The 55492-nt window shown below is 69.9% G+C and carries 50 protein-coding genes, 1 tRNA gene and 2 pseudogenes (2 of these 53 only partly in view); 26 read left to right on the top strand and 27 right to left on the bottom strand.

Annotated features, from left to right (window positions below; genetic code table 11):
• Nucleotides 1-116, top strand: the final stretch of a protein-coding gene (locus ACQPXB_RS47535; protein WP_386944436.1) for a hypothetical protein. It extends 529 nt beyond the left edge of the window; only the last 116 of its 645 coding nucleotides appear in the window; the start codon falls outside the window, past its left edge; the stop codon is at nucleotides 114-116.
• Nucleotides 117-385: 269 nt separating this feature from the next.
• On the opposite strand, the gene ACQPXB_RS47530 is transcribed toward ACQPXB_RS47535, so the two are convergent.
• Nucleotides 386-988 (bottom strand): TetR family transcriptional regulator, encoded by a 603-nt coding sequence (locus tag ACQPXB_RS47530; RefSeq protein WP_432848622.1) that lies wholly within the window; start codon nucleotides 986-988, stop codon nucleotides 386-388.
• A gap of 63 nt (nucleotides 989-1051) precedes the next feature.
• Between ACQPXB_RS47530 and ACQPXB_RS47525 the strand changes: the two genes are divergently transcribed.
• The gene (locus tag ACQPXB_RS47525; RefSeq protein ID WP_432848620.1) at nucleotides 1052-2857 is read left to right on the top strand and encodes an FAD-dependent monooxygenase; all 1806 of its coding nucleotides are present in this window, start codon (nucleotides 1052-1054) and stop codon (nucleotides 2855-2857) included.
• Between the two features lie 128 nt (nucleotides 2858-2985).
• On the opposite strand, the gene dusB is transcribed toward ACQPXB_RS47525, so the two are convergent.
• Together dusB and ACQPXB_RS47515 are read right to left on the bottom strand one after the other, a co-directional pair.
• Entirely contained in the window at nucleotides 2986-4131 is a 1146-nt protein-coding gene (gene dusB, locus ACQPXB_RS47520; protein ID WP_432848618.1) for a tRNA dihydrouridine synthase DusB, read from the bottom strand.
• 371 nt (nucleotides 4132-4502) lie between these two features.
• Nucleotides 4503-5543, bottom strand: a complete 1041-nt coding sequence (locus ACQPXB_RS47515) for a zinc-dependent alcohol dehydrogenase (RefSeq protein WP_432848616.1) — start codon at nucleotides 5541-5543, stop codon at nucleotides 4503-4505.
• A gap of 316 nt (nucleotides 5544-5859) precedes the next feature.
• Here ACQPXB_RS47515 and ACQPXB_RS47510 point away from each other — a divergent pair, with 316 nt between their 5' ends.
• On the top strand, nucleotides 5860-7209 hold the full coding sequence (locus ACQPXB_RS47510; RefSeq protein WP_366589790.1) for an MFS transporter: 1350 nt from the start codon (nucleotides 5860-5862) through the stop codon (nucleotides 7207-7209).
• 57 nt (nucleotides 7210-7266) lie between these two features.
• On the opposite strand, the gene ACQPXB_RS47505 is transcribed toward ACQPXB_RS47510, so the two are convergent.
• The 4 genes from ACQPXB_RS47505 to ACQPXB_RS47490 are packed head-to-tail and all read right to left on the bottom strand — an operon-like array spanning nucleotide 7267 to nucleotide 10906.
• On the bottom strand, nucleotides 7267-8511 hold the full coding sequence (locus ACQPXB_RS47505; protein WP_432848614.1) for an LLM class flavin-dependent oxidoreductase: 1245 nt from the start codon (nucleotides 8509-8511) through the stop codon (nucleotides 7267-7269).
• A 31-nt stretch (nucleotides 8512-8542) separates the two neighbouring features.
• Nucleotides 8543-9304, bottom strand: a complete 762-nt coding sequence (locus ACQPXB_RS47500) for an SDR family NAD(P)-dependent oxidoreductase (RefSeq protein WP_432848612.1) — start codon at nucleotides 9302-9304, stop codon at nucleotides 8543-8545.
• A gap of 12 nt (nucleotides 9305-9316) precedes the next feature.
• Nucleotides 9317-10090, bottom strand: a complete 774-nt coding sequence (locus tag ACQPXB_RS47495) for an alpha/beta fold hydrolase (protein WP_366589782.1) — start codon at nucleotides 10088-10090, stop codon at nucleotides 9317-9319.
• An 18-nt stretch (nucleotides 10091-10108) separates the two neighbouring features.
• Nucleotides 10109-10906, bottom strand: coding sequence for an SDR family NAD(P)-dependent oxidoreductase (locus ACQPXB_RS47490; RefSeq protein ID WP_366589779.1), 798 nt, complete (start codon nucleotides 10904-10906; stop codon nucleotides 10109-10111).
• Nucleotides 10907-11057: 151 nt separating this feature from the next.
• Between ACQPXB_RS47490 and ACQPXB_RS47485 the strand changes: the two genes are divergently transcribed.
• Entirely contained in the window at nucleotides 11058-11639 is a 582-nt protein-coding gene (locus ACQPXB_RS47485; RefSeq protein ID WP_366589776.1) for an NADPH-dependent FMN reductase, read from the top strand.
• On the top strand, nucleotides 11639-13174 hold the full coding sequence (locus ACQPXB_RS47480; RefSeq protein ID WP_432848609.1) for an AMP-binding protein: 1536 nt from the start codon (nucleotides 11639-11641) through the stop codon (nucleotides 13172-13174). Before ACQPXB_RS47485 ends, ACQPXB_RS47480 begins: the two co-directional genes overlap by 1 nt.
• Here ACQPXB_RS47480 and ACQPXB_RS47475 read toward each other — a convergent pair.
• Together ACQPXB_RS47475 and ACQPXB_RS47470 are read right to left on the bottom strand one after the other, a co-directional pair.
• Nucleotides 13071-15020 carry a helix-turn-helix domain-containing protein gene (locus tag ACQPXB_RS47475; RefSeq protein ID WP_432848607.1) on the bottom strand — a complete coding sequence of 650 codons (1950 nt, stop codon included), beginning with the start codon at nucleotides 15018-15020 and terminating at the stop codon, nucleotides 13071-13073. The two genes, ACQPXB_RS47480 and ACQPXB_RS47475, sit on opposite strands and share 104 nt — an antisense overlap.
• Nucleotides 15017-17056, bottom strand: coding sequence for a helix-turn-helix domain-containing protein (locus ACQPXB_RS47470; RefSeq protein WP_432848606.1), 2040 nt, complete (start codon nucleotides 17054-17056; stop codon nucleotides 15017-15019). The genes ACQPXB_RS47475 and ACQPXB_RS47470 overlap by 4 nt, the downstream gene beginning before the upstream one ends.
• A gap of 182 nt (nucleotides 17057-17238) precedes the next feature.
• Here ACQPXB_RS47470 and ACQPXB_RS47465 point away from each other — a divergent pair, with 182 nt between their 5' ends.
• Together ACQPXB_RS47465 and ACQPXB_RS47460 are read left to right on the top strand one after the other, a co-directional pair.
• Nucleotides 17239-18030, top strand: coding sequence for an alpha/beta fold hydrolase (locus tag ACQPXB_RS47465; RefSeq protein ID WP_432848604.1), 792 nt, complete (start codon nucleotides 17239-17241; stop codon nucleotides 18028-18030).
• Nucleotides 18030-18548 carry a 3,4-dihydroxy-2-butanone-4-phosphate synthase gene (locus ACQPXB_RS47460; RefSeq protein ID WP_366589764.1) on the top strand — a complete coding sequence of 173 codons (519 nt, stop codon included), beginning with the start codon at nucleotides 18030-18032 and terminating at the stop codon, nucleotides 18546-18548. Before ACQPXB_RS47465 ends, ACQPXB_RS47460 begins: the two co-directional genes overlap by 1 nt.
• Before the next feature lie 11 nt (nucleotides 18549-18559).
• Here ACQPXB_RS47460 and ACQPXB_RS47455 read toward each other — a convergent pair whose 3' ends face one another.
• Nucleotides 18560-19114 (bottom strand): isochorismatase family protein, encoded by a 555-nt coding sequence (locus ACQPXB_RS47455; protein ID WP_366589761.1) that lies wholly within the window; start codon nucleotides 19112-19114, stop codon nucleotides 18560-18562.
• Between the two features lie 74 nt (nucleotides 19115-19188).
• Here ACQPXB_RS47455 and ACQPXB_RS47450 point away from each other — a divergent pair, with 74 nt between their 5' ends.
• Nucleotides 19189-20139 carry a Gfo/Idh/MocA family protein gene (locus ACQPXB_RS47450; protein ID WP_366589759.1) on the top strand — a complete coding sequence of 317 codons (951 nt, stop codon included), beginning with the start codon at nucleotides 19189-19191 and terminating at the stop codon, nucleotides 20137-20139.
• A gap of 301 nt (nucleotides 20140-20440) precedes the next feature.
• On the opposite strand, the gene ACQPXB_RS47445 is transcribed toward ACQPXB_RS47450, so the two are convergent.
• On the bottom strand, nucleotides 20441-20731 hold the full coding sequence (locus ACQPXB_RS47445; protein ID WP_432848602.1) for a hypothetical protein: 291 nt from the start codon (nucleotides 20729-20731) through the stop codon (nucleotides 20441-20443).
• Between the two features lie 876 nt (nucleotides 20732-21607).
• Here ACQPXB_RS47445 and ACQPXB_RS47440 point away from each other — a divergent pair.
• Nucleotides 21608-23260 carry a DUF2339 domain-containing protein gene (locus tag ACQPXB_RS47440; protein WP_432848601.1) on the top strand — a complete coding sequence of 551 codons (1653 nt, stop codon included), beginning with the start codon at nucleotides 21608-21610 and terminating at the stop codon, nucleotides 23258-23260.
• 60 nt (nucleotides 23261-23320) lie between these two features.
• A complete protein-coding gene (locus tag ACQPXB_RS47435) occupies nucleotides 23321-23722 on the top strand; it encodes a TIGR03667 family PPOX class F420-dependent oxidoreductase (RefSeq protein ID WP_432848599.1) in 402 nt (133 codons plus the stop codon).
• 1 nt (nucleotide 23723) lies between these two features.
• Here the strand turns inward: ACQPXB_RS47435 and ACQPXB_RS47430 are convergent, their stop codons facing one another.
• Nucleotides 23724-24293: a superoxide dismutase gene (locus ACQPXB_RS47430; RefSeq protein ID WP_432848597.1), complete on the bottom strand. Its 570-nt coding sequence runs from the start codon at nucleotides 24291-24293 to the stop codon at nucleotides 23724-23726.
• Nucleotides 24294-24622: 329 nt separating this feature from the next.
• Between ACQPXB_RS47430 and ACQPXB_RS47425 the strand changes: the two genes are divergently transcribed.
• The 3 genes from ACQPXB_RS47425 to helR all read left to right on the top strand — a co-directional run bounded on the left by ACQPXB_RS47425 (nucleotide 24623) and on the right by helR (nucleotide 27970).
• A complete protein-coding gene (locus ACQPXB_RS47425; RefSeq protein WP_366589821.1) occupies nucleotides 24623-25126 on the top strand; it encodes a DUF6328 family protein in 504 nt (167 codons plus the stop codon).
• Nucleotides 25127-25383: 257 nt separating this feature from the next.
• Nucleotides 25384-25632 carry a hypothetical protein gene (locus tag ACQPXB_RS47420; RefSeq protein WP_432848595.1) on the top strand — a complete coding sequence of 83 codons (249 nt, stop codon included), beginning with the start codon at nucleotides 25384-25386 and terminating at the stop codon, nucleotides 25630-25632.
• 154 nt (nucleotides 25633-25786) lie between these two features.
• Nucleotides 25787-27970 carry an RNA polymerase recycling motor ATPase HelR gene (helR, locus tag ACQPXB_RS47415; protein WP_432848594.1) on the top strand — a complete coding sequence of 728 codons (2184 nt, stop codon included), beginning with the start codon at nucleotides 25787-25789 and terminating at the stop codon, nucleotides 27968-27970.
• A gap of 886 nt (nucleotides 27971-28856) precedes the next feature.
• Here helR and ACQPXB_RS47410 read toward each other — a convergent pair.
• The gene (locus ACQPXB_RS47410; protein ID WP_366589742.1) at nucleotides 28857-29354 is read right to left on the bottom strand and encodes an Lrp/AsnC family transcriptional regulator; all 498 of its coding nucleotides are present in this window, start codon (nucleotides 29352-29354) and stop codon (nucleotides 28857-28859) included.
• A gap of 311 nt (nucleotides 29355-29665) precedes the next feature.
• Between ACQPXB_RS47410 and ACQPXB_RS47405 the strand changes: the two genes are divergently transcribed.
• The 4 genes from ACQPXB_RS47405 to ACQPXB_RS47390 all read left to right on the top strand — a co-directional run bounded on the left by ACQPXB_RS47405 (nucleotide 29666) and on the right by ACQPXB_RS47390 (nucleotide 33595).
• Nucleotides 29666-31207: an APC family permease gene (locus tag ACQPXB_RS47405; protein ID WP_432848592.1), complete on the top strand. Its 1542-nt coding sequence runs from the start codon at nucleotides 29666-29668 to the stop codon at nucleotides 31205-31207.
• A gap of 15 nt (nucleotides 31208-31222) precedes the next feature.
• Nucleotides 31223-32020, top strand: a complete 798-nt coding sequence (locus ACQPXB_RS47400; RefSeq protein ID WP_386944477.1) for a thymidylate synthase — start codon at nucleotides 31223-31225, stop codon at nucleotides 32018-32020.
• Nucleotides 32017-32475: a dihydrofolate reductase gene (locus tag ACQPXB_RS47395; RefSeq protein WP_366589734.1), complete on the top strand. Its 459-nt coding sequence runs from the start codon at nucleotides 32017-32019 to the stop codon at nucleotides 32473-32475. Before ACQPXB_RS47400 ends, ACQPXB_RS47395 begins: the two co-directional genes overlap by 4 nt.
• 121 nt (nucleotides 32476-32596) lie before the next feature.
• Nucleotides 32597-33595 carry an IS481 family transposase gene (locus ACQPXB_RS47390; RefSeq protein ID WP_432848563.1) on the top strand — a complete coding sequence of 333 codons (999 nt, stop codon included), beginning with the start codon at nucleotides 32597-32599 and terminating at the stop codon, nucleotides 33593-33595.
• Nucleotides 33596-33613: 18 nt separating this feature from the next.
• On the opposite strand, the gene lysA is transcribed toward ACQPXB_RS47390, so the two are convergent.
• Complete coding sequence (gene lysA, locus ACQPXB_RS47385) at nucleotides 33614-34951, bottom strand: diaminopimelate decarboxylase (RefSeq protein ID WP_432848589.1); 1338 nt, start codon at nucleotides 34949-34951, stop codon at nucleotides 33614-33616.
• A gap of 222 nt (nucleotides 34952-35173) precedes the next feature.
• Here lysA and ACQPXB_RS47380 point away from each other — a divergent pair.
• A pseudogene (locus ACQPXB_RS47380) lies at nucleotides 35174-36115 on the top strand (RNA polymerase subunit sigma-70); the annotation flags it as partial.
• A 74-nt stretch (nucleotides 36116-36189) separates the two neighbouring features.
• On the opposite strand, the gene ACQPXB_RS47375 reads toward ACQPXB_RS47380, so the two are convergent.
• From ACQPXB_RS47375 to ACQPXB_RS47345, 7 genes are all read right to left on the bottom strand, one after another.
• Nucleotides 36190-36348 (bottom strand): DUF6307 family protein, encoded by a 159-nt coding sequence (locus ACQPXB_RS47375; protein WP_366584089.1) that lies wholly within the window; start codon nucleotides 36346-36348, stop codon nucleotides 36190-36192.
• A complete protein-coding gene (locus ACQPXB_RS47370; protein ID WP_366584088.1) occupies nucleotides 36348-36533 on the bottom strand; it encodes an RGCVC family protein in 186 nt (61 codons plus the stop codon). Before ACQPXB_RS47370 ends, ACQPXB_RS47375 begins: the two co-directional genes overlap by 1 nt.
• The gene (locus ACQPXB_RS47365; RefSeq protein WP_366584087.1) at nucleotides 36530-37579 is read right to left on the bottom strand and encodes a fatty acid desaturase family protein; all 1050 of its coding nucleotides are present in this window, start codon (nucleotides 37577-37579) and stop codon (nucleotides 36530-36532) included. Before ACQPXB_RS47365 ends, ACQPXB_RS47370 begins: the two co-directional genes overlap by 4 nt.
• Nucleotides 37580-37755: 176 nt before the next feature.
• A complete protein-coding gene (locus ACQPXB_RS47360) occupies nucleotides 37756-38658 on the bottom strand; it encodes a dihydrodipicolinate synthase family protein (RefSeq protein WP_386944485.1) in 903 nt (300 codons plus the stop codon).
• A gap of 58 nt (nucleotides 38659-38716) precedes the next feature.
• A complete protein-coding gene (locus ACQPXB_RS47355; RefSeq protein ID WP_432848586.1) occupies nucleotides 38717-39310 on the bottom strand; it encodes a dihydrofolate reductase family protein in 594 nt (197 codons plus the stop codon).
• Nucleotides 39307-39768: a dihydrofolate reductase family protein gene (locus ACQPXB_RS47350; RefSeq protein WP_432848584.1), complete on the bottom strand. Its 462-nt coding sequence runs from the start codon at nucleotides 39766-39768 to the stop codon at nucleotides 39307-39309. Before ACQPXB_RS47350 ends, ACQPXB_RS47355 begins: the two co-directional genes overlap by 4 nt.
• A 105-nt stretch (nucleotides 39769-39873) precedes the next feature.
• On the bottom strand, nucleotides 39874-40344 hold the full coding sequence (locus tag ACQPXB_RS47345; protein WP_366584083.1) for a heme-degrading domain-containing protein: 471 nt from the start codon (nucleotides 40342-40344) through the stop codon (nucleotides 39874-39876).
• 152 nt (nucleotides 40345-40496) lie between these two features.
• Here ACQPXB_RS47345 and ACQPXB_RS47340 point away from each other — a divergent pair, with 152 nt between their 5' ends.
• Nucleotides 40497-42554 (top strand): phosphocholine-specific phospholipase C, encoded by a 2058-nt coding sequence (locus tag ACQPXB_RS47340; protein ID WP_432848582.1) that lies wholly within the window; start codon nucleotides 40497-40499, stop codon nucleotides 42552-42554.
• A 665-nt stretch (nucleotides 42555-43219) separates the two neighbouring features.
• Here ACQPXB_RS47340 and ACQPXB_RS47335 read toward each other — a convergent pair.
• The gene (locus tag ACQPXB_RS47335; RefSeq protein WP_432848580.1) at nucleotides 43220-44452 is read right to left on the bottom strand and encodes a M20 metallopeptidase family protein; all 1233 of its coding nucleotides are present in this window, start codon (nucleotides 44450-44452) and stop codon (nucleotides 43220-43222) included.
• A 76-nt stretch (nucleotides 44453-44528) separates the two neighbouring features.
• Here ACQPXB_RS47335 and ACQPXB_RS47330 point away from each other — a divergent pair, with 76 nt between their 5' ends.
• The 3 genes and pseudogenes from ACQPXB_RS47330 (at nucleotide 44529) to ACQPXB_RS47320 (ending at nucleotide 45592) form a co-directional block, all read left to right on the top strand.
• Entirely contained in the window at nucleotides 44529-45011 is a 483-nt protein-coding gene (locus ACQPXB_RS47330; RefSeq protein WP_354864834.1) for a tRNA adenosine deaminase-associated protein, read from the top strand.
• Between the two features lie 23 nt (nucleotides 45012-45034).
• Nucleotides 45035-45460: pseudogene (locus ACQPXB_RS47325) on the top strand (nucleoside deaminase); the annotation flags it as partial.
• A gap of 45 nt (nucleotides 45461-45505) precedes the next feature.
• Nucleotides 45506-45592, top strand: a tRNA-Ser gene (locus ACQPXB_RS47320).
• 630 nt (nucleotides 45593-46222) lie between these two features.
• Here the strand turns inward: ACQPXB_RS47320 and ACQPXB_RS47315 are convergent.
• Nucleotides 46223-46795 carry a hypothetical protein gene (locus tag ACQPXB_RS47315; protein WP_366584080.1) on the bottom strand — a complete coding sequence of 191 codons (573 nt, stop codon included), beginning with the start codon at nucleotides 46793-46795 and terminating at the stop codon, nucleotides 46223-46225.
• Complete coding sequence (locus tag ACQPXB_RS47310) at nucleotides 46795-47094, bottom strand: hypothetical protein (RefSeq protein WP_285971760.1); 300 nt, start codon at nucleotides 47092-47094, stop codon at nucleotides 46795-46797. Before ACQPXB_RS47310 ends, ACQPXB_RS47315 begins: the two co-directional genes overlap by 1 nt.
• Nucleotides 47095-47407: 313 nt before the next feature.
• On the opposite strand from ACQPXB_RS47310, the gene ACQPXB_RS47305 reads away from it, so the two are divergent.
• Together ACQPXB_RS47305 and ACQPXB_RS47300 are read left to right on the top strand one after the other, a co-directional pair.
• Entirely contained in the window at nucleotides 47408-48343 is a 936-nt protein-coding gene (locus ACQPXB_RS47305; protein WP_386944564.1) for a TauD/TfdA dioxygenase family protein, read from the top strand.
• Nucleotides 48340-48768 (top strand): limonene-1,2-epoxide hydrolase family protein, encoded by a 429-nt coding sequence (locus tag ACQPXB_RS47300; protein WP_366584078.1) that lies wholly within the window; start codon nucleotides 48340-48342, stop codon nucleotides 48766-48768. Before ACQPXB_RS47305 ends, ACQPXB_RS47300 begins: the two co-directional genes overlap by 4 nt.
• Before the next feature lie 332 nt (nucleotides 48769-49100).
• Here the strand turns inward: ACQPXB_RS47300 and ACQPXB_RS47295 are convergent, their stop codons facing one another.
• The gene (locus ACQPXB_RS47295; protein ID WP_432848576.1) at nucleotides 49101-50138 is read right to left on the bottom strand and encodes a CapA family protein; all 1038 of its coding nucleotides are present in this window, start codon (nucleotides 50136-50138) and stop codon (nucleotides 49101-49103) included.
• A gap of 105 nt (nucleotides 50139-50243) precedes the next feature.
• Between ACQPXB_RS47295 and ACQPXB_RS47290 the strand changes: the two genes are divergently transcribed.
• Nucleotides 50244-52742: an endonuclease/exonuclease/phosphatase family protein gene (locus ACQPXB_RS47290; protein ID WP_432848574.1), complete on the top strand. Its 2499-nt coding sequence runs from the start codon at nucleotides 50244-50246 to the stop codon at nucleotides 52740-52742.
• 196 nt (nucleotides 52743-52938) lie between these two features.
• Entirely contained in the window at nucleotides 52939-54048 is a 1110-nt protein-coding gene (locus ACQPXB_RS47285) for a S1 family peptidase (RefSeq protein ID WP_432848572.1), read from the top strand.
• A 4-nt stretch (nucleotides 54049-54052) separates the two neighbouring features.
• Here ACQPXB_RS47285 and ACQPXB_RS47280 read toward each other — a convergent pair whose 3' ends face one another.
• On the bottom strand, nucleotides 54053-54421 hold the full coding sequence (locus tag ACQPXB_RS47280; protein WP_360601296.1) for a hypothetical protein: 369 nt from the start codon (nucleotides 54419-54421) through the stop codon (nucleotides 54053-54055).
• Nucleotides 54418-55492, bottom strand: partial view of an FtsK/SpoIIIE domain-containing protein gene (locus ACQPXB_RS47275; protein WP_366584074.1) — the end only. 1667 nt of this gene lie beyond the right edge of the window; 1075 of the gene's 2742 nt are visible here — the last part of the coding sequence; its start codon lies off the right edge, out of view; it ends in the stop codon at nucleotides 54418-54420. The genes ACQPXB_RS47280 and ACQPXB_RS47275 overlap by 4 nt, the downstream gene beginning before the upstream one ends.

Genomic DNA, 55492 nt, shown 5'->3' with positions numbered 1-55492 from the left:
TGTACACCGGCCCGAACCTGACGGGCAAGTCCCTGGTCGTCACCCACGACGTCGCGGACCTCGCCGCCCTCGGCTTCGGCCAGGTGCAGTCGGTGCTGATCGGTGCGGCTGCCTGATCCTGGCCGCTCGCGTGAAAGGCCACTCCGGCGTTCGGAGTGGCCTTTCGCGTTTGTCCACAGCCCCCTGTGGACAACCTGGGGACAGCTTGTGGAGAACGGATGAAATCGCAGGTCAGAGCTTGATCCCGCCGGCGATGATGCGGTGGGCGGCCATGAGCGGCTTGAGCTGCGGGCCGTCCGGCCACCAGCGCACGAGCTGGGTGATGCCCGGCTCTACCAGCCCGTCGAACAGCTTCTCGACCTGTCAGTAGTCACGCCGGGGCAACTCACGGGGCCGTGGGGCGGGTCGCGTTCAGCCCGGCGAGCACGACGCCGAGCGCGTAGCGGAAGTCGTCGGCCGGAGTGGCGCCGGTGGCTTGGCGAGCGCGCAAGCCTTGTGCCATCACGGGAAACGGGATCTCCATGCTTTCATCGGGCCTGGTCTGGTCTTCGACCGCACGGCCGAGGACGAAGTGGACGAACACCCCCGCCGCGCGCGTCGCGTCGGCGAGCGGGAACCCCGCCCGGTGCAGGACCTCGACGGCGCGCTCCGCGAATTCACCCAGCGACCGGGCCACGCTCAGGTCGGCGCCGATCGCGATGCTCGGCACGTCGCGGTGGCCCAGGAGCGCGGTGTGCAGCGCGTTGCCCGCTTTTTCCAGCCACTCGAGCCAGGGCGTGGTCTTGTCCGGCAACTGGTTCAGCACCGGCTCGACGATCGCCCCGGTCATGTGGTCGAGCAGCGCGCGTTTGCTACTGAAGTGCCAGTACAGGGCGGGCGCCTTGACGCCGAGCTCGTCGGCGAGCCGCCGGACGGTGAGCTTGTCGAGCCCGTCTTGCTCCAGCAATCGCAGCGCGGTGCGCACCGCGGCCGGCACGTCGATCGGCATGCTTCTTGACTCCTTAACTAGTTCAGGAGCAGAGTAGCACTTAACAAGTTAAGGAGGCTTCTCATGGATGCGGACGTCATCGTCGTCGGAGCCGGCCCGGTCGGCCTCCTCCTCGCCGCCGAAGTCCAGCTGGGCGGCGGCCGCGCTTTGGTGCTGGAACGACTCACCGAACCCTCGCGTGATCGCAAGGCCCGCGGCATCGGCCCCCTGGCCACCGAAGCCTTGTGGCGCCGCGGCCTCGGCCCCCACCTGTCCGCCGCGGATCCCGCCGGTGCCCGCGACTTCACCCGTGACCACGGCACCGAACTCGGTCACTTCGCGAACATCCACAAACTCGCCCCAGACCCCGGCCGCCCCGGCACCCGCATCTGGCAGCCGGACCTGGAACGGCTCCTCACCACCCACGCCGAGACGCTCGGTGTCCGGATCCTCCGCGGCCACGACGTCGTCGCCCTCGAACCCGGCGCCGACAGCGTCACGGCCATCACCCACACGTCCGCCGCCGAACACCGCCTGCGCGCCCCCTACCTGATCGGGTGCGACGGCGCACACAGCCGCGTTCGAAAACTCACACCGTTCGCCTTCCCCGGCACCGCACCCCTGCTCCGCACCATCGCCGGCGCGGTCTCCTTCGCCAGCCCCGCCCCCGCCCCCGGCCGCTACCCCACAGGCACCTTCCTCCACGGCGGCTCGCTCGCCGGCGTCACGGAACTCGCCGACGCCGCGCCGCCTGCTCCAGCCGCGACGCCCGGCGCCGTCGCCCCGATCGACAACGCTCAGCCGGTCACCTCGGTCGGCGCCACCGCACCTGTCGTCTCGGTTGGCGATGGCCGCCTGCCCACTCCAGTCGAAAACGCTCAGCCGGCCACCTCGGTGGGCGTCAGCGCGCCAGTCGTCGCGGCTGGCGAAGGCCGCCGGTCCACTCCGGTCACCGGCGGTGGCCCGGTCGTCTCAGCCGCTTCGCCCGGAGGAGATCCCTTTGGTGCTCCGGCTGTCTCGGCCGAAGTCGCTACCTCCACGCCGGAGAGGCCGACCGACCATGCCGCTCCGATCGCCTCACACGGCTTGACCGGCGAAGGTCACCCGGCCACCGCCGTCGCGACGAACGGCAGCCGTGGTCCGGTCACCGCGGCCGAGCTGGCCGCCGCCATCCGTCGCGTCACCGGCGCCGACGTCGCCATCGAAGGCCTCCGCGAACCCCGCGACTTCACCGACCAGGCGCGCCAAGCCGACACCTACCGGCACGGCCGAATCCTGCTCGCGGGCGACGCCGCCCACGTTCACTCGCCCAGCGGCGGCCAGGGGTTGAACCTCGGCCTGCTCGACGCGATGAACCTGGGCTGGAAACTCGCCGCCGTAGTCCGCGGCGCCGCGCCCGAGTCGCTGCTCGACACCTACACCCGCGAACGCCACCCCGCCGCGGCAGCCGTGCTGCACAACACCCGTGCGCAGTCGGCGCTCCTGGCTCCCGGGCGCCATGTCGACGCCCTGCGCGACATCGTCAGCGACCTCATGGAAATCCCCGCGGTGAACCGGTATTTCAGCGCTCTGCTGTCCGGTGTGGACCATCGCTACGAGCTTCCCTACCCTGCTGCCGAACCCGTCGGCCTGCACTCGTCCGATCTCGACCTCACCGACGACCACGGGGTGCGCTCCAAACTGCACGAACACCTGCACTCCGGCCGTGGCCTGCTCCTGCTCACACCCGAGACGCAGGCTTTCGCGAATTATGCGACGAACCGTGTTGAAATCCTCCCAGTGACCAACACCGGCGCACTCCTCCTCCGTCCCGACGGCATCATCGCCTGGGCAGAAGGGGACAACCAATCGTTGCAACTCGCACTCGACACGTGGTTTCCCGCGCAATAATCAGGTCAGCGAAGCGCGAAAATGCTCACTGGCTGCGAATTATGCGACAGGCCCTGTTCGAATTCCGTCGGCAACCAACACCGGCGCACAAAGCCAAAGCCCGCATGCCCAAAGCCCCATGCCCGGGCTCAGCCGCCCGAATGCATGTCCTCGGCCTCAGGCACACAGTCGTCATCCGGGTCGTCCAGCCACCCGTGCGGCAGCGTCACCTTGCCCGGCGAACCCTGCCGGCCCCGCGGACCGTCGGCGTTCTCCGGGAACGGCGCGTCGAAGTCGAGGCGGGTGATGAGGTCGTCGAGCTCGTCGAGGCTCGACACCATCGCGAACCCGCGCCGCAGCTCGGATCCCACGGGGAAGCCCATGAAGTACCACGCCATGTGCTTGCGCAGGTCACGCATCGCCTTGGTCGGCCCGTCGTGCGCCACCAGCAGCTCCGCGTGCCGGCGCAACACCCGCGCGACCTCGCCCAGGTTGGGCCCGGCCGGAATCTCGCGCCCCGCGAACGCCGCCTCCAGCTCCCCGAACAGCCACGGCCGCCCGAGGCACCCGCGCCCGACGACCACGCCGTCGCAGCCGGTCTCGTCGACCATGCGCAGCGCGTCGGCGGCGGAGAAGATGTCGCCGTTGCCCAGCACAGGAATGCTGGTCACGGCCTGCTTCAGCTCGGCGATCTTCGACCAGTCGGCCTGGCCGGAGTAGCGCTGCGCGGCCGTGCGCGCGTGCAGGCTGACCGCCGCCGCGCCCTCGGCCTCGGCGATGCGCCCGGCGTCGAGGAACGTGCGGTGGTCGTCGTCGATGCCGACGCGGAACTTGACCGTGAACGGCACCCCCGCCTCGGCTGCGGCCGCGGCCGACTCGCGCACGATGTCCGCGAACAGCTTCCGCTTGAACGGCAGCGCCGCCCCGCCGCCCTTGCGCGTCACCTTCGCGACGGGACACCCGAAGTTCGAGTCGATGTGGTCCGCGAGCCCTTCACCGGTGATGATCTTCACGGCCTCGCGCATCGTCTTCGGATCCACGCCGTAAAGCTGCATCGACCTGGGCTTCTCGTGCTCGCCGAAGGTCATCATGTGCATCGTCCCGGGGTGCCGCTCCACGACGGCCCGCGCGGTGATCATCTCGCACACGTAGATGCCCGCCCCGTACTCCGCACACAGCTGCCGGAACGCGACATTCGTGATCCCCGCCATCGGCGCCAACACGACCGGCGGATCGACCTGATAGGGGCCGATCCGCAGGGCGGGCTTGCTCAAGGTGGCGGTCACGTCCTCCATTGTCGCTTGTGGCGTCGATCACGTCGACCAGGGGCAGGTCAAGACGACTTCGCCAACTGGCTGACCCGCCGGAACGAGACCCCGAGTACGTCGCCGGCCTCACGCTGCGAGGGTCCCAGCGCGAGCAGTTCTCGCACGGCTGCCCGGTTTTCCGCGGCAGCCTCTGCCTGCTTGCGCTGGGCTTCCTCGCGAGCACCTCGGCGCGGGCCTGATGATCTTCCACCGAGTCCGGCAGGTGAAGTTCGTCCTCGTCGCTACGAAGCTCATTCCTGATCTCGATGACGTCACGTCCAGCCAGGGTTAGACGCAACCGTCTACGGCGGGCCAGACAGTGCCCCCGATCGAATGAAGTCGTCCTTGTCGGCCGTCACCTATGGCGACACCACCACCTTGATCGACGCCCCCGTGTCCCGCTGCGCCTCGAACGCCGCCGTGATGTCGGCGAGGGCGAAGCGGTGCGAGATGAGCGGCCGGACGTCCACCCGCCGTGACACGAGCAGGTCGAACGCCTCCTGGCAGTCGCGGGGGGTGTAGGCGAAGCTGCCGAGCAGGCGGAGCTCCTTCTGGACCAGGTCGTCGACCGGGACGCTCAACGGGTGGGCCGCGAGCGCGATCGCGGCGATCGGCGCGGCGGCGCGGGCCAGCGAGAACGCCAGCGGCAGCACGGGAGCGGCACCGGAACATTCGAACACCGCCCCGATCGCACCCGAACGAGGTTGGTAGGGCGACGAAGTCGTGCCGCGCGAAGCGAACAGCGAGGCGCCCACATCGTCGGACGAGGGGTTCAACGCCTCATGCGCCCCGGCGGACAGGGCGGCCTCGAGGCGGCGGTGTGAAGTATCCACCACGATCACATCACGGGCGCCCGCCGCGAGGAGGACTTGCACCACGCACTGTCCGATTGTTCCCAGGCCGAACACCACGATCGGCTCGTCCAACGGCGGCCCGGCGTGGTGCACGGCCCGCACGGCCACCGACAGCGGCTCGAGAAAACAGGCTTCCTCCAAGGGAAAGTCGCTGGGCAACACGAACAAGTGCTGCCCGGGAACGACGCTGCGCACCAGCACCTCGTCCCCGAACCCGCCGGAGTGGCCGGACCCGCCGGAACACAGGTTCTGCCGCCCTTCCGAACACCGCGGACAAGAACCGCACGGCGCCGCCGGGTTCACCGCGACCCGATCGCCGACCCGCAAGCCGGCCACCTCGGATCCCACTGCCGTCACCGTTCCCGCGTACTCGTGCCCGAGCGGCACGCCGGGCGCGATCCACACGCCCTCGGTGTAGGAGTGCACATCGGAACCGCAGATCCCGCACGCCCCGACGGACAAGACCACATCGGACGGTCCGCACACCGGTGCGTCGACCTCTTCCAGGGAAAGGGTTTCGATCGCCTGCCAAGTGACTACGCGCACAACAGCCTCCTAAATGGAACACCAAGTCCTTTGTGGCCGGGAAGAAAACCCCGGCACCCCAACAAACCCCGAAACGCCGACCAACGGTAACCACGCATTGCGCCGCACGGGTGAATCCCGAAAGATCAAGAAACCTCTTGCTGCACAAGAGCTTTGTCCTGAATCGAGAAGCTCCGAAGTGGCGCTTGACACACTCTGAAGCCGGGCGCAAGCTGTCTCGAACCGACTAGTCGGTCGGGAGCACTTCGGCTGAGGCACCTGTTCCGCCTCCCTATCCACCACCTGCATCCGCACCCCTGTGTCCGGAGGGTCTTTCATGTCGTTCCCCGCACCGGTAATCCGCCCCAAGCTCTTCATGGGCAAACGCGGGCTGATGCTCGCGAGCATCCTGATCGTCAACTTCGTGGTCTGGCTGGACAGCGCGAAGTTCAGCCTGCTCAACCCGTTCTGGTCCACCGACCTGCACCTTTCGCCGAGTCAGATCTCGAGCGTCACGGCGAGCTACCTGCTGGGGTACTTCCCCCTGCTGCTGCTCGCCGGCATCCTCGCCGACCGCATCGGCGCCAAGCTGATGCTCATCATCTGCATCTCCGGCGTCACGGTGCTCTCGGCGACGATGGCGTTCGTCCACACCTACAACGAGATGTGGTGGCGGAACCTGATCTTCGGCGTCTTCTTCGGATTCTCGTGGGCTCCTTCACAACGGCTCCTTTCCGTGTGGTTCCCGGGCGCGCTCGGCGCCAGGGCGACGTCGACGTGGATGAGCTCGACCCTCATCGCCGGTGTGCTCGCGCCGGCGATCGCACTGCCGCTGGCGAACCACCTGTCCTGGCGGGACGCGTTCATCGTCGTGGCGGCGCTGGGTGTGCCGGCGCTGGTGATGCTGGTTCTGTTCACCGCCAACAAACCCGAGAAGCTGCGCGGGATCACGCCGGAAGAGGTCGCGCGCATCCACGCCGAACACCGCGGGGTCGAGGTCCGCGAGAAGCTGAGCTTCCGCGAACTGCTGCGAGCGCTCAAGAACCGCAGCATCCTCACGATGATCATCGCGACCGCACTGGCGACGACCCCGACGTGGCTTTCGGGTCCGTGGCTGCCCTACGGCCTCATCACGCTCGACAAGGTCAATCCCGACACGGTGGCCTGGGTCAGCCCGCTCATCGCGGCGATCCCGGTCCTCTTCGGACTCGTCAACGGCACGCTGGTCACCCGCTTCTTCGGTGGCCGCACGCGGCCGTGGCTGGTGGCCGGGCCGGCCTGCGGTGCCGTCGGGTTCCTGATGGGTGTGCTGCTGCATGATTCGACGTGGGTCCTGTGGGGATTCTTCATCGGGGCCTTCGCCTTCCTCTGCGATCCGATGTTCTGGGGCACGGTCAACAGCTACTGGGCCGGCATCGCCCGGCCGGAGGTCACCGGCACGCTCAACGGCGCGTCGGCGGCCATGCAGGTCGCGGTCGGCTGGATCATCACCGACCAGAGCGGGAAGTGGATCGACACGTCGGTGTCGGGCCGCGGCCAGCTCGACACCATCTGGATCGTCGGTGCGATCCTGTTCGCAGTCGCCATCATCCCGGTCCTTCTGTCCAAAGAGGTACGGGTGCACCAGGCCGTGGCGGGCGACCTCGAACCGACGCTGCCGGCCCGGACCACCGATCCGGTGTCCTGACGCACAGGAGCTGAAGAAGGGGCTTCCCCGCACCGCGCGGGGAAGCCCCTTCGTCGTTCAGCCCGCGGTGACTGCGGAGGGGAAGCGTTCCGCGATCCGCTGCTGGCTCACCTTGGGCGTCCAGCGGTCCTCGAGCCCGGCCCAGATGTCGCGCAGCTTCGGGATCACCTGCGTCCCGAACAGCTGGTTGTTCATCGCCGCGACCTCTTCGGGCAGGTTGCCGACGTGCATGCACGTGATGAGCTGGCCGATCCGCAGGTCCGTCACGAGGTCACGCACGCGCTGCTCGACCCGCTCCGGCGTGCCGGCGATGATGTAGCCGAGCTTGTCGTACTCCCAGAAGGACAGTTCGCCGTTCTGGGCCTTCATGCGTTCCTCATTGGACATCGAGCGCGCCCGCGTGAGGTTGGCCCGGATCGACGGCAGCGAGTTGTAGCCCGGTGGCGTCGCGAACTCCAGCGCCGTCGGGTTCTGGCGGTAGAAGTACTTCACGGCGTCGCCGTAGAGGCGCTCGGCCTCGGCGTCGCTGTCGGCGCAGCAGATGATCTGGGTGAACGCCATGCGGTTCGGGTTCGTGTCGGCGCCCTGCTGCTCGGTGTAGTCCCAGAAACCCTTCACGATCGGCTCGGCGCTCTGCTTGCCGCTGAACGAAAGGTAGCCGTAGCAGTAGTTGAAGGCGTTGACCACGTCCCAGGTCTCCACACTGCCACTGCCCGGGATCCACACGGGAATCTCGTCCTGCACCGGCCGCGGCCACGTGTTGACATAACGCAGCTTGGTGTACTTCCCGTTGAACGCGAACGGTTCCTCGGCCTTCCACGCGCGCGTGATGAGGTCACGGGCCTCGTGGAAGCGATCGCGGAGCTCGATCGGGGGCACACCGTAGGAGAAGGCCGTGTCCATCGGGGTGCCGAACACCATGCCGGCGATGATGCGGCCGCCGGAGATCGTGTCGAGCATCGCGATCTCCTCGGCCACGCGGACCGGCGGGTTGTACAGCGCGAGCGAGTTGCCGCACAGGGCGATCGCGGAGTTCTGCGTGGTCCCGGCGAGGATGGCGGCGATCAGGTTGGGCGACGGCGTCATCGCGAGTGATGTTTGGTGGTGTTCGTTCAACAACAGGGAGTCCCAGCCGAGGCCGTCGGCTTGCTGCATGAGGCGCAGGTAGGTGTGGTAATCCTCGTGCACCTGCGACGGGTCGGCCACCGACGCCGGCGGCGTGACCCACGAGCTGTGCACGGTGCTGCCGTAGTCGTCGGGGAGCTTGGTGTAGTACTGCTGTGCGAACCAGTGGAACTTCACGTGCGTACCTGCCTTTCGAAGGAGTAGGGGTTCAGCCCGCTGCCATGGAGCCGCCGTCGACGCGGTAGGTCTCGCCGTTGACGAACGCCGACTCGTCGGAAGCCAGGTACAGCACCATGTTCGCGATGTCGGACGGCAGCCCGGCGCGCGGTGACGGGGTGCCGGCCAGCGACTGCTCCGGGAGGTCGGGCACCGCGTCGAGCAGCTGTTGCGTCTGGATCACGCCCGGGGCGATCGCGTTGCAGCGGATGCCCTGGCGTCCGTGCTGCGCCGCGATGTACCGCGTCAACCCGACAACGGCGGCCTTCGTGGTGCCGTACGCCGTGAGCCCGGTGCTCCCGCGCAGCCCGCCGATCGAGGCCATGTTCACAATCGAACCGCCGTGGCCGGCCTCGACCATGTGCGGAAGTGCGAATTTGCACACCAGGAAGATGCTCCGCACGTTCGTGGCGAACGCCCGGTCCCACAGCGCGATGTCGGTGTCGATCACCGTGGTGTCGCCGAACCACGCGTCGGGCCCGACCAGCGCGGCGTTGTTGTGGATCACGTCCACGCGCCCGTGGCGTTCGATCACCGCGGCGACCATGTCCTCAATGGACTGCCGATCGGTGGCGTCGAAGCGCACGGCGCTCGCCGTGTCCCCGATCTTCTCGGCCACCAGCTTGGCGCCGTCCTCGTTGATGTCCGCGACCACCACGGACGCGCCTTCACGCGCGAGCGTGTACGCGGTCTCGCGGCCGATGCCCGCCGCGCCTCCGGTGACCAGTGCGACCTTGCCGTCTACCCTGCCCATTTCGACGTCCTCTCAGGAATCCAGGAAAGCGGTGACCACGGACACGAACTCGTCTTCCTGCTCGACCATCGGGTAGTGCCCGGCCTCGTCGATCACGGTGACCTTGGCGTCGGGCACGAGCCGTGCGAACTCCTCGGCGTACGCGGTGGTCACGAGGCCGTCGGACGCGCCGTTGACCACCAGCGTCGGCGCGGAGATCAGCGGCAGCCGGCGCCGGAGGCCGCGTTCGGCGATGGGCCACATGAACTTGGTGGCCGAGCCGAGGTTGCGGGCGGAGAACAGGATTCCTGCGTGGGGGTCTTCGGGGTCGGGCACGAAGTTCGTCGGCTCCTGCTCGGGCGGGCCGGCGTGCCACTTGGCGGCCTTCACGTCGGCGGCCGCGCCGAACGGGTCGAGTGAAGGCTGGTCGTCGAGCCAGATTCCGAACGGATCCACCAACACCAGCCGTCGTACGAGTTGGGGAGCGATCACGGCGAGTTCGGCCGCGAACATCCCGCCGAGCGAGTGCCCGACGACGTCCACCTGCTCCAGACCCCAAGAACTGACCAGTGCGCGGTGGAACAGGGCGACGTCGAGCACGTCGGTGAAGTGCTCGAACCCGGTCGACTTGCCGTAGCCCGGCAGTTCGGGCGCGAGCACCCGCCGGGATTCGGCAAGGCGCTTCAGGAAGCCGGCGGCGCCGGGGTGGCGCTCGTACCCGTGCAGGTACAACAGGGGCGATCCGCTGCCGTCCTCCCAGAGGTCGACCTCGAACCGCCCGATGCCTGCGATGTCCAGCGTTGTCATGCGGGAACCTCCATTCCGCTAGTCGGTGAACTGGCCGCCCGCCGGGTGCAGCATCTGGCCGGTGACGAACGACGATTCGGCGGACGCGAGCCACAGCACCGCGTTCGCTTGCTCTTCAGGGGTGCCGAGGCGGTTCATCGGCGTGATGCTCATCGCCGAGGAGTAGGCCGCCTCGTTGTCCTCGATGCCGGCGATCATCGGCGTCGCCGTGTAGCCGGGGCCCACGGCGTTCACGCGCACGCCGGTGGTGGCGAGCTCGAGGCCGAGGACCTTGGTGAGCATCCAGACGCCGGCCTTCGACGTGCAGTAGGGCGCCGCGCCGGCGAGGGGGATCTTCGCGGCGCTCGAGGCGATGTTGATGATCGAACCCCCGTCACCCTGTTCGAGCATCTGCCGGGCGAGCGCGCGGTCGGTCATCATCACGCCCAGGACGTTGACGTCCAGCACCCGCCGGAACGCCTCCGTCGCCAGGTTCACCACGTGTGTCGCGTCGCCGTTCTGCGCGCGGGTCTCGACGTTGCTCATCCCCGCCGCGGTCGCGATGCCGGCGGCCGCCACGCCGACGTCGACCCGGCCGAACTCGGCCACCGCCGCGGCGACGAGGGCGTCGCAGTCGGCTTCGCTGGTGGTGTCTGTTCGTTTGTACACAGCCTTTTGGCCGATTTCTTCCACCAGCCGTAAGGTTTCGCTGGCATCTTGCACGTCGCCGATCACCACGTGTGCGCCCTCGCGCGCGAAGCGCACCGCGGTGGCCCGGCCGATGCCGCTCGCGCCGCCCGTGACGACGGCGATCTTGTTCTCCAGTGCCATGACCATGGGCTCGACTGTGACCTGCGGCACGAGGGTGCGACAACGGAAGTTCGTGCGCGCTGCGGGCCCGCGGCATGTGCGGATTCCCATTGCCGCCGTGCCCGGGCGCCGCTGACGATGAAGTGGCCAAGTCAGCGCGAGTGACGGGTGGTGGGTCGTGGAACGAGCTGGACAGCTGCACATCGTGGGCCTCGGGGGGACCGTGCGCCCCGGATCGTCGAGTGAGCAGTCGCTGCGGATCGCGTTGCGGCACGCGGAAGAGCTGGGCGCGACCACGCACGCGTTCGCCGGGGCGTCGTTGGCCCAGCTGCCGATGTACGCGCCCGGTGGCGACGGCGGTGCGGTGGCGCGCGAGCTGGTCGAGCACCTGCGGCGGGCCGACGGCGTGATCATCGCGTCGCCCGGGTACCACGGGTCGATGTCGGGGCTGGTCAAGAACGCTCTGGACTACGTGGAGGACATGCGTGAGGATCCGTTGTCCTACCTCGCCGACCGGGCCGTCGGGCTCGTCGTGGCGGCGCACGGGTGGCAGGCGGGGGTGACGACGCTGGGCGCGTTGCGAGCGGTGGTCCACGCGTTGCGCGGCTGGGTCACGCCCTACGGCGCGGTGGTGAACTCACTGGAGACGCAGTTCGCCGACGGTGTGTGTGACCAGCCACGGGTGGTACAGCAGCTGCACCTGGTGGCCGACGAGGTGGTGCGGTTCGCGGGTCTTGTCGCCGGGGCGCGGGTCGCCTGATGGAGCTCTCGTTCGAACCCCTGACGCCACTGTCCTATTTGGACCGTGCGGCGGCGGCGCACGGCTCCCGGGTCGCGGTGGTCGACGGTGCTTCTCGGTGGACGTACGCGGAGCTGCACGACCGGTGCCGTCGGCTGGCAGGGGCGCTGGCGCCGTTGGCCGGCGGGCGTCCGGTGGCGGTGCTGGCGCCGAACACGCACGTGTTGCTGGAGGCCAACTTCGGTGTGCCCTGGGCGGGAGTGCCGCTGGTGGCGGTGAACACGCGGCTGTCGGCGCGCGAGGTCGCGTACATCCTGGAGCACTCCGAGGCGTCGGTGCTCGTGCACGATCCCGTGTTCGACCCGCTGGTGGACGAGGTGCTCTCGAAGGTCAGCGGGGTGCGGCGGATCCGGGCCGGGGAGGAGTACGAAGCGCTGCTCGCGGCCGCTGCTCCGCTGGCGTTGACACCCGACGACGAGCGGGCCGTGCTGTCGATCAACTACACGTCCGGCACCACCGGCCGGCCGAAGGGCGTGTTGTACCACCACCGCGGCGCCTACCTGCAGGCGTTGGCGATGGTGGGTCACGTGGGATTGTCACCATCTTCTGTGCATTTGTGGACACTCCCGATGTTCCACTGCAACGGCTGGTGTTTCCCGTGGGCCGTCACGGCAGCGGCGGCGACGCACGTGTGCCTGCCGAAGGTCGAGCCCGCCGAGGTGTGGCGGCTGATCCGCGAGGAGGGAGTCACCCACCTCAACGGTGCGCCCACGGTGTTGTCGATGTTGGCTTACGCACAAGAAGCTGGGCGAGTCACACCAACGGTGCGTGTGGCGACCGGCGGTGCACCACCGTCTCCGGCGATCCTGCGGCGCATGGGTGAGCTGGGGTTCGACGTGACGCACCTGTACGGGCTCACGGAAACCTTCGGCCCGGCCATGATCTGCGACTGGCGTCCGGAGTGGAACGATCTCGACACGACGGCTCAGGCGCGGATGAAGGCGCGCCAGGGCGTGGGGAACATGATCGCGTGTGTCGTGCGGGTGATCGGGACCGACGGGGTGGACGTGCCCGCCGACGGCGTGACGGTCGGCGAGATCGCGTTGCGGGGCAACAACGTGATGCTCGGCTACTTCAAAGACCCCGAGGCGACGCGCGCGTCGGCACCGGACGGCTGGTTCCGCACCGGTGATCTGGGCGTTCTCCATCCCGACGGATACGTGGAACTACGCGACCGCAGCAAGGACGTGATCATCTCCGGCGGTGAGAACATCGCGTCCGTCGAGGTGGAGCAGGCGATCGCGGACCACCCGGCCGTGCTGGAGGTTGCGGTGGTCGCCGCGCCGCACGAGCACTGGGGTGAGGTGCCGGCGGCGTACGTGACGCTCCACGCCGGCGCGTCGGCGACGGAGGAGGAGATCGTCGCCCACGTGCGGTCGCGGCTGGCGCGGTTCAAGGCGCCGAAGTCGGTGGAGTTCGGTGAGCTGCCGAAGACGTCGACGGGGAAGGTGCAGAAGTTCGTGCTGCGGGAGCGGGCGCGGCGGGGTCCGGCATGAGCCGGTAGAGCTGCAGGGCGACCTGCAGGTCGAGGGTGTTTTCCGGGTCGCGCCAGCCGGCACCGTCGAGCACGTGGTCGATGCGGTCGAGGCGCTGGTAGAGCGTGTTGACGTGGATGCCGAGCGCGCGGGCCGCGGCGGGCGGGCTCTGGCCGCGGTCGAAGTAGCACTCGACGGTGGCGAGCAGGGAGGAGCGGTGTTCGGCGTCGTAGTCGAGCAGCGGTCCCAGGGCGCGGCGGACGACGCGGCGCAGTTGGTCGGGGCCGACGTTGTCGAGCACGACGCCGACCACGCCGAGTTCGTCGAGGCCCGCGCCGCTGCCTTCCCGGCCGAGGGCCAGGAGGAGGCGGTGGCAGCGCAGGGCCTGGTGGTGGGTGGTGCGCAACGCCGGGAGGTCGTGAGCTGGGCCGGCGGCTCCGGCGGTGACGGGGGTGCTCGAGTCGAGCTCGGTCGCGACGGCCCGGGCGATGGCGCCGGCGTCACACCCGGGGAGGATCAGGACGAGGTGACCGTCCACTTCGCTCGCGAGGCCGCCGCGCCGGGTGGCGACGCATTCGGCGGCGGATGTGAGTTCTTGCGCATCGCCTGAGACCACCACGATCACGTGCGGTTCGTTTTCCACCAGAACCGTGAATCTTTTCGCACGCCGTGTGATGGAGTCCCAGTCGGGTTCGCGGTCGCCGAGGAGGTCTTCCACCAGTTCGTGGCGCAGGTCTTGTTCGACTGTTGCCGTTTGGCGTTCGAGAAGTACCAGGAGTGTTGCGGTTTGTGCCGCGCGTTCGAGGGTGCCGAGTTCGGTTTCGGTCAGGGGCTGGGTGCGCCCGAAGTACAGCCGCCCGTGTGTTTCGCCGCCGGCGCGCAGCGGGACGACAGTGCCGGCGCGGAACACGGCCTCGACCGGGATCCCGCCGGGCGCGGTGGCGGCGACGCGGTCGGTGCCGGTCTCGAGGGCGACGGTGCCGTCGAGCAGTCGCGCCATCGTGTCGGCGACTTCGCCGAGGCCGGCGCCCGCGAGCGCGAGCGGCACCAGGAGCTCGTGGGCGGCGCCGGCGAGTTCGAGCGCGTGGCGTTGTTCGGACATCTGCGCGTGGGTTTCGCGCAGCTCCTCCGTCGTGCTGCCGAGCTGGCCGAACAGGCGCGCGTTGTCGATCACCACGGACGCGTGGTGCGCAAGCGACGTCAACAAAGCGATGTCGTGTTGATCGAATGTTCGCTCGTGACGATCGGCCGCGAACAAGGCGCCGATCACGCGTTGCCCGAGTTTCATCGGCACACCGGCGATGCTCACCACGCCGTCTTCTCCGACGGCGCTCGCCACGTGCGTTTCGCGGTGGATGCGGGGGTCGGTGAGGTAGTTGGTGGTCGCGAACGGACGTCCAGTGGCGATCACGCGGCCGCCGACGCCCGAGCCGGGCCGTTGGCGCACTGAGCGGATCGGCGCGGTGACCGTGCCGGAGGTGACGCGCATGTAGGCGTCGCCGGTATCGTCGTCGATGAGGGCGATGTAGGTGGAGTCGGTGGCCAGGAGGCGGCGGACGCGATCGACGATGGCACTGAGCACCTCGTCGACGTCTCGCAGCGAGGTCAGGTCGCGCGCGGTTTCGTACAGGGCTTGGGTTTCGCGTTCGCGTTGCGCGCGGCGGGCGAGGATGCCGCGGACGGTGCGGGCGTCCGCGATGGCTTGCCGGAGCAGGGTCTTCCGGCCGCCTTCGGGAAGCGCCCGGACGTGGGCTTCGACGGCCTCGAAATCAGTGGCCGGCGCCTCTTCGGCGAGCAGGAACGTGAGATGGGCGAGGGCTTCGGCAGGGTTGTCCACTGTGGACCTGGTGAGCGCTTCCGCTGTCATGACACCACCACCGGGATCTGGTCGATTACGCGCCGGAGCTGCAGGGCGATGCGTAGCGTGAGGGCACCCGCGGGCTCACGCCAACGGCGGTGCCCGAGCACCTGGTCGACGCGGTCGAGGCGCTGGTAGACGGTGTTGGCGTGCACCTGCAGCCGGCGCGCGGCGGCGCGGGGGTTCTCGCCGGCGGCGAAGTAGCCGTCGAGGGTTTCGGCCAGCAGGGAGCCGTGCTCGTCGTCGTAGCTCAGGATCGCGCCGGCGTTGTCCTCGACGAGGCGGCGGACGTGTTCGCGGGAGGCGCCGTCGAGCACCAGGCCGAGCACACCGAGGTCGGCCAGGCTGGCGGCCGTGCCCGCTCGCCCGAGCGCGACGAGCAACCGGTGGCAGCGCTCGGCTTCCCGGTGCAGGCTCCGCACGGCGGGCGCGGTCGCGGCGGGTCCCGCCACGCCCGCGGTGACCGTGCCGCCGGTCGCGCGCTCGAGGTGCCTCCGCGCGGCTCTCACGGCGGCCGTCGCGTCGGCGCAGGGGAGCACCAGCACGACGTGCCCACCGTGCTCGGTCGCCACACCCCCGTGCGCCCGGACGTAGTCGGCTGCGGCCCTCAGCAGCCGCCGCCTGGTGGTGCCGCCGGCCGAAACCACGAGCACCGTCTGCCGCACGGCAAAATCGATCGCACCCGACACCTTCGCGCGCCGCCGCAACGCCGCCCAATCCGGCTCACGTTCGGCAAGCAACTCATCCACGACCTGCCCGCGCACCTGCTGTTCGGCCGCGGACATCTGACGTTCGACGAGCAACAACAACGCCGCCGTTTGCGCCGACCGCTCGAGGATCCGCTTGTCAGTGTCCAACGGCTCCGCGCGCCCCGAGAACACCAGATGCCCGAACGTTTCACCCCCAGCCCGCACGGGCACCGTCCACGCGCGCCGCCCCAAATCCCGCACCCGGCCAGGTCCGGGTTCGTTGGTCGGCCCGGATTCACCGATGCTCCTGCCCTGCTCGCTTCCGGACTCCGCCGGCAGCGCGGCCCGATCGGCGGGGCCGTCCACCAGGTCCGTTCCGGCAACCTCCGCGGCGACCGGCGGCAGGTCCGGCAGCCGATCCAGCAGCTCCGCCGGGCCGGCCTTGGCCAGCGGCGTCCCGTCGGGTTCGGCGGCGAGGACCGCGCCGTCGAGGGTCTCGGCGACGGCGGCCACCAGTTCGGCCAGGTCGGCGCGGCGCAGGACCATCGCCATCAGCTGTTCGTGGGCGGTCGCTGCCTGTTCGAGGGCTTTGTTGTGGCGGGCGAGCTGGTCGTTGGCGACCGTCAGCTCCTCGGCGGTGGCCTTGGTGGCTGCGAAGAGGCGTGCGTTTTCCAACACGATCGCCGCGTGATCCGCGAGCGAGCCCAGCAGGTCGATCTCGGATTGTGCGAATGTTCGCTCGTCGCGGTTGGCTCCGAACAGCACGCCGATCACTTCCGAACCCACGCGCATCGGGACGCCGAGGATGCTCACGATCCCGTCCTCCGCCACGGCCGACGCGACGGAGTGCTTGCGGCGAATCCGGTTGTCGCGCAGGTAGTTGGCGGTGGCGAACGGGCGGCCTTCCTGCGCGACCCAGCCGCCGACGCCGTACCCGGGCGGCTGCCGCAGCGATTCGATGGGCCGCGTGATCGTGCCGAGCGTGACGCGCATGTACGCGTCGCCCGTCTCCGGATCGACGAGCGCCATGTACGCGGCGTCGGTGCCGAGCAGCCGGCGCGCGCGGGCGACGATCGCGTCGAGCGCGGCGTCGACCTCGCGCACCGAGGCGAGGTCACTGGCCGTGTCCAGCAGCGCCTGCATCTCCCGCTCGCGGCGCTTGCGGTCGGCGAGCAGCCCGCGGATGCGCGCGGCCCTGGTCAGAGTGAGGGCGACGAGCTCCCCATCACCCTCGCCCGCCAGGTCCTCGCCGAGCCGGTCGAACTCGCCCGTCGCGCCGGTTTCGTCGGCGAGCAGGTGCAGCAGCCTGGCCAGGTCCTGTTCCGTGGTGGTCACACCGCCGTTGGTGTTGTCCATCTCGTCTCCTCGGTGCCTGTTGACATCTTGACCACAGATGTCCGGCCCCGTCGACCAAAAGCCGCTGGATGGCGCAGTGCGTGTGCGTTCACCCACGTCCGATGTGCGGCTCGTGTACATCCTCCTGTTGTCGCGCGACCCGGCGCGGCCGGATGCTCGTGTCTTCGAGAGGACGGTGCACCTTGGCGACAGCGACCGTGAACGGCGTGACCCTCCACTACGACACCGCGGGCGAAGGCCCGCCACTGCTGCTCATCGCCGGCCTCGGCGCCAACTCGAGCGCGTGGGCGGGCGCGGTGCCCGAACTGAGCCGCCGGTTCACCGTGATCACCTTCGACAACCGGGGTGTCGGCCGCAGCGCCGTGCCCCCGGGTCCGTACTCGGTGGACACGCTGGCCGACGACGCGGCCGCGCTCGTGGAGTACCTGGACCTCGGCCCGGTCGCCGCCGTGGGCTGGTCGCTGGGCGCGTCGGTGCTGCAGTCGATGCTGATCCGGCACGGTTCGGTCCTGTCGAAAGCGGTGCTGCTCAACGGTTTCCCGTCGTACACCCCCATCCAGCACGCGTGGCTCGACGCCGGCCTCGCGCTCCGCCGCGCCGACGTCGACCCGCTGGCCGTCGGCGTGATCGGCATGGCGTGGGCCTTCACCGCCCGAGTGTTGTCGGACCACGAAACCCTTGCCGCCCAAGCGAAACTGGCCGCGGAAGACCCGTACCCGACGTCGCTGGAAGGCTTCGAAGCGCAAGCCGCGGGCCTGCGCGTCTACGACTCCCGCCCGGACCTGCCGTCGGCGCTGACCCCGACGCTCGTGCTGGCCGGTGCCGAAGACGTCCTGACGCCCGTGTCGCAGTCCGTGGAAATGGCTTCGCTGCTGCCGAACGCTTCCCTGCGCGTCCTGCCTCGGGGTGGCCACGCCATGCTCCTGGAGTACCAGGACGACACCCTCGCCGCGATCACGGACTACCTGGGCTGATGAGCCTCGCCGCCGATCTGGACGTCGGAGCGCTCGCGGCCCTGGGCCGCGGCGAACCGGTGCGGCTCGACGACTGCCTGGTCCTCCCGGCCGAGCTGGTGACCACCGCGTCGATGGCCTTCCTCATCCGCTACACCAGCGGGTTCGCCTGCGTCGCTCTCCCACGCGAGCGGCTGCGCGCGCTGCGCATCCCGCTGCTGCCCGCCGACGACACCGACTGCCCGCCGTTCGCCGTCTCCGTGGACGCCGCCGACGGCATCACCACCGGCATCTCCGCCCACGACCGGGCCCTGACCGCGCGCACCCTCGCGGCCCCGGCCACGACGTGGACCGACCTCACCCGGCCCGGCCACGTCGTTCCGATCCTGGCCCGCACCGGCTGCACGGGCGTGGCGGAAGCGGCGGTGGAACTGTGCCGACGAGCCGGCCTCGCCGAGGCGGCCGTGCTGGCCGCGGTCGAGGACGACGAGCCGGCGCTCGCCGGCCTGCCGAGGGTCTCGACAGTGGAGGTGTTCTGACTTCGCGCAGGTCAGGGCGTGAAGTCGACCTCCTCGGTGGTGACCGTGCCGGCCTTCCGGCCGGGCGCGGCGTGGTAGTTCCAGTACAGGTTCGTGTGCGCGATGACCTTGTCGGGTGTCGGCGCGCCGTACTCGGAGAGGTCTTCGGTGGTGTGCGCGTCGCCGACCAAGGTGGCGTCGTAGCCGCGCGCGATGGCGCCGTGGAGCGTCGAGCGGATGCACTCGTCGGTCTGCGCGCCCGAGACGAACAGGCGCCCGATGCCACGCTCGGCCAGCACGGACTCGAGGTCGGTGTCCTCGAACGAATCCGGGTACGCCTTCTGCACCAACGCTTCCGAGTCGTTCCGGACGAGCTCCGGCACGTACCGCCACTTCTCGCTGTCGCGAGGCATCTGTTCGCTGTTGTGCTGCACCCACACCACGTCGACGTCGGCGGCGCGCGCCTTGTCGACGAGCGCGCCGATGTTGGCGACGACCTTGTCACGCTCGTGGGCGTGGTCGACCACGCCGTTCTGCACGTCGATCACGAGCAGGCCGGTCTTGGGGCGGTTGGCGAGCGTGGTCATGGCGGCTCCTCCGTTCGGTGGGGTCGATGGTATGTCTTCGGTCCGACAGTTTCGGGCGAGAACGTGGAGGACGCATGCTGCGCTGGGGAATCATGGGTACGGGCGGCATCGCCGGTGCCTTCGCGGAGGACCTGAAGCTCACCGATTCGGGTGTGGTCGCCGCCGTCGGCTCGCGCAGCCGCGAGACCGCCGACGCGTTCGCCGACCGCCTCGGCATCCCCACCCGCCACGGCAGCTACGAAGCCCTGGCTGCGGACCCCGAGGTTGACGTCGTCTACGTCGCGACCCCGCACCCGATGCACCACGACAACGCCATGCTCGCGCTGTCCGCCGGCAAGCCGGTGCTGGTGGAGAAGCCGTTCACGATGAACGCCGACGAGGCCCGTTCGCTGGTCTCCTTCGCCCGTGAACGCGGACTGTTCCTGATGGAAGCGATGTGGACGCGCTTCCTGCCGCACATCCACCACGTCCGCAGCCTGCTCCCGGAGCTCGGCGACATCGTCACCGTCTCCGCCGACCACGGCCAGTGGTTCGCCGAGGACGCCGACTTCCGCCTCTTCGCCCCGGCCCTCGGCGGCGGCGCACTGCTCGACCTGGGCGTCTACCCGGTTTCGTTCGCGTCGATGATCCTCGGGACGCCGTCGCGCGTGGCCTCGATCGTCTCGCCGGCCTTCACCGGCGTCGACGCCCAGACGTCCATGCTCTTCGGCTACGACAGCGGCGCCCACGCGGTCCTCAACTGCACTCTCCGCGCCGCGTCGGGCACCACCGCCTCCATCGTCGGCACCGACGCGCGCCTGGACATCGAAGGCGCCTTCTACGCCCCGGCTTCCTTCACCGTCACCCCACGCGGCGGCACCCCCGTCCGCCACACCCACACCGACCCCGGCCGTGGCCTGCGCCACCAGGCCGACGAGGTCGCCCGCCTCCTGGCGGCCGGCGCGCTGGAAAGCCCGCTCATGCCGCTCGACGAAACCATCTCGATCATGGCGACGATGGACGAGGTGATCGCTCAGGCCGGCTGACGGTCGCTGGGCTACCCGCCGGCCCGCGTGTGGCGGGTAGCCCGGGGCGGCTTGTGTTCGGGACTCGGACGGCGGCCGTTGCTGCTCCTTCGCCTCTATTCGCGAGGAAGCTGCTGTCCGGTTGGGGCTCGTGCTGGTGCTCGGTGGTCCAGATCGCCACGGCTGCCCCCGATGGCCGCCTGCCCGGCTCGCCGGCCGTGCTCGGCCGATGTCTCCACGTTCCCTGCGCGGGAAGAACGCCAGAGACTCGGCCAGGTCCGGCGTGGTCTCAGCCTCTCTTATCCGCCGCCCGCGTCCGGGATCAGCGGTCCAGCTCCTCACGAGCCTGCCGCGCGACCGCCGCCCGCAGTTCCTCCATCCGCGCGTTCTCGGGCAGGAGGTCGCCATGGTCGTGGAGGGAGAGATCGTTGAAGCTTCCCGCCGCACCGCGGAACAGCCCGAGCAACGACCTCAGCGCCCGTCGCCGCTCGAGCCGGGTCGGCGCCTGCACGAGCCGTTCGTGGTGCGTCCGGAGGAACGTCGCCACACCCGGCTCGTGCGGCCGGAGCACCTCGGCCAGCTCGGCGAGGTCGTCCAGCAGCTGATCGTCCACGCCACTCCTCGTCGCCGGGCCTTCGCCGCGAAGACCAGCCCGGGGTGATCGCAACCGTCCCGTGTCCGGGGTTGAGTAGTGCTACGGATCCGATCACTGCCACCCATCCCCGACCCTGACCGCATGACCACGGACGCCGCCACGCTTCACCGCCTCGCCGACGCCCTCGACGCCCTCGGCCGGCACATCGCCGCCGTCGGCACCGAACTCCGCGTCGCCGGAACGCCCGCCACGCCGCCCCCGGACCCAGCCGCGCAGGGCGGGCCGGTGAACCCGCTGGTCAAGCCCACTTCCCAGCCACCGGTGCCGCCGGGGCAGCCGCCGACGCCTTCCGAGGCGCCGCAGCCCGAGGCCGCACCGGACTTGGATCGGCCACACCCTCCGTCGACCACCGCGCAGCCGCAGCCAGGCGTGCAGCCGGCCACATCCGCCCAGCCCAGCGCGAGCGAAGGCGACCTACCGGCACACCTCACCGGCGCGGGCCCACAGCCAGCTCCGCATCGTGGCCAGCCCGACGCGCCGTCGGCCACCGCCGCCGCTTCGGCGGCGACTCAGGCTGCGACAAACCCGGCAGGCCCGACGGAATCCCACGCGGCCGCAGACTCAGCGCACCCCGAGTCGAGCCGGCGCCCGCTGCAGGCTGGCACCCAGCCTGAGGCAGGTCCGGACCAGACCTCGCCAGTGGCAGGTGGCTGGTCGGAAGCTCAGCCCAGTCCGCGGCAGCCAGGTGGCCAGCCGCCGCACGCTCGGCTCGCCTCGCACCCGGCGTCACCGCATGCAACTCCGCAGCCGACACACCAAGCCGGAGCAGGCGAGCCGCCGCAGGCCAGCTCACGGCCGACCACGGAGGCCGCTACGAGCACGGCGTCGCCTCATGTGGGCGGCCAGCAGCCCCAGACCGGCTCGCAGCCGTACGCGCCCTTCGGCCCCATCTACCAGCCGTACCCCGGCGCCTACGCCTACCCGACGCCGCCCGAACCCCAGCCGTACGCGCAGCAGCCTTACCCCCAGACCAACCCATTCCCGACCTACACCCCGCAGCCCACCCTGAGCGAGCGGCTCGGCAAGGAGGGCGCCGGGTCGCGGTTGCTCGCGTGGGTCGGTGGGGCCGTGACGTTGCTGGGTGTTGTGCTGCTGCTCGTGCTCGCGGTGCAGCGCGGGTGGCTGGGGCCGTTGCCGCGGGTGCTCGTGGGGGCCGTGTTCGGGGCGGCGCTCGTCGGGACGGGCGCGTGGCTGCATCGCAAGCCGGCCGCGCGCACTGGTGCGTTCGCCCTTGCCGCGACCGGGATCGCGACGCTCTACCTCGACGCGATAGCCGCCACCTCCCTGTACGAGTTACTGCCCGTCCCCGCCGGCCTCGCCGTCGGGCTCGTGACCGCGGTGGGCGGGCTGTTGCTCGCCGTCATGTGGAATTCCCCTCTGCTCGCCAGTTCCGTCGTCGTCGCGTGCGGCGTGTGCGCACCCGTGATCACCCAGGGCTTCACGCCGGAACTCGTGACCTTCTTGCTCATCATCCAGATCTCGACGGTGCCCGTCCAGTTGCGACGGTCGTGGTGGTCCCTTTCGCTCACTTCGGCGATTCCGCCCTTGACAGCGTCGCTGATCGGCACCGTGCTGCACACGCAGAACACCGGCGTCGCCGTGGCCACCGGTTTCGTGAGCGCCGCCATCTCGTTGATCATGCTGCGCCGCAGGGAAAACGATCCGACTTTGCTGGCCGTGCTCGCCGTCGCGCCACTACCCGTGTTGGCCGCCGCGATGGTGCTTCCGAAGACGCAGGCGGCACTTTTGGCGGGTGCGGTGGCGGTTGTCCTTGTCGCGACATGGCCGTTCGTGCGCGGTCAAGCCGGTACGGTCGCAGGCGTCGCCGGCCTCGTCGCCGCTTTGCAGGCCACGGTCACGGAATTCGACGGGGGTGCGGTGCTGCTGGGTGAAGCGCTGGCGCTCGCGTTCGCCGCTCGGTACACGAAGAACCGTTTCGTGCTAGGGGGTTCGCTGGCTTTCGCGGTGATCGGCGGGCTCGTCGCGATCGTCGTGGACGTGCCGCCCGCGATCCTCGTTGTCCCACGAGCGCACACGACCGCGGACCTGCTCGCCGCACTCGCCGCGGCCGCGCTCATGCTGGGCGCCGCGATCGCGTTGACCTGGGCCGCCGTGCGGCTCGAAATCCTCAATCCCAGCAAGCTTTTGCCGTGGCTTCCGGGCGGCCTCGCCGCGCTCTACGGCGCAGCCGGCCTGGTCCTGTGCGTGGCACTGCTGGCGGTTCCCGGCCGGTCCGGTTTCCTGCTGGGGCACGCGTTGATCACCGTCTCCTGGACGGTCGCCGCCCTCGTCCTGCTTCTCCGCGGTATCGCTGTCGTCGCGCTTCGCGTGGTAGGTCTCGTGCTGGTTGCCGCAGCGGTCGCGAAGCTGGTTCTGTTCGACCTCGCGGCGCTCGACGGGCTCGCCCGAGTGGGTGCATTTCTCGGCGCCGGTCTCGTTCTTTTGCTTGCAGGGAGCCGATATGCGCGAATGGTCGCCTCGCGCTAGCGGAAACTGTCGGTGGGTTGTGGTTCTCTTGATCTCACCACTTCCGAGGGGAGACCGAAGATGCAGTACACACCCGACCCGAACCTGATCAAGCGCGCCGGCGAGCCCGTGGGCTGGCTGACCACCATCACGCCGAGGGGACGTCCCGCACCACGTCCGGTGTGGTTCGTCCTCGACGGCGACGACATCCTGGTGTTCAGCCAGCCCGACACCGCCAAACTCCGCCACATCGCCGGCAACCCGGAGGTGGGCTTCCACCTCAACAGCGACCAGAACGGCGGAAGCATCCTCGTCGTCAACGGCCGCGCCCAAGTCGACGAGGGCAAACCCTCCGAAGCGCCCGGCTACCTCGAGAAATACGAGCCGTCCTACGCCGGCGTCGGATACGCCGACGCGGCCGCGTTCGACGCGTCGTTCTCGGTGCGCGTCCGCATCGTCCCGGAGCGCTCTTGGGGGTTCTAGGTCAGAAGGCGACGTCCAGGCAGGCCAGCCGTGCGCCTGCGGTTCCGGCGTGACCGGCGTCGGTGTGCGTGTGGGTTTCGTGGATCACCACGGAGTGTGCGCGTCGTGAGCCGAACGTCCAGTCCACAGTGGACTTGGCGTGGCCCGTGCCGAAATGGTCGGTGGTGAAGTCGAGCCAGATCTCGTTGCGCGGGTTCGCGTAGGTGGGGTCCACCGACGGCTTCACCGGGTCCGGTGTGTGCTGGAAGTGCGGGCCGGCGTCGTCGCCGCTGGGGCCGCACGCGTTCGCGTGGGCGTGGGCGCCGTACTGGTGGTTCGGCAGCAGGCCGGTGACCACGAGCGCGGTCGTGGTGCCGGTGGCGTGGGCGGACGTGCCGAACACGTGGGCTTGTGCGCCGCCCGGGACGAGGTCGGTGCGGTAGGTCACGGCGTGAGCGCCCGAGGCGTACCCGGTGAAGGTGCCGTGCGCGGAGGTGAAGTGCACCGGGGTGGCCGCGTCGGCGGTGGCGCCGGAGAGGCTGGCCAAGCCGGCGACGAGAGCAGCGGAAAGGAGTGTGGGAGCGATTCGCATGGTCATTCTCTAGCCAGCGCGTGGACCGCGACGCCATGGGCGCCACCCGAACGTGTGATCAGTTCCCCCGTCGTGCGCAGCGCCGGGTGAATCCTCCACGGGCCGGTCGGCCAGGTTCGGGGGAACGCGGAGTCTGGTGGTCGGGCTTAGTGTTTCGGCACGAAGCCGACCCTGGAGCACACCCGATGACTGACCCCGACGAGCAGCGCCGAGCCAACCCGCCCTCCGGCGACCCCGCAGGAGCCGAATTCCGCCGTGGGGAAGGCCTCGGTTCGACCACCGGCGGTGCACCACCGGTGGAGGCCGACGAGGCCATCGACAACGTCGACGTGGAGCACACCGGGGAGACACGCAACCAGAAGCTGCAGCGCAACGTCGGCGAGCTGCTTCAGGAGCTACGCGTCGCGCAGGCCGGGGTGCAGATCCTGCTCGGGTTCCTGCTGGCGGTCGTGTTCACCGACCGGTTCCAGGCAGCCGGCGGGCTCGTGAAGGGGCTGCACCTGGTCGCGGTGCTGCTGGCGGTCGCCGCCACGGCGCTGCTCACCGCGCCCGCGGCGTGGCACCGCCTGCTGTTCCGCACAGGCCGCCGCGACGAGATCCTGCGCGTCGGCAACCGCGTCGTGCTCGTCGGCTTCGGCTGTCTCGCCGGCACGGTCACGCTCACGGTCGCCCTCATCGCCAAGGTCGTCTACGGCACCCCCGCCCTCATCGCCGCGGGCAGCTTCACGGTCCTGCTGTTCGGCCTACTGTGGTTCGCCGTACCCCTCCGCCTCCCCAAGGACGACCCGGTCCCGGCCAACCCACCTCAGCCGGCGCGCAACCGACAGGCCTGACCAAGCGCGACCGACAGGGCTGACCGGGGCGGTTGGCTGGTGGGGCTGACCAAGCGCGACCGGCGGGCTGACCGGGGCGGTTGGCCGGCGGCACTGACCAAGCGCGACGGGCGGGGCTGACCGGGCGGCGGGTTGGCGGCACTGACCGGGCGTGACCGGCTGGGCTGACCGGGGCAGCTGACTGGCGGCCACTGACCAAGCGCGACCAGCAGGGCTGACCGGGCGATCGGCTGGCGGCGATAACCGGCCGACGAGCTATGGCCTGCCCGCTGGATGGCCGCCGCAGCATGGGCAACGCCGGCAAGCACACCACCATGTTCGTCGACGGTTGCCTGCTGCTGCGCAACCCGAAGACGCCCGCCAACGGCCTGACCAACCCGGGCGGCGGCTGGTTGGTCGGCGCGTACGCCTACGGCAGCAAGGTGGAGCAGGGCTTCTACGGCCTGCTCGGCGACGTGCGCGTGGTCGACCGCGCCTTGCCCGTCCGCGATTTCCTGCTCGGCTGAAAGCCCGGAAAAGGCGCCCTGAATCTCGAAGGGGCGGCTTTTTCATGCCCGAAAGATCCGACTTGACAGGACCCGGACAATAAAAAATCGGCGCTCACGTCAAAACCACTGGTGAACGCCGAACCTGATATCAGGATAAACGCTGTGAGGGAACTTGTCAAATCAGGGGTACGACGAGGAATTGCAAGCGGAACGCGCATACGTCGCGTCGCTCTACGATCGGCTCGCCGCCGAGCGGGAGCGGGCGAACGGCGCGCATGCCAAGGCATTGCGGGAACCTGGCCACCTGCTGTGGGAGCGTGACGTCCAGGCCGCCCAGCGCGCGAAGGCCGTCGCGCAGCTCGACGTGGCGTACAACGGATTGTGCTTCGGCCGTCTCGACGCCCTTTCCGGTGAGCGGACGTACCTGGGCCGGCTCGGCATTTTCGACGAGGACAACGACTACGAACCCCTGCTCGTGGATTGGCGCGCGCCGGTCGCGAGCGCGTTCTACTGCGCCACCGCGGCGTCACCCGAAGGAATGGCACGACGCCGGCAGTTCCGCACGCGGGGACAGCGCGTGGTCGATTTCACCGACGAATTCCTCGGCGACAGCGGCGGGACCAGGGGCGATGCCGCGCTGCTGGCCGCAGTCAACGCGCCCCGCGGCGACGGGATGCGCGACATCGTCGCGACGATCCAGGCCGAGCAGGACGAGATCATCCGGCTGCGGCACCCGGGCGTCGTCGTGGTCGAGGGCGGGCCGGGGACCGGAAAAACGGCCGTCGCGCTGCACCGCATCGCGTACCTCCTGTACACGAAGCGCGAGCGGTTGCAGCGGCGCGGCGTGCTCGTCGTCGGGCCGAGCCCGGCGTTCCTCGACCACATCAGCCGCGTGCTGCCGTCGCTGGGTGAGACCGACGTTGTGTTCCAGACGCCGGGCGACCTCGTGCCCGGGCTGAATGTGACGGCCGAGGACGAGCCCGAGCTGCAGCGCATCAAGGGGTCGCCGGCGATGCTCGACGTGCTGGTCGCGGCCGTCGCGGATCGGCAGGAGCTGCCTTCGGAGCCGGTGCCGGTCGAGCTGACGGACGGCCCGGTGGTGCTCGACGCGGACGTCGCGCGTGCGGCCCGCGACGAGGCCCGCGCGACCGGGCTGCCGCACAACGAGGCGCGGCCGGTGTTCCGCGAGGCCGTCCGGCGGGGGCTGGCGGAGCGCGCGGTGGATCGGATCGGGGAAGGCTGGCTGTCACCGTCGGACGGCATGCGGACGGAGCTGCGCGCCGAAGTGCTGGCGGAGCTGGCGGATCACGAGCAGCTCGCGTCGGCGCTCGACCGGCTGTGGCCGTTGCTGACGCCGCGCCGGTTGCTCGCGCAGCTGTACTCGTCGCGCTCCCGCGTCGCGGCGGCCGGCGGGGCGCCCGCGCTGTACCGGGCGCGCGGCGCGGCGTGGACGGTGTCGGACGTGCCGCTGCTGGACGAGGCCGTCGACCTGCTCGGTGAGGACCGGTCGGTGGAGCGGGCCGCCATGCGACGCGCTCGCGTCGAGGAGAACTACGCCGCCGGTGTGCTCGACGTCCTCGAGGTCGAGGAGACGATGGACGACGAGGAGCAGCTCACCGCGGCCGACCTGCTGGACGAGCGCGCGCTCGCGGAGCGTCACCGAGAGCGCGACAACCGCGCACTCGCCGAGCGCGCTGCGGCGGACCGCGACTGGACGTATGGGCACGTCGTCGTCGACGAGGCGCAGGAACTGTCCGAAATGGACTGGCGCGTGCTCATGCGGCGTTGTCCCAGCCGGTCGTTCACGATCGTGGGCGACCTGGTGCAACGGCGTTCGGCGGTCGGCGCGCGATCGTGGGCGGAGGTGTTGTCACGCTACGTCGCGGACCGGTGGGTTTTCCGACCGCTCACGGTGAACTACCGGACGCCGGCGGAGATCATGGCGGTGGCAGCGCGGCTGCTGGCGGAGTTCGCGCCGGGAGTGCGGCCGCCGGAGTCGGTGCGTTCGTGCGGGGTGTCGCCGTGGTCGCGGCGGGTTTCTTCGTACGACTTGGCGATTTCTGCCTTTGTCGACTCGGAGGCTTCACGCGAGGGCACGAGTGTGGTGATCGGGCCGCCGGGCGTGGCGGGCACGGTGCCGCCGTCGGCGACCAAGGGCCTGGAGTACGACGCGGTGCTCGTCGTGGACCCCGCCGGCATCCTCGCGGCGAGCTCCCGCGGGGCCGCGGAGCTGTACGTCGCGCTTACCCGCGCAACGCAGCGGCTGGGCATCGTCCACGACGGGCCCCTTCCGGCGGTGTTGCGCGGAGCGGTGCCGGAGGGTGGTGGTCGGGTGAGCCATCGACGTTATGTGTGAGGGCAGTGGTGGCCCGACGTTGTTGTGCCGCTCGGTCTTTGACGAGGGTCGGTGACGTTGTTTCGGAAGACGGCTCGGTGCCGGCGTGGTGGATTCCGGCCATCAGATATCAGATCTGGTGTCTGGCCTTCGGCCGCTTCCGCGCCGGTACCGTGGCGGCCCCGAGTTGTCCACAGCCCACCTGCCGAAGGAGCACCTGTCCACAGATTTTGTTTTCCCCCGTTTTTGGGGCCATGGGGCGATAAGCTGGGACGGGATGGCCCCCTGGGGAGGGCGGGAGTTCCGGCAAAGTCGTGGGTCCGCGTGTGGGGTCCCTCGGATCTGCGTGAATTTCTGTCTCGTGCGCCGGATCCGCAGGGCTGGCGTGGTGTGCGGCATTCAGTGGCGACGATCCTGGCGCGGGCCGAGGTGGCGGGATTCGGAGCTGCCAGATCGGCCTCGGACGAGGCGACGGTTCGCCGGGTGATGGCGCGGACGCCGTGAAGGTTGTTCTCTGTGTGCCACTGGCTGCGGACGTAGCGGCCGATGCGACCGGGGGTGGGCTCGGCGGCTGGTGACGCTGAGCGCGGTGTGGGTGGCGTTGTCCGCCGGCGCGCCGGGTGTGTGGCGCACGATGACGAACGCGCGGGTGGCGTACGACAAGCAAATCGGGTAGCCGAGCACATCCCCGAGTGGCGTCGATCGGGTGATGCTGCGTTCGCACACGGTATGCCGGGAGGGCAGGGCTGTGTGTGGTGAGGGGGAAGGGCTGCAAACAAAGGAAACCAGCCGCGCACACAGCGAAAGCGAGACAGTCAGCGGCGCCTCGCCAAAACCCCTGGCACAGCGGCCCAGCAGCCCGGAAATGAGGCGGGGACCCGGCCTCACCCGAGAAACACCGGCAACCTCAGACGGTCAGGTTGCCCCACGCGTAGTTCTGCTTGGCCAGCTTCAGGTACACGAACAGCTCCGTGGAGGTCACCCCGGGGATGGGGCGCACCTGGTCTCCCAGGACGGCCAGCAGGTGGTCGTCGTCGCGGCAGATCAGTGAGGCCAGGAGGTCGAAGCGGCCGGCGCAGAGGACGACCTGGTGGACGTCGGCAAGGTCCGACAGGCGGTTGGCGACCTCGCGCGGGTCGCCGCTTACGGTGATGCCGATCATGGCCTGGCGGGTCAGATCGACGTTTTCGGGGGCCGTCACGGCGACTATCTGCATCATGTCGTCGCGAAGCAGGCGTTGGACGCGCTGGCGCACGGCGCCCTCGGAGAGTCCGACTGCTTTGGCCAGTGCGGTGAACGAGGCGCGACCGTCGCTCTGGAGTAGGGCGATCAAGGTTCTGTCGGTGCCGTCCAACGCCTTCGGTGTGCGTTGCTCCTCGACCTTCGTACGGTTTCCGTCACCCATGCCGTCCCTCCCTGTGTTTCGGCATGTGATTCCTTAGGCGCGCAGCGTATCTGCCCCCGCGCCCGAACAGGAGTCGGTTTCGGGATTCACGCGATTCGCCGGATGGGTCGACAGCGACGCCGAAATCAGTGGTCAAGGCGCCGTTGAGGTGATGTTTTCGGCGCGCGGATGTGCGCCGGCGCACACGGGGTGCCGGGTCTGGGCTCCAAACCGGTACCGTCTGGCGGCCGTGAGAGCCCCGGAAAGACCCGGAAGGCCTAGCGAAACGCAGCGGCTCCGACCGAATCCCACCCCCATAAGGAGGACCGGCCATGTCCGAAGCCGTCGCGCTCGGCGCCCACCCCGCCCCTTCCGTGCCGGCCAAAGGACTCCGGACAGGGGCTCTGGGCATGGTGTCCGCGATGGTGATCGGAATGTCGTCGACGGCCCCGGCGTACTCGATCGCCGCGACCCTCGGGTTCATCGTGCTCGCGGGCGCCGGCTTCAAGGCCGCCGCGTTCATCCTGCTGTCGTTCATCCCCGTCCTCTTCGTGGCCGTCGCGTTCCGCGAGCTCAACACGGCCGAGCCCGACTGCGGCACCAACTTCACCTGGGCGACGCGCGCGTTCGGCAGCCGCGCGGGCTGGATGACGGGCTGGGTGGTCACGGTCGCGCAGCTGCTGGTGATGAGCAGCCAGTCGGCGCTCACCGGCCGCTACACACTGCTCCTGCTGGGCGCCGACAGCCTGGCGGACAACCGCGCCGTGACCACCGCCATCGGCTGCGCGTGGCTGCTCGCCCTCTGCTACCTGTGCTACCGCGGCATCGAGGTGTCCGCACGCGCCCAGTGGATCCTGCTGGGCATCGAGCTCGCTGTGCTCGTCGTCTTCTCGATCGTCGCCCTCGTCCGCGTCTACGACGGCAGCGCCGGGCCGCAGGCGAGCCACCCGCAGTGGAGCTGGCTGTGGCCCAACGGCGTCGGCCTCGGCACGGCGGTCTCGGCGGTGCTGCTGGCCGTGTTCATCTACTGGGGCTGGGAAAGCTCGCTGTCGGTCAACGAGGAGTCGGCCGATCCGCGCCGCGCGCCCGGCCGCGCCGCCGTGCTCTCGACCGTGCTGCTGGTGCTCAACTATCTGCTCGTCACGGTCGCCGCGCTCGCGTTCGCCGGCGTCGGGGAGGGCGGCATCGGCCTGGGTAACGAGGCCAACTCCGAAGACGTGCTGGCCGGCCTCGGCGGCGCGGTGTTCGGTGACTCCGGGCTCGGCAAGGTGATGGGCCTGTTGCTCATCGTCTCCGTCCTCACCAGCGGCGCCGCCACCAGCCAGGCGACGATCATGCCCGCCGCGCGCACCACGCTGTCGATGGCCAGCCACGGCGCGCTGCCCAAGGTCTTCGGCCGCGTGCACCCGAAGTACCAGACGCCGTCGGTCTCCACCTGGACGTTCGGCCTCGTCTCGCTCGTGCTCTACGTGCTGCTCGCGGTGTGGAGCGACAACGTGCTCTCGGACTCGGTCGACGCCGTCGGCCTCACCATCGCGATCGAGTACACGATGACGGCGCTGGCGTGCGTCTGGGTGTTCCGCAAAACGCTGCTGGCCAGCCTGCGCCACTTCCTCCTGCGCGGGGTGCTGCCGTTCGTCGGCGGGTTGTTCTTCCTGGCCGTGCTGGTGCTGGCGGTGATCGAATACGCGAAGCCGGACGCAGGTGAGACCACCGTCTTCGGCATCGGCGGCGTCGCGGTGATCGGGGTCGTGTCGATCCTGATCGGGATCCCGCTGATGTTCGCCGTGAGCCGGGTGTGCCGTGAATTCTTCGCCGGCCGGAGTCTGCCCCGCGGTTCGGTGCCGCGTGACGGCGAGTCGATCGAGGCCTGATTTAGGCTGGTGGGCATGCCGGACACTCAGTACGAAGACCTGCTCCGCCACGTGCTCGACGCAGGCGCGGTCAAGCAGGACCGCACCGGCACCGGCACGCGGTCGATCTTCGGGCACCAGCTGCGCTACCGGCTGGCCGACGGCTTCCCGCTGGTCACGACCAAAAAGGTGCACTTCCGCTCGATCGCCTACGAGCTGCTGTGGTTCCTGCGCGGCGACTCCAACGTGCGCTGGCTGCAGGACAACGGCGTCACGATCTGGGACGAGTGGGCGTCCGCCGAAGGTGACCTCGGCCCGGTCTACGGCGTCCAGTGGCGCTCGTGGCCGACCCCGGACGGCGGCCACGTCGACCAGCTCGCCGAGCTCCTGACCACGCTGCGGGAGAATCCCGACTCGCGGCGCATGATCGTGTCCGCGTGGAACGTCGCCGACATCCCGCGCATGGCGCTGCCGCCGTGCCACGCGTTCTTCCAGTTCTACGTCGCCGACGGCGAGCTGTCCTGCCAGCTCTACCAGCGCAGCGCCGATCTGTTCCTCGGTGTGCCGTTCAACATCGCCAGCTACGCCCTGCTCACCCACATGATCGCCGAGCAGGTCGGCCTGCGCGTCGGCGATTTCGTGTGGACCGGCGGCGACTGCCACATCTACGACAACCACGTCGACCAGGTCCGCACGCAGCTCTCGCGCGAGGCCCGGGAGTTCCCGACGCTGAGCCTGAAGCCGGCGGACAGCCTGTTCGACTACACCTACGACGACATCGTGATCGACGGCTACGACCCCCATCCCGGCATCAAGGCCCCGGTGGCGGTGTGATCGGCCTGATCTGGGCGCAGGCCGCCAACGGGGTCATCGGCCGCGACAACGAACTGCCGTGGCGGCTGCCGGAGGACCAGAAGCACTTCCGCGAGACGACCACGGGCGCGGCCGTGCTCATGGGCCGCCGGACGTGGGAGTCGCTGCCGCCGCGGTTCCGGCCGTTGCCGGGGCGGCGCAACCTCGTGCTGTCGAGCACGCCGCAGGAAGGCGTGGAGACGTTCCCCGACCTGGCGCAGGCGTTCGCCGCGGTGTCCGGCGACGTGTGGGTGATGGGCGGCGAGGCCGTGTACCGGGCGGCGCTGCCGTTCGCGGACCGGATCGTGGTCACGGAGATCCAGGAGCACTTCGAGGGCGACACGTACGCGCCCGAGGTCGGCCGGCCGCCGGACTCGACCGGCGAGTGGCTGGAGTCGTCGACGGGGCTGCGCTACCGGTTGCTGACCTGGGGCTAGGTGTGATGTCCGGGGACGTTGTTCTCGGTTGGGGTGGGGTCGGCCTGTCGTGCAGACAGGCGAAGGCCTCCGGTTGTGAAGTGGAGCTGTTGAGGAACCGCTTCACCAACGGGAGGCCTTCGTGTCCCACCCTAATGCTGCGTTGACCCCGCGGGCCCGGTTGCGTCTTGCTCGGTTGATTGTCGAAGAGGGCTGGACCGCGACTACTGCGGCGAGAATGTTCATGGTCGCGCCGCGCACGGCCGGCAAGTGGGCCGCGCGGTATCGCGCCGAGGGTCAGGCGGGTATGGCCGACCGCAGCTCCCGGCCACACCGCAGCCCGGCTGCAACACCTGAGCAGCTCGTGCGCCGGATCGTAGGGTTGCGGTGGCGGCAGCGGTTGGGGCCCGTGCAGATCGGTGGCCGGCTGGGTATGCCCGCTTCCACCGTGCATGCGGTTCTGACCCGGTGCCGGATCAACCGGCTTGCCCGCATCGACCGGGTCACCGGAGAACCGTTGCGTCGCTATGAGCACGACCGCCCCGGCTCACTGATCCACGTCGACGTGACCAAGTTCGGCAACATTCCCGACGGCGGCGGCTGGCGTTACGTCGGCAAACGGCAGGGCAAGCGCAACCGCACGCAGACCGCTTACCGCACCGGAGAACGCGACAGGCACCACGGACCCAAACTCGGCACCGCCTACCTGCACACCGTCATCGACGACCATTCCCGGGTCGCCTACGCCGAGATCTGCGCGGACGAGACCGCCGCGACCGCCATCAGCGTCCTGCACCGGGCCGTTACCTGGTTCGCCGACCGCGGCGTCACCACCGAGCGAGTGCTCTCCGACAACGGCTCGGCCTACCGCTCGTTCGCGTGGCGCGACACCTGCACCGCTCTTGGCCTCACCCACAAGCGGACACGGCCCTACCGCCCGCAAACCAACGGGAAGATCGAAAGATTCCACCGCACCCTGGCCGACGGCTGGGCCTACGCCCACTTCTACAAGTCAGAAGCCGACCGTCGAGCCGCCCTACCAGCCTGGCTCCACTTCTACAATCACCACCGACCCCACAGCGCCATCGGAGGCCACCCACCGATCACCCGGCTGACCAACCTCCCTGGACATCACAACTAGGCCAGCAACCGGCAAGGCTCAGCAGCGCCGAAGCAGGTCTTCTTCGGTTTCGCGCGGCACGAGCAGCTTCGCGAAGCCGTCGCGCACGCCGATGAGCGGCGGGCGGCCCACGAGGTTGTAGTTCGACGCCAGCGAGTGGTGGTACGCGCCGGTGCACGGCACGGCCAGCAGGTCGCCGGCGTGGACGTCGTCGGGTAGGCAGACATCGTCGGCCAGCACGTCACCCGACTCGCAGTGACGGCCGACCACGGTCATCGGCGTGCGCGCGGCCTTGGTGTGCCGCCCGACGAGCCGCGCGGTGTAGCGGGCGCCGTAGAGGGCGGGGCGCGCGTTGTCGCTCATGCCGCCGTCGACGGCGACGAACGTGCGGCTGCCGCGCTTCACCGCGCACACCCGGTACACCGTGATCCCGGCGGGGCCGACGATCGCGCGACCGGGCTCGATCGTCAAGCGGGGCAAGGGAAAGTCGTGCGACGAGCATTCGTACCCCAGCGCCACCCGCAGCCGGCGGGCGTAGCCTTCGAGGTCGAAGCTCGCTTCGCGGTCGAGGTACGGCACGGCGTGGCCGCCGCCGAGGTCCAGCTCGCGCAGGGTGATGCCGTACTGGTCGCGCACGCGCACCAGCACCTCCACCATGCGCCGCGCGGCCTCTTCGTAGCGGTCGACGCGGGCGACCTGCGAGCCGATGTGGCAGTGGAGCCCGACCAGCCTGAGCCCGGGCTGCGCGAGCACGGCGGCGACGGCGCGGTCCACGTTGTCGCGGACGTCCGGGCGCAGCGAGAAGCCGAACTTCTGGCCTTCGGTGCCGGTCGTGATCGCCGCGTGGGTGTCGCCGGAGACGCCGGGCGTCACGCGGATCATCACCTGCTGCGCGCCGTGGGCCAGTGCGCCGAGCTGCTCGATCTCGTCGAGCGAGTCGAGGACGATGCGGCGCACGCCGTACTCCAGCGCGGCCTTGAGGTCTTCGGGGGTTTTCGCGTTGCCGTGCAACAGGATCCGCTCGGCGGGGAAGCCGACGGACCGCGCGACGGCGAGCTCGCCCGCCGAACAGGTGTCGAGCGACAGGCCTTCCTCGGCCACCCAGCGCAGCACGGCGCGGGTACACAGCGCCTTGCTCGCGAAGGCCACTTCGGCCTCCGGCAGGGCGCGGCGGTAGGCGCGTGCGGTGTCGCGCACCTGGGCCTCGTCGATGAGGTACGCCGGGGTCCCGAACCGGTTGGCCAGGTGGCTCACCGGAGCACCCGCGAAGATCAGCTCACCGCCTTCGCCGAGGCAGGTGCTGCGCGGCCAGAGCCCCGGCTCGAGATGGTCGGCGGCCTCACAACCGAGGCTGGGGAGGAGCTCGCTGAGTGTCACGGTGACCTCCGGGCGATGTGCGAATTCGGACACCGTCAGCACACTGCGGCGGTGTTCGATTCGCCCCAACCGTGAACACCACCCTGACGCTCCGCCCGGCCGCGCTGACACGTTCTTAACACGCGAGTAACTTCGGCCACATTCCGTTTGACCTGCGAAGAGTCGATTTTTCCCGTCGCGTCCCGTCTCATGGGACATGGTTGAAGAGATGACGGACTTCGCGCCGAAACCGAGACGCACCGCCACGAGCTGCGGGTGCACTGCTACCGGCTGCTGGGTTCTTACGACGAGGCCGAGGACTTGGTGCAGGAGACACTGCTGCGCGCTTGGCGTGGCCGCGGCACCTACGACGGCCGAGCGAGCCTGCGCGCGTGGCTGTACCGCATCGCGACGAACGCGTGCCTGGATCACCTCGCCGCGCACCCGCGTGAGCTGCCGGTGCTGGACCTGCCGGCGACCGGCGGGTCCGATCTGGCGCCGCGCCCGGACGTCGCCGTGCCGTGGTTGCAGCCGGTGCCCGACGACGTGCTCGGCGAGGTGGTCGCGCGCGAGACCGTTGAGCTGGCCTTCCTCGCGGCGATCCAGCACCTGTCCCCCCGCCGTCGTGCGGCGGTGGTGCTGCGTGACGTCCTCGGCTGGTCGGCCCGCGAGACGGCGGCCGCGCTGGAGACGACGCCGGCGTCGATCAACACCGCGGTGCTGCAGGCACGGGCGGCGCTGAAGGAGCACCTGCCGGAGCGGCGAACGGACTGGTCGGCTGAGGGCAGCGGGGAGGAACGCGCGGTGGTGGCCCGGTACATGGCGGCGCTGGTGGATCACGACGAGGCGGCCTTCGCGTCGCTGCTGCGCGAAGACGTCCGCTGCAGTCACGCCGCGGGCGCCGGCGGGCACGTCGGCGCGGAGCCCACTTGGTACGCGGGCCGGGAGACCGTGCTCGAAGGCTGGGCGCCGGCGCTGCGCGGGCCGGACGCCGTGGCTTTCCGCGTGCTGGCAACGCGAGCCAACGGCCTCCCGGCGCTCGCGACCTACGTCCGGATCGACGGCGAGTTCCGGGCGTTCGGGCTCAACGTGTTGCGAATCGCCCGGGGCAATGTCGCCGAAGTGACAACATTCGCACCGGCGGTGTTCGAGCTGTTCGATTTCCCGCAAACATTGATCGATTGACCCCGCTCAGGGCACGAGATCTCCCTGCGCGGCACCGCGATCTCGTCGCGGTGCCGACGCCGGGATGGGTCAGGTCAGCGCATCTTCTCCGGAACCGTGTCCAGCGCGTGCACCATCTGCACGGCCAGCTCACGAGCCTTTTCCTCAGAGAGCTTGGTGTTGTCCAGCACGATCTTCTTCACACGCTCGACCCGCGTTTCGTAACGGCTCGGCGGCAGGGCAGTGGCGGTCATCATCGTCCTCGGTGTTGGGCTTTTTTCGCGGCGCCGCAGACGCAACCGCGCTCGGTGTGGCCGGCGGCGGTCGCGGCGCAGTACCTGCGGGCGATCACGTCGTGCTCCTCGAGCGGGTGCGGGCAGCTGGGGCAGGACGTCTCGGGCCGGACCTCGGTCGGCGTGTCGTGTTCGGCGGCGGTCATGACGTGGCCGGCTCCGGCGTGCGCTCGCGCAGGGGAGCGCCGACGGAGTGGAGGTGTTCGAGCACGTAGCCGTAGGAGCGCGCCCAGCCGCACTGGGCGTAGGAAATCCCGTGGCGGGCGCAGAACTCGCGCACGATCACCTGCGCGTGCTTGAGGTTTCCGCGGGCCATGCTCGGGAAGAGGTGGTGCTCGATCTGGTAGTTGAGGCCGCCGAGGGCGAAGTCGACGACGACGCCGCCGCGGATGTTGCGCGACGTCAGCACCTGCTTGCGCAGGAAGTCGAGCTTGTGGCCCGTGGTGAGCATTTCCATGCCCTTGTGGTTGGGAGCGAACGAACATCCCATGTACAAACCCCACAGGAACTGGTGTACGACGATGAACACCAGACCCGTCAGGGGTGACAACACGATGAACACCGCGGCGAGGTACGCCACCAGGTGCCCGATCAGCAGCGTCGACTCGAGTTTGTGGCGGCGCATGTCACCTGCCCATACCGCGCGAACGCTCGCCACGTGCAAGTTGAGGCCTTCGAGCAGCAGCAGCGGGAAGAACAGGAACGCCTGGTACTTCGCGACCCAGCGCAGGAAACCTCGCTTGTCGTGGCTCTGCGCCCGCGAGAACGCGAGCGCGGCGATGTCGACGTCCGGGTCCTCGTCCTCGTGGTTCGGGTTGGCGTGGTGACGGTTGTGGGTGGCGATCCACCAGCCGTAGCTGAGCCCGGTGAGTCCACCGTGGACGAGTCCGGTGGCGTCGTTGGCCTTGCGGCTGGAGAAGATCTGCTTGTGGCCGGCGTCGTGGCCGATGAAGGCCAGCTGCGCGAACATCATCGCGAAAAACGCGGCGAGGAAAAGCTGCCACCAGGAGTCGCCGAGAAACGCGAACGCCACCCAGCCGCCGGCGAAGGCGGCGAGGTTGAGGCCGATGCGGATTCCGTAGGCGATACGGCGGCGTTTCAGCAGGCCGGCCGCCTTGACGAGCCGGGAAAGTTCGGCGAAATCACTTCCGGTGGACGGTTCTGTGGTGTCGAAAGTTGAGGACGAAGTCATGCCAGCACCGCTCTGGTTCAGGCGAATCGCTTGTCCAGCGACGGTTTCCGGCCACGACGGGTCCGGGTCCAGTCCGGGAGAAGGGCGCTGGGGCCTGGCCGCGGTGGCACCGCAGCCTGCACCCACCTTCTCACCCTTGGCTGGCAAAGGCAATTGCCCACAGGTGTCGAGAAACTTTACGAAAGTCCCCACGACGAGAGCAGGCCGAAAATCCGCTCGCGCTCGGCCGCGGTCAGCAGCCGGCTCGGCGGGCGCACGTCGGGCCGGCAGAGGCCGAGTTGTGACAACGCGTCCTTGACGACGCTCACGTTGTTGGCGTTGTGCTCGGCCGCGCGCATCTGTTCGAACGGCCGGATCAGTTCCCACAACCGCATGGCACCGGGGAAATCGCGCTCGCGCAGCCGGGCGAACAGGTCGAGCGAGATGCGCGGCGCGACGTTCACCAGCCCCGACGTGAACCCCTGCGCGCCGACGGCGAAATAGCCCGGCGCCGAAAGCTCGGCCAGCCCCGCGATCCACACGAACCGTTCGAGACCGGCGTCACGTGAAACTGTTGCAAAACGCACAGGATCTGACACCGCGTACTTCACACCGATCACATTCGGCGCCGCGTCGGCCAGGCGCGCGAGCTCTTCGCCGCCGATTTCCGGGTTGCGCACGTACAGCACCACGCCGACCTCCGGCACGGCCGACGCGATCGCGCGGTGGTACTCGACCCAGCCCTCGCGCGAGACGTACGGGTGCACCGGCTGGTGGATCATCACCAGGTCGGCACCGGTGTCGCGCGCGTGCCGGGCCGCCTTCACGGCCGTGCGCACGTCGTGCCCGACGCCCGCCAGCACGCTCGCCTCCCGCGCAGCCTTCACCGTGACCTCGACACACAGCCGGGTCTCGTGCTCGTCGAGCGCGTAGAACTCGCCGGTGTTGCCGTTGGGCGTGACCACCTCGACGCCGCCGGTCACCAGCCGCTCGACGAGCCGGCCGTACGTCTCCGCCTCGACTCCGCCGCTCCCGTTGAACGGCGTCACGGGGATCGCGACGACGCCAGCCAACCGCCGTTTCTGCACTTCGAACGCCACTGGTGTGTCCGATCTGATATATGATGTGTCGGCGCAGAGGGTAGCACGGTGAGCTGGGTCAGGCGTCCTGATCTTCGGGTCGGTAGACCTGCACGGAGACGCCCTTGCCCGTCGTGCGATGTTCGACGAGCCGCAGTGACTGCCGCGGTGTTCCCGGCGGGAACAGCCGTTGTCCCTTTCCCAACACCACCGGGAACACCCACACGCGGTGCTCGTCCACCAGGCCGGCCGCCAGCAGCGTCCGGAGCAGATCGCTGCTGCCGTGCACCTGCAGCTCGCGTCCGGGCTCGGCCTTGAGCTCGGTCACCGCCCGCACGACGTCGCCGCGCAGAAACGCGGTGCCCTGCCACGACGAACGCGTGAGCGTGCGCGAGGCGACGTACTTCGGCAGTGAGTTGAGCGGTCCCGCGATCGGGTCGGAGCCGCCGACGGTGGGCCAGTAGCCCGCGAGGATCTCGTACGTGCGGCGCCCGAGCAGGAATGCGTCGGCGCGCGAGAACCAGTCGGCGGTGTACTCGGCCATCACCGCGTCGTAGTACGGCGTGAGCCAGCCGCCGAGGTCGAAGCCGCCCCGCGGGTCCTCGGTGGGCGTGCCCGGGCCCTGCACGACGCCGTCGAGGGAGACGAAGGTGGTGGCGGTGAGCGTGGTCATGCCATCGACCCGAACGTCGGGGCGCCCGCGGCCGCGTACTCCTGGATGACGACGCCGGTACTCGTCGCGCTGGTGGACAGCGGGCGCAGGGCGAGCGGGTGGGCGCCGGCGGGGAAGAGCGGGTGGCCTTCGCCGAGGACGACGGGGAAGACGAGCAGGCGGTACTCGTCGACGAGGTCGTCGAGCTCGGCCACGAGGCTGCCGCTGGCGTGCAGCTGCAGCTCGCCGTCGTAGCGGGCCTTGAGCCGGCGGACCTCGGTGGCGAGGTCGCCGGTGACGACGTGCCGCGGCAGGTCACCGGAGCTCGGGCTGTAGTCGGCGACGTCCCTGACCTGCAGGAACGCCGACGCTCGGCGTCGCCAGCGGGCCAGGGCCGCGTCCATCTGCGCGTCGACGTGACCCGGTCCGCGCACCACGCCGTCCAGGGTCAGGAACGCCGTGACGGTCAGCTTGCCCATCGGTCGTCTCCCTCGTTCGTCGGGTCTGTGGTGAACCGTCGAACGAGGGATGCGCCGAATCGACAACTTCTTGTGCGTGGGCTACCAGTTTTTGTGCGGAGATTTTCAGCCGGCGAGGAATGCCGCGAGCTGCTCGACCACGAACGCGTGGTCCTCGGCCTGCGGCAGGCCCGAGACGCCGACCGTGCCGACCGGCCCGACGTCCTTGACCAGCACCGGGAAGACGCCGCCGTGGGCTGCGTAGAGATCGGGGTCGAGGCGGGAGTCGGCCTCGAAGCTGCTGCCCTTCGCGCGGAACTGCGTGCCCACGAGGAACGAGCTGTGCCCGTAGCGGTCGACGACGCGGCTCTTGCGATCGATCCAGGCGTCGTTGTCGGCCGATGTTCCCGGGAGTGCGGCGTGGAACAACCGCTGTCCGTTTCTGCGCACGGAGACGGTGACGGGCAGGGCGCGTTCGCGCGCGGCGGCGAGCAGGTGCTGGCCGAGCGCGAGGGCGGTCTCGTTGTCGAACCGGGGGAACACCAGCCGGCTCTCCTGTTCGAGGAGCTCCTGGATGAGCTCGGTTTCGGTCGTCATGTCCGATATTAAATCAACACTGTTGTTTAATTGCCACCGTGTTCAGCCGCGGTTCACATTCGGCTGCTTGTCGTGCGCCGTGACCTGGGGAAGGCTGCTTGCCGCGCGTGATGTGGATCTCCGTCACGCACATTCCGGACGAGGAGGTACGGATGGGGCAGGCGGAAGGGCGGCTGAGCCGTCGCTCGGTGCTCGGCGGCGCGGCGGCGGCCGGCATGGCAGGCGCGGCGGCGGGTCTCGGCGGCGCGTTCGCCGAGGCGGCCGCGGGCCCCCGGCGGCGCGGCAGCCTCGACGACGTCGAGCACGTCGTGGTGCTCATGCAGGAGAACCGGTCGTTCGACCACTACTACGGCACGGCGGCCGGCGTCCGCGGCTTCGGCGACACCGCGGCCGTGCGCGACGTGTTCCGCCAGCCCGACGCCCAGCGCACCGACGGCGGCCGGCTGCTGCCGTTCCACGTCGACACCGCGCTCGTCGACGGCCAGGACCTCGGCGACCTCGCGCACGACTGGGCCACGACGCACCAGGCGTGGGCCAACGGCGCCTACGACGCGTGGGTCCCGGCCAAGACCGAGATGACCATGAGCTACTTCAACCGCGACGACCTGCCGTTCCACCGCGCGCTCGCGAGCGCGTTCACCTTGTGCGACAACTACTTCTGCTCACTGCAGGGCCCGACCACGCCCAACCGCCTCTACCACTGGACGGGCATGATCGACCCGGACGGCGAGCTCGGCGGCCCCGCCACGTGGAACCCGGACGACTACAAGCCCGTCTACCGCTGGACGACCTACCCCGAACGCCTGCAGGCCGCCGGCATCTCCTGGCAGGTCTACGCGAACGACGAGGTCGGCGACGGCGCGGACGGCTACGTCGGCGACTACGGCGACAATCCACTGTGGCTGTTCCAGCAGTACCACGACGCGCTGGCGTCGTCGGACCCGAAGAAGCGCCAGCTCGCCGAGCGGGCCAGCCTGCGCGCGCAGTGGAAGGCGGATTCGGGGCAGGGCAAGAACGTCGACCACGTGCTGCAGCAGTTCGTGGCGGACTGCAAGGCGGGCACGTTGCCGGCGGTGTCGTGGGTGGTGGCGCCCTACGCGTACTGCGAACACCCGGCCGCGCGGCCCGTCGACGGTGCGGCTTACACCCAGCGCGTGCTGAAGGCCTTGTGGGACAACCCGAAGCTGTGGGAGTCCACTGTGGTCCTGATCAACTACGACGAGAACGACGGGTTCTTCGACCACGTCGTGCCGCCGTGCGCCCCGGCCGGGACGCCGGGTGAGCTGCTGCCGGTGAACCAGCCGTCGGGCCCCGGCGGCGTCGGCACGGGCGCACTGGCGCCGATCGGCCTCGGGCCGCGCGTGCCGATGACGGTGATCTCGCCGTGGAGCCGTGGCGGGTTCGTGAACTCGCAGGTGTTCGACCACACGTCCGTGCTGCGGTTCCTGGAGACGTGGACGGGGGTGCGCGAGCCCAACATCTCCGCGTGGCGCCGCGAGATCTGCGGTAACCTGACGAGCTGCTTCGACTTCTCGCGCAAGGACGTTTCGATTCCGGTGCTGCCGGACGCCACGGCGTTGCGCGCCGAGGCGGACCGGACGCAGACGAAGCTGCCCAAGCCGGCGCCCCCGCTGACGGGCCAGCAGTCGATGCCGGAACAGGAACGCGGCACGGCTCCGGCGCGGGCGTTGCCGTATCAGCCGGTCGCTTCTCTTTCGGTGGGCGCGGGGTCGCTGGCTCTGCAGGCGTCGAACCACGGGGCCGCCGGTTTGCAGCTGGCTTCTTACGCTTATCACGCTGGTGGGGTTTCGCAGCGGTTCGACGTTTCCGGTGGTGGTTCGGCTGCTGGGAAGATTGCGTTTTCTGGTTCTTATGACGTTGCTGTCCACGGGCCGAATGGATTTGTCGTGGAGGCTTCCGGCGATTCTTCTACGGCCGGGGTGGAGGTCTCGGCCGCCATTTCGGGGTCGGCGGCGCACCCGGTTTTTGTGGTTAAGGTGACCAATTCGCTGTCCCGATCGGCGACTTTGACAGTCAAGGGCCGCCCCGGTTTCGTCGTAGGCCCGCACGGTTCGCACACACTTTCCGTCGACGCTCTCGCCGACAATTCCGGCTGGTACGACCTGCGCCTGTCCCTCGTCGGCCACCCGGAGTGGCACCGGCGCTTCGCCGGCCACCTGGAGAACGGCCAACCAAGCCGGACGGCCTGACCCGGCTGCGCGGGGGGACCGTTCGCTGGGCGAATGGTCCCCCGGCGCGCCGCATCCGTGCGCGACTGGACCTCTGGCCGCGCCCGACGGCACGACCGGCCCTTTCGCGCACCGATCGCGCCGCGACTGGACCTTTCGCGCACAGCCTGAGGGGGTGACCGGTCCACTCGCGCACCGACCGCGACGCGACTGGACCGTTCGTGCTCGGCTTGAGGGTCCGACTGCGATACGAGAGGACCTTTCGCGCCGCCGTTTGAGCGCCAGCGGACCTGTCACGGCGCGCCGAGTGCGAGCGAAGGGACCGCTCGTGTCCGCGATAGCGGGGCGAGTGGTGGTCGTTTCGTGCTCGCCACGCCGCCGCGAGTGGTCCACCCACACCGTCCTGGCTGTGCGAGGGGTCTTTCGTGCGCGGCTTGAGGGTGCGACCGGTCTGTTCGCGCGTCGACCGCGATGCGACTGGACCGCTCGTGCCGTCGTGATCGCACGAGGGGACCGCTCGTGTCGCAGTTGCGGAGCGAGCGGTCGTTTCGTGATTGTCTCTGCGGCGCGAGTGGTCCCCTCGCGCCGCCAGTGACCGGAGCGAGGGGACCGTTCGCGCGCATGAAGCGGCACCAGCGCTCCGTTCGCCTGGCGAAATGCGCGAATGGTCCCCTCGCATCAACCCCTTAGCCCCGCAAGGCGTTCAGCGCGAACGCCGCATACATCGCCACCCCAGCAGGCATCGCGGCTTCGTCGAAGACCACCCGGTTCGAGTGGTTCGCCGGAGCGTCCGAGGGAGACAGTCCCGGCGGGCAGGCGCCGAGGAACGCGAATGCCCCCGGAACACGTTGCAGTACATACGAAAAGTCCTCCGCCCCCATGATCGGGTGGGGGATCTCCTGGACGTTTTCCGAGCCCAGCACCGTCGCGCCCAGGGCCAGGACCTCGGTGGCCACCCCGGGGTCGTTGACGGTGGGCGGGTAGCCCGGCTCGATGTCGGCCAGGACGCGGCAGCCGTGGGCCGCGCCGATGGACTCGCAGACGCGAGGAAGCTCGGTGCGGACGACGGCGCGCGTGGCTTCCGACAGGGTGCGGATGGTCCCTTCGAGCACGGCCGTCTCGGGGATGATGTTGGTGGTCGTGCCGGCTTCGATGCGGGTCACGGAGATCACGGCGGGGTCGAAGACGCCGATGCGGCGGGTGACCATCGTCTGCAGGGCGCCGACCATCGCGGCCGCCGCGGGGACGGGGTCGATGGCTTCCTGAGGGGCGGAGCCGTGGCCGCCGCGGCCGGTGACCTCGACGCGGAAGGTGTCGGCGGACGCCATCATCGCGCCGCCGCGGACCTGGAGGAGGCCGGTGGGCACGTTGGCCATGGCGTGGAGGCCGAAGGCGCGCGAGACGCGCGGGCCGGCGGCGTCGAGCACGCCCTCGTGGATCATGAAGCGCGCGCCGTGGTGGCCCTCCTCGCCGGGCTGGAACATGAAGACCACGGAGCCGGCCAGCGAATCCGCGCGCGAGGCCAGCAGGCGGGCGGCGGAGGCGAGCATGGCGACGTGGGTGTCGTGCCCGCAGGCGTGCATGGAGTCGTCGACCTCGGACGAGAACTCGAGGCCGGTGTCCTCGTGCAGCGGCAGCGCGTCCATGTCGCCGCGCAGCAGCACGGCCGGGCCCGGGTGCGCGCCGCGCAGCACGGCGGTGAGCGACGTCGTGGCGCGGCCTTCGGTCACGGAAAGCGGCAGGTCGGCCAGGGCCGAACGGATCGCTTCCTGCGTCCGCGGCAGCTGGAGCCCCTGCTCCGGACGGCGGTGCAGGGCGCGGCGCAACGCGACGGTGCGGTCCTGCAGCTCCCGCGCGGCGTCGAGCAGCCCGTCGAAGCGGGTGTCCGGGAGAGTCGGCAGGTCGGTGGGTCCGGTCATGGCTCGATAGTGGCACCACGGACGCTTCGGGTGCACCGTGCGTGCGCTCGCATCGGCGGCGGAATACGGTGTGCGCATGGCGGTGCAAGAGCCGGTCACGGGCTTCGCGATGGCAGTGGTCCGAGAAGACGGTCGGTGGCGGTGCAGTGCGCTCGATCCCGCGGCGCTCACGGAGCTCGACGCGGCGATCACCGAGCTGGGGAAACTCCGCTCGACCGGCGCGGCGTTCGGGCTACTGGCGGTGGACGACGAGTTCTTCGTGATCGTGCGGCCCAGCCCGCGAGGCCCGTCGCTGCTGCTGTCGGACGCCGCGGCGGCGCTCGACTACGACATCGCCGCCGACGTGCTCGACGTGCTGCGCGTCGACCCGCCCGACGAGGACGACGACGCCGTCTGGCCCGAAGGCGACCTCGACATCCTCGCCGATCTCGGACTGCCGGGCGGCGAGCTTGAAGTTATCGTCGGAGAGGTGGATCTCTACCCCGACGAGCAGCTCCAGATGATCGCGCAGCGCTGCGGCTTCGCGGCCGAGTTCTCGAAACTGCTGGACGAGCTCTGAGACGCCCGGCCGACACCGAAGCCGTGCAGGCGGCGCTCGAAGCCGCGCGCGGTCCAGGCGCCGATGTGCCCATCGGCGCCGTGGTGTTCGGCCCTGACGGAAGGCCTCTCGCCGCGGCCCGCAACGCCCGCGTCGAGCTCGGCGACCCCACCGCCCACGCGGAAATCCTCGCCCTGCGCGCGGCCGCCCGCGTCCACGGCGACGGCTGGCGCCTGGAGGGCTGCACGCTCGCCGTCACGTTGGAACCCTGCACGATGTGCGCCGGCGCCCTCGTGCTCGCCCGCATCTCCCGCCTGGTCTTCGGCGCGTGGGAACCCAAGACCGGCGCCGTGTCCTCCCTCTGGGACGTCGTGCGCGACCGCCGGCTCAACCACCGCCCCGAAGTCCACGGCGGTGTGCTGGCCACCGAGTGCGCCGCGCTGCTCGAGACGTACTTCGCCACCCGCCGCCACCCCGCCGACGCCCTGCCTTCGGCCTCCGGTATTGTTCTCGGCGGTGGCGTGTCCGAGCGGCCGAAGGAGCACGACTCGAAATCGTGTGACGGTTAATCCCGTCCGTGGGTTCAAATCCCACCGCCACCGCTCGCGAGTGGGCGAGGTATGTCAACGGAAAGCGTTGATGTGCCTCGCTCGCTGTGTTTTCTGGGGGTGCAACCCCCAGGCCCCGCCCGGAGGGCGTTGCCCCCGGACCCCCGGTGGTGGTTGCGACTGGTGAGTTGGTCACGGGGGTGGGTGATCGTCTTTGAAAGACAACTCCGGTGGCGTTGAGGTTGACCCCGTGTCCGGACAGCCGAGCGGGGGCGTTCGTTTTCGGGGCACGGGCTGGTCGGGTTCGCTGGAATTCTGGGCACCTCAGTTGCTGGACGCGGCTTTGACGGCGGGCGTCGCTGGGACCCCTGGCACCGCCGTTGGGGGGCGCGATTTTGCTGGCGGGCGTCGCTGGAATCCAGGGGGTCGCAGTTGCAGGGGCGCGGCTTTGACGGCGGGCGTCGCTGGAGCCCCTGGCACCGCCGTTGGGGGGCGGTTTTGCTGGGTGGCGTCGCTGGAATCCAGGGGTCGCAGTTGCAGAGCGTGGCTTTGACGGTGGGCGCCGTTGGAACCCCAGGGTCCGCTGTTGTGGGGCGCGGGGTTGCTGGCGGGCGCGGCTGGAATCCAGGGGCCTCGGTGCCGGAGGGCAAGGCTGTGGGGCGGCGGCGCCGGGAGCCGGGTGCGTCAGTCGAAGGGTAGGACTGGGGTGCCGAAGGGTTCCAGGAACGAGATGGTCTCCATGATCGTCGAGACGCCCGTTTCGACGGCGCGCGCGACGGCGGCGCAGGCGTCGAGTACTGGTTGCACCGCCTCGGTCGAGCGGTCGCCGGCCAGGACGGCGACGGCGGACGCGGCGGCGGAGCCGGCGACGCAGATGACCTGGGCGGCCGTCTCGGTGGCGAGGCGGTCCAGGAGGTCGGCCAGGTCCAGGCCGACGGCGGCGGTGCGGGCGGCGGCTTCGGCGGCCTGCCGGTAGTGCACGTCGAGCTCGTCGGCGCGGGTGCGGAACCGCGCGGCGGGCTCGCCGCCCCAGCGGCGTTCCGCGCGGTGGGCGCCGCTTTCGAAGGCGAGCCGCGCGGTGACCAGGACGTCGCGGCCGGTGGACAAGGTGCGGGCCGAATCGCGGATGGCGGGAGGCGAGCAGTCGATCTGCTGCAGCGCGGCCACGGGGTCCGGCGCGCCCAGGCGCGCGCCGGCCTTCCGCAGCGGCTCGAGGGTCGCGGCGGCTTTCTCCAGGGCCGGGTGCAGGAACGGCATCAGGTGAACAGCGCCGTCGCCACCGCGGGGCGGATCTTCTCCGCGTGCCCGCCCGCGGCCATGCGCAGGCGGCCGGCGAGGTCGGACGTCGCGTCGCCGAGGACGCGGGCGTCGACGTCGCGCGCGGCCAGCGCGGCCTCCCAGCGCGCGGCCAGCTCGCGCGCGGGCGCGGAGATGCCGAACGGCGTCGACTCCAGACGCGCCTCGGCGAACCGGCCGGCCGCCTGGTCGGCGTCGGCCGCGGCCTTGTCCAGCGCGTCGGCCGCGGCGCGCAGCCGCTCGCTCGTCGAGCTCGCCATGGGACCTCCCCTTCCCGGAACAAAACAGTTCAAGGTGGCCAGGCCCCCACCTCGTCACCCTGTAGGGGGAGATCTAACCTCATCACGTCCTGTGTGGTCACTCGGCCGGGCGTAGGACAGTTTCACATCGTGAAGAGCCTTGACCCCGCTCGGCAGCGCTGACGATCATCGCGCCCATGCCAGCCACCCGCCCGCGCCGCCGGCCCGGCCGCCCGTCCGGTGCCGGCACAGCCGCGCGCCGGTCGCCGCGGCGAGCCACCCCGATCGGCCGAACTCCGCTCAACCAAGCCGATTCGACCACGCGGAGGGCTTGATGTCGATCGACCTGCTGCGCTCGTCGGCCACCCCCGCCGACGGCATCCTCGAAGGCCCGCGCGTGCTGCGCCGGCTGCCCGAAGGGGTTGAAGAACGCCCCTACGAGCTGTTCACCCTCCGCCCCCTCGGTCGGGTGATCGGGGCCGAAATCGAGGGCGTCGACCTCGGAGCGTCATTGACCCCCCGGGTTCGCGAAGAGCTGAACCGCGCGTTGCTGGAGTGGAAGGTGCTGTTCTTCCGCGAACAGAAAATGACGTCGGAACAACAGCGCGTGTTCGCTTCCCACTGGGGCGCGTTGGAAACCAACCCTTTCATCCCGCAAGGCGACAACGACGAGGTCGTCCGCTTCACCCGCACCGCGGGCATGCCGGGTTACGAGAACATCTGGCACACCGACGTCACCTGGCGCCCCGCACCCGCGCTCGGCTCCGTCCTCCGGCTGGTGGAGGTCCCGCCGATCGGCGGCGACACGATGTGGGCCGACATGGCCGCCGCCTACGACAACCTGCCCGCCGACGTGCGCGAACGCATCGACGGCCTGACCGCCGTCCACGACTTCGTCCCCGGCTTCGAACGCTTCACCGACCCGGACCTGCTGGCCGCCCACCAGGACCGCTTCCCGCCCGTCGAGCACCCGATCGTCCGCGTCCACCCCGAGACGGGCCGGCGGACGCTGTTCGTGAACCAGGCCTTCACCACCCACGTCGTGGGCCTCGACAAACCCGAGAGCGACCGCCTGCTCCGCTTCCTGTTCCTCCAGGCCCACACGCCCGAGTACCAGGTGCGCTTCCGCTGGACCCGCGACGCCGTGGCGTTCTGGGACAACCGCGCGACCCAGCACTACGCCGTGAACGACTACCACCCCCACAACCGGGTGGCCGAACGCGTCGCGATCGTCGGCGACCGGCCATTTGGGCCTAGCCTGGTCGTATGAGCGAACCCAAGGCCGTGGTCACCGCGTTCCTGCAGGCTCTCGAAGACATGGACGTCGAACGGGCGCTGAGCCACGTCGCTGTCGACATCACCTACCAGAACGTGCCGCTCCCGCCCGCCCGCGGGCTCACGGCCGTGGAGAAGCAGCTGCGCACGCTGACCCGGTTCGGCACCGGGTTCGAAGCACGCACGCACCACATCGCCGCCGACGGCAACATCGTGCTCACCGAACGCACCGACGTGCTGCGCCGCGGCTCGTTCGCGGCGGAGTTCTGGGTGTGCGGCACCTTCGAGGTCGAGAACGGCCGGATCGTGCTGTGGCGCGACTACTTCGACTGGACGACGTTCCTCGCGGCCAGCGCGAAGGGCGCCGGACGCGCTGCACTGTCGGGCGCCAAGACCCTCATCGGCAAGTACCGCTCGTAGGTGGTGCGGCCGCCAAGCCGCCGCCGCACCACCCACGAACCCCCGGGGCAAACTTTCTCGAGGACGCCGCGGTCGCGAGCGAAGCGGAAGATCCCGCGTCCGCGGCGTTCCTCAGCGGGGCGCGAAACCGCGCAAGCCGAACACGATCAACCCCCATGTGATCGTGTCGCCTCCCCCCGCGGTGTGCGACCCGTGAGCTCCCGGGAAGTGGTCTGGGCCACTTTCTCGTGGGCTCGCGAGTAAAGGTACCTCCGTCGCAAACGCACCGCGCCAAAGCTTGACCTGCATTTAAGGCAGATGGGCCGTCCGGGTGACGACCTGGGGAAACGCCCTCAGCGCTTCGGCGCGAGAAACCCTTCGACGGTGCCGATCCCGGCTCCCACGGCCACCTTTGTGGACCGCCGCGCCGACAGCTCGGCCACGTGCCGCAGCACCTGCGCCGCCGCCTCGCCGGCCAGGGGCACGCACTCGTTGTCCTCGCCGCGGCGCACCGGAATGAGCTCGAGCCGCGGCCGGTCGCCGAGCAGGCACCCGGCGAGCAGTCCGTCGACGTGGCGGCCGCGCATCGCGGGCCAGTCGAACACGAGGTTGCCGAGGCTGTAGAGGATCGGGCGGCCGCGGTAGACCTCCACGGCCTGGATGCTGTGCGGCCCGTGGCCCACCACGAGGTCGGCGCCCGCGTCGATGATCGCGTGGGCGTAGGCGATCTGGTACTCGGTGAGCTCCTCGCCCGGCAGTCCCCAGTGCATCGACACGATCACGTGGTCGGCCGTCGCGCGGGCGCGGTGGACGTCGGCGACCAGGCGTTCCAGGTCCGCGGGCACCGGGGTGGTGTGGACGATCGGTGGCCGGCCCGGCACGTCGAGCACTCGCGGGTCCGGCTGGTAGGAGGTGTACGCGCCGGCGACCGCGACGCCCGCCGAATCGGCCTTCGCCTCTTGGCCGACCGGCCAGCACAGCGACGTGAACGCGAGGAAGGCGACGCGGCGGTCGGCCCGCTCGATCACGGCCGGCGTGTGCGCGGCGGTGAGGTTCGGACCGCCGCCGCAGTACGCGATCCCGGCCTTCTCCAGCACCGCCAGGCTCGCGATCATGGCCGGCGGCGGGTACGTCACGTTGTTGGCCACCGACACCACGTCGATGCCGGCGGCGGTGAGCGCCTCGACCATTTCGGGTGCGGAATGGCGCCAATTCGGCTTGTGCGGGATGTCCAGACCGCCGTGGTCGCCCATCGATCCCGACAGCGGGCCCTCGAGGTTGACGAAACGCAGGTCGGCTCCGCTCAACAACGGAGTCAGCGCCCGGAATGCCGTTTTCGGCTCGGTCCGCCCCTGCACGTTGACGTCTCCGCCGAGTACGAGAGAGATCACTGTGTCAACCCGTCCCTCGGAGGTAATTCCGCGAACTCGTTACGAATCGTTGCCTCTTAGTCTTCCTACCCTTCGCTTGTTCGGGGGACGATGCGTCGACCGTTCATGCAAAGGGGACTCAGGGTGACCATATCCGGTCGAAGAAAGAGCGTGCTGACCGCCGCTGCCGTCGCGGGCTTGGTGGTGAGCGGCGCTCCCGCCGCGCTCGCCACACCCAGCGCGGACGCGGTCATCGCCGAGGTCTACGGCGGCGGGGGCAACGCCGGCGCCACCCTCACCAACGACTTCGTGGAGCTCGCGAACCGCGGCGGCGCGCCGCTCGCGCTCGACGGCTTCAGCGTGCAGTACCTGCCGGCCACGGCCAGCGCGTCGAGCACGTGGCAGGTCACGAAGCTCGCCGGCTCGGTCGCCGCGGGCGGCCGCTACCTCGTCCAGGAGTCGAAGGGCACCGGCGGCACCGTCGCGCTGCCCACCCCGGACGCGACCGGGACCATCTCGATGTCCGGCACCGCCGGCACGATCGCGCTCGTCAGCGGCTCCACCGCGCTGACCTGCAAGACCGCCGCCGACTGCGCCGCCGACCCGCAGGTCAAGGACCTCGTCGGCTTCGGTGACGCCGTGGTCCGCGAGGGTACGCCGACCGCCGCGCTGTCGAACACGACCTCGGCCGCGCGCGCCGCGTCGCTGGCCGACACGGACAACAACAGCGCCGACTTCACCGTCGGCGACCCGACGCCCACCAACTCCAAGGGCGAGACGGCCGGCGGCGGCGACACCGGTCCGGTCGACCCGGGAACCCCCGCGAAGATCCACGACATCCAGGGCACCACGCGGATCTCGCCGTTCAAGGACAAGAAGGTCAGCGACGTCACGGGCATCGTCACGGCCGTGCGCACCTTCGGTTCGTCGCGCGGCTTCTGGCTCACCGACCCCGACCCCGACAGCGACCCGCGCACCAGCGAGGGCCTGTTCGTGTTCACCGGTTCGACCACGCCCGCCGTGGCCGTCGGCGACGCGGTGACCGCGGCCGGCACGGTGAAGGAGTTCTACCCGGACGCCCCGGCGACCTCGAACTACCAGTCGCTCACCGAGCTGTCCAGTGCACAGTGGACGGTCGGCACGCACGGGAACCCGGTGCCCGCGCCCACGAAGATCACGCCCGACCAGATCCCGGACGTGCTCGCACCCAACGCCGGCGGCAACATCGAGGCGCTGCCGCTGGAGCCGGCGAAGTACGCGCTGGACTTCTGGGAGTCGCACGAGAGCGAGATCATCAGCATCTCCGACGCCCGCGTGGTCGGCCCCAGCAACGACTTCGACGAGCTGTACGTGACGACGAAGCCGCAGCAGAACCCGACGCCGCGCGGCGGCACGGTGTACCTGGGCTACGACAAGATCAACACGGGCGTGCTGAAGGTCCAGTCGATCATCCCGTTCGACCAGCAGCCGTTCCCGAAGGTCAACACCGGTGACGTGCTGACCGGCACGACCTCCGGCCCGGTCGAGTACAGCAGCTTCGGCGGCTACACGCTCTTCGCATCGCAGATGGGTCCGGTGAAGGACAACCACCTGCAGAAGGAGGTTACGGCGCGCCAGCGGCCGGGCCAGCTCGCGGTGGCGACGTACAACGTCGAGAACCTCGCGCCGTCCGACCCGGACACGAAGTTCGCGCAGCTCGCGCACGGCATCGTCGACAACCTGGCCGCGCCGGACGTCGTGAACCTGGAGGAGATCCAGGACAACGACGGCGCCACCGACGACGGCGTGGTCACCGCCGACGTGACACTCAAGAAGTTCACCGACGCGATCGTCGCGGCGGGCGGCCCGCACTACCAGTGGCGCGAGATCGACCCGACCAACGACGAGGACGGCGGCGAGCCGGGCGGCAACATCCGCGTGGGCTTCCTGTTCAACCCGGCGCGAGTGTCCTTCGTGGACCGTCCGGGTGGCAGCGCGACCTCCTCGGTGGGCGTCGTGAAGGACCACGGCAAGGTGCACCTGACGCAGTCCCCGGGCCGCGTCGACCCGACGAACGACGCGTGGACCGACAGCCGCAAGCCGCTGGCCGGCGAGTTCGTCTTCCAGGGCCGCACGGTGTTCGTGATCGCGAACCACTTCAACTCGAAGGGCGGCGACCAGCCGACGCACGGCCGGTTCCAGCCGCCGGTGCGCAGCTCCGAGGTGCAGCGCCAGAAGCAGGCGATCGTGCTGAAGGGGTTCGTGTCCCAGCTGCTTTCGGCCGACCGCAACGCCAACGTGGTGGTGGCCGGTGACCTCAACGACTACCAGTTCTCGCCCGCGCTGGCCCAGCTGACGTCCGGCGGCCTGAAGGACCTCATCTCGACGCTGCCCGCCGCCGAGCGGTACAGCTACGTGTTCGAGGGCCAGTCGCAGGTCCTGGACCACATCCTGGCCGCCCCGGCGCTTCGCGGCGTGGACTACGACGTGGTCCACATCAACGCCGAGTTCGCCGACCAGGCCAGCGACCACGACCCGCAGATCGTGCGGTTCCGGCCGTCGACCGGGAACAAGCTGCAGGACCTGGCTTACGACCTGCTGGACTACCTGGACCAGCTGCTGGGGCGGACTGCTCCGCGCAAGTAGTTCTCTCGTAAGGCTGAAGGCCACCATTCTCCGCGAATGGTGGCCTTCGGTGTGTCCGGGGACGCGGTGATCTGGAACAAGTAGCCGATCGGCGCGATACCCGTAGCCGAAAGGCGTACGTGGTGATCACTCCGGCGAGCGTTGTCCGGAGTGGGCCGGGATTCGTACGTTCGGACCAACCGATGAGGAGGTCCGAATGCGCAGGATGGTGACCGTGGCCGCGGCTGTTCTGGTGGCCGGCACGGTGGTGGCGGCGCCCGCCATGGCGGTGTCCGGTGGTGAGCCCACGCCCGAGGGTGCGGCGCCGTGGATGGCGACGGTCGTGTTCAAGGGCGACGAGCCCCTGGTGCAGCGGGAAAGCTGCGGTGGGGCGTTGATCGCGCCGGATCGGGTGGCGACGGCGGCGCACTGCCTCGACCACGTGGACCCGACGCATTTCGAGGTGCACCTCGGGGGTGGGACGCTGTCGACCGATCCCGGGCGGATCGTGCCGATCGACGGGTGGTCGATCGACCCGGGGTTTCGGCTGATCCCGTCGCCGCTGGCGCCGGAGGATTACTCGAAGGCCAGTGCGGCCGACGACGTCGCCGTGATAAAGCTGGCGCGTCCGGTGTTCGACGTCCCGACGTTGCCGGTGGCCACCCGGGCGCCGAAGCCGGGGTCCACTGTGGACGTGTACGGGCACGGGCTCACCAAAACTCCGGACCCGAAGGATCCGTTGCCCGCGCTCGGTGACCAGCTCGCGCACGCGCAGCTCAAGGTCATCGACGACCAGGCGTGTGGACAGTCGTTCGGGAGCTCGGACGTGGTCGACGGCCCGTCGGTGCTGTGTACGCAGGCCGCGGCCACGGTCTGTCCCGGCGACAGCGGTGGCCCGCTGGTTCAGGACGGCCGGCTCGTCGGCGTCGTCAGCTTCGCCGGTGAGGTCGCGGGCAAGCAGTGCGGTGAGCCGACCGCAAACGGGTTCGCCGATGCGGTCGCGTCGCGGAAATTCCTGACGCAGCCGAGGCCGCCGCTGGCGCCGATGACTGAGCACGAGCCGACGATCACCGGCACCAAAGCCGCAGGCAACACGCTCACCTGTGACGCTCCGAAGTGGACGAACGGCGAACCGGCCAAGGTGGACTACGCTTGGTACTCCAACCGGGTCGACCCCGCCAACGGCTTCGAGTTCTACGTCCCGGTCGAGGGCGCCACGAACCCGCAGCTCACGATCACCCCGGACCTCGCGGCCCACAAGCTGAACTGCGGCGTCACCGCCAGTACCGCGGGCGGCACCGTCGTGCTCTACACCGACGTCGTCTGACGCGTCAGCGTTTCGCCCGCCACCCGAGCGCCAGCACCGCCTGCACCAGCTCCTGGTACGACGGCTTCACTTCCTCGAGATACCGGTCCAGGTACTGCGGCCGCGCCGTCGACACCGGCTGCGGATCGTCGGCCGGCTCGAGGAAGTTCAGCCGGGCGACGTTGTGCAGGGCCATCTTCCACCAGCGCGACGCGCGTTCGGCCGCCTTCTCCTCGCGTTCCTTCGCGGCGGAGACGGCGGCGTGCGCGTCGGCGAGCTGGTGGTCGATCTCGTCGGCGCGGGCGAGCTCCCAGGCCCGCAGGTTGTCGGCGGAGCCGCGGGCCAGGCCGACGATCTCCTTGTAGCGCATGGCCGCGCTGGCATCGTCCGTCATGACGGGTCTCCGGAGGTCTCGGGGCGCTGGAAGGGGATGATCACTTCGGGGGCGCCGTGCGTGGTGCGGTCGAAGAACAACGCGCGGCCCTGGCGCGGCGACCAGTGCACGACCTGGCCGGCGGCGAACGGCGAAAGCTCGTTGCCCTGCACGTCGAGCGCCGCCCACGTACCGATGTCGTCGGTGCCGCCGAAGCCGAGCGTGTCCTTGAGCCGCGCGATGCTGCGCCACCAGCCGATGGTGTGCACGCCGTGGCCCGGGCCGGTCTTGAGCACCGTGCGCAGGTGGTCGAGGCCGCTCTTGAGCTGGCCGGGTGCCTTGGTCTCCAACGCGGGCAACGCGGCGTCCACCCCGTACAGCAGCAGGATCCGCGACGGACCGCCGAGCTCCCCTTCGACGATCGAGGTCAGCAGAGCCGACAGGTCGTCGATCAGGTCCGCGATGTGCCCCTCGGCGCGCAGCCGCTCCGTCAGCTCCAGCACGGCCGGTGCGCACGCCTCGATCGGGCAGAACAGCACGAACTCGACCTCGCCGATCTCGTACTGCCGCGCGAGCGACCGAGCCGCGGAGTCCATGATGGACAGTGCCTCGGCCGACGCACCGCCCAGCACGGCGACGTTGCGACCCGGCGCACGCGGCAGCTCCACGCCCTGCGCGGCCTCCGTCACGTCGATCGACTGGCCCAGCAACGCACGTGGGCGCGAGGTGGGCTTGAGCTCCGTGTACGCCGGGAACTGTTCCAGCACCGGCGAATGCGCGCCGTCGAACAGCCGGGGGCGCGGGAAGCGTCCGGAGTAGAGCTCCCACAGCTTGTGCTGCAGGTCGACGAACACGTTGCGGCTGCTCGCGTCCGGGATGTGCGCGAGCAGGTTTCCGTGCGCCACACCGGAGTCGTGGTTGATCACGGCGTGCCACTTCGGCGCGGACACGGCCGCGTTGTTCGTCTCCGCCAGCACACGCCGCGCCTTCGGCATGGCGATGCGCAGCGTGCACTGCTCGAACACCGCCGGCTTGCCCCAGAACGCCTCGATGCCCGCGACGTCCTGGCTCGCCAGCACGAGGTGGATGCCC

This window comes from Amycolatopsis sp. CA-161197 (assembly GCF_050942255.1).
In the GTDB taxonomy this organism is placed as follows: Bacteria; Actinomycetota; Actinomycetes; order Mycobacteriales; family Pseudonocardiaceae; genus Amycolatopsis.
The sequence above is the reverse complement of the archived record's forward strand: the minus strand, read 5'-3'. Positions and strand labels throughout refer to the sequence as shown.

Excerpts from the sequence above, each read along its gene's own strand:
- ACQPXB_RS47530 (WP_432848622.1), bottom strand. The coding sequence starts at position 988 with ATGCCGATCGACGTGCCGGCCGCGGTGCGCACCGCGCTGCGATTGCTG.
- ACQPXB_RS47525 (WP_432848620.1), top strand. The coding sequence starts at position 1,052 with ATGGATGCGGACGTCATCGTCGTCGGAGCCGGCCCGGTCGGCCTCCTC.
- dusB (WP_432848618.1), bottom strand. The coding sequence starts at position 4,131 with ATGGAGGACGTGACCGCCACCTTGAGCAAGCCCGCCCTGCGGATCGGC.
- ACQPXB_RS47510 (WP_366589790.1), top strand. The coding sequence starts at position 5,860 with ATGTCGTTCCCCGCACCGGTAATCCGCCCCAAGCTCTTCATGGGCAAA.
- ACQPXB_RS47500 (WP_432848612.1), bottom strand. The coding sequence starts at position 9,304 with ATGGGCAGGGTAGACGGCAAGGTCGCACTGGTCACCGGAGGCGCGGCG.
- ACQPXB_RS47495 (WP_366589782.1), bottom strand. The coding sequence starts at position 10,090 with ATGACAACGCTGGACATCGCAGGCATCGGGCGGTTCGAGGTCGACCTC.
- ACQPXB_RS47490 (WP_366589779.1), bottom strand. The coding sequence starts at position 10,906 with ATGGTCATGGCACTGGAGAACAAGATCGCCGTCGTCACGGGCGGCGCG.
- ACQPXB_RS47480 (WP_432848609.1), top strand. The coding sequence starts at position 11,639 with ATGGAGCTCTCGTTCGAACCCCTGACGCCACTGTCCTATTTGGACCGT.
- ACQPXB_RS47475 (WP_432848607.1), bottom strand. The coding sequence starts at position 15,020 with ATGACAGCGGAAGCGCTCACCAGGTCCACAGTGGACAACCCTGCCGAA.
- ACQPXB_RS47470 (WP_432848606.1), bottom strand. The coding sequence starts at position 17,056 with ATGGACAACACCAACGGCGGTGTGACCACCACGGAACAGGACCTGGCC.
- ACQPXB_RS47460 (WP_366589764.1), top strand. The coding sequence starts at position 18,030 with ATGAGCCTCGCCGCCGATCTGGACGTCGGAGCGCTCGCGGCCCTGGGC.
- ACQPXB_RS47455 (WP_366589761.1), bottom strand. The coding sequence starts at position 19,114 with ATGACCACGCTCGCCAACCGCCCCAAGACCGGCCTGCTCGTGATCGAC.
- ACQPXB_RS47450 (WP_366589759.1), top strand. The coding sequence starts at position 19,189 with ATGCTGCGCTGGGGAATCATGGGTACGGGCGGCATCGCCGGTGCCTTC.
- ACQPXB_RS47435 (WP_432848599.1), top strand. The coding sequence starts at position 23,321 with ATGCAGTACACACCCGACCCGAACCTGATCAAGCGCGCCGGCGAGCCC.
- ACQPXB_RS47430 (WP_432848597.1), bottom strand. The coding sequence starts at position 24,293 with ATGCGAATCGCTCCCACACTCCTTTCCGCTGCTCTCGTCGCCGGCTTG.
- ACQPXB_RS47420 (WP_432848595.1), top strand. The coding sequence starts at position 25,384 with ATGGCCTGCCCGCTGGATGGCCGCCGCAGCATGGGCAACGCCGGCAAG.
- ACQPXB_RS47410 (WP_366589742.1), bottom strand. The coding sequence starts at position 29,354 with ATGGGTGACGGAAACCGTACGAAGGTCGAGGAGCAACGCACACCGAAG.
- ACQPXB_RS47405 (WP_432848592.1), top strand. The coding sequence starts at position 29,666 with ATGTCCGAAGCCGTCGCGCTCGGCGCCCACCCCGCCCCTTCCGTGCCG.
- ACQPXB_RS47400 (WP_386944477.1), top strand. The coding sequence starts at position 31,223 with ATGCCGGACACTCAGTACGAAGACCTGCTCCGCCACGTGCTCGACGCA.
- ACQPXB_RS47375 (WP_366584089.1), bottom strand. The coding sequence starts at position 36,348 with ATGACCGCCACTGCCCTGCCGCCGAGCCGTTACGAAACGCGGGTCGAG.
- ACQPXB_RS47370 (WP_366584088.1), bottom strand. The coding sequence starts at position 36,533 with ATGACCGCCGCCGAACACGACACGCCGACCGAGGTCCGGCCCGAGACG.
- ACQPXB_RS47365 (WP_366584087.1), bottom strand. The coding sequence starts at position 37,579 with ATGACTTCGTCCTCAACTTTCGACACCACAGAACCGTCCACCGGAAGT.
- ACQPXB_RS47355 (WP_432848586.1), bottom strand. The coding sequence starts at position 39,310 with ATGACCACGCTCACCGCCACCACCTTCGTCTCCCTCGACGGCGTCGTG.
- ACQPXB_RS47350 (WP_432848584.1), bottom strand. The coding sequence starts at position 39,768 with ATGGGCAAGCTGACCGTCACGGCGTTCCTGACCCTGGACGGCGTGGTG.
- ACQPXB_RS47345 (WP_366584083.1), bottom strand. The coding sequence starts at position 40,344 with ATGACGACCGAAACCGAGCTCATCCAGGAGCTCCTCGAACAGGAGAGC.
- ACQPXB_RS47340 (WP_432848582.1), top strand. The coding sequence starts at position 40,497 with ATGGGGCAGGCGGAAGGGCGGCTGAGCCGTCGCTCGGTGCTCGGCGGC.
- ACQPXB_RS47335 (WP_432848580.1), bottom strand. The coding sequence starts at position 44,452 with ATGACCGGACCCACCGACCTGCCGACTCTCCCGGACACCCGCTTCGAC.
- ACQPXB_RS47330 (WP_354864834.1), top strand. The coding sequence starts at position 44,529 with ATGGCGGTGCAAGAGCCGGTCACGGGCTTCGCGATGGCAGTGGTCCGA.
- ACQPXB_RS47315 (WP_366584080.1), bottom strand. The coding sequence starts at position 46,795 with ATGCCGTTCCTGCACCCGGCCCTGGAGAAAGCCGCCGCGACCCTCGAG.
- ACQPXB_RS47310 (WP_285971760.1), bottom strand. The coding sequence starts at position 47,094 with ATGGCGAGCTCGACGAGCGAGCGGCTGCGCGCCGCGGCCGACGCGCTG.
- ACQPXB_RS47305 (WP_386944564.1), top strand. The coding sequence starts at position 47,408 with ATGTCGATCGACCTGCTGCGCTCGTCGGCCACCCCCGCCGACGGCATC.
- ACQPXB_RS47300 (WP_366584078.1), top strand. The coding sequence starts at position 48,340 with ATGAGCGAACCCAAGGCCGTGGTCACCGCGTTCCTGCAGGCTCTCGAA.
- ACQPXB_RS47290 (WP_432848574.1), top strand. The coding sequence starts at position 50,244 with ATGCAAAGGGGACTCAGGGTGACCATATCCGGTCGAAGAAAGAGCGTG.
- ACQPXB_RS47285 (WP_432848572.1), top strand. The coding sequence starts at position 52,939 with ATGCGCAGGATGGTGACCGTGGCCGCGGCTGTTCTGGTGGCCGGCACG.
- ACQPXB_RS47280 (WP_360601296.1), bottom strand. The coding sequence starts at position 54,421 with ATGACGGACGATGCCAGCGCGGCCATGCGCTACAAGGAGATCGTCGGC.